Source organism: Rhizobium quercicola, assembly GCF_021168455.1.
Lineage (GTDB): Bacteria > Pseudomonadota > Alphaproteobacteria > Rhizobiales > Rhizobiaceae > Ferranicluibacter > Ferranicluibacter quercicola.
In genome coordinates this window covers 112,274-169,646 of the sequence record NZ_JAJOZR010000009.1, presented here as the reverse complement: position 1 = coordinate 169,646, position 57,373 = coordinate 112,274, and the positions used below count along the sequence as shown (strand labels likewise).

Sequence of the window (57,373 nt, the reverse complement as noted above, 5' to 3'; positions counted from 1 at the left end):
TTCGCGCACGAGATTCGTCAGTGTCACCTCGGCCGTCGGGATCAGCCAGCGGCCGTCGGTCGTGCGGAACAGATCCTCGGCGAATTTGGGAAGCTGGCCGGTGCCGAACATGGCATCGTCCCGCACCATCAGCGGCGAGGACACCTCGGTATAGCCGTGCTCGCCGGTGTGAAGGTCGATCATGAACTGGCCGAGCGCCCGCTCCATGCGTGCCAGCGGGCCTGTCAGCACCGTGAAGCGGGAGCCGGACAGCTTGGCGGCCCGTTCGAAATCCATGTAGCCGAGCGCTTCGCCGATTTCAAAATGCTCCAGCGCCTTGTGGTTCCAGCCGGGACGCGTGCCGACCGTACGGGTCACGGTGTTCGCGTGCTCGTCGGCGCCGACCGGAACGTCATCCAGGGGGATGTTGGGCAGGCGGGAGAGCACGTCGAGAAGCTCGGCATCCACCGCGCGCGTCTGGTCCTCGAGCGCCGGCATCGCGGTTTTCAGTTCGGCCACCTCGGCCTTCAGGCGATCGGCCAGCTCGGCGTTCTTCTGCGCCATCGCCGCACCGATCTCCTTCGATGCGGAATTGCGACGGGACTGCATGTCCTGCAGCGCCTGCACGAGGCCGCGCCGCTTCTCGTCCAGCGCGATCAGGCTCGCGGCTTGCGCAGGGGCGCTGCGCTTTGCCAGTGCCGCGTCGAACGCTTCGGGATTGTCCCGCACCCATTTGATATCGAGCATCGATCAGTCTCCGGACGTGAGAGACCCGACATTCCGCAGGGAATGCGGACGAAGACGCCGAAGACCTTGCGGACCGTGTGAAGACAGCCGCATCCCCTTTTCCAGAGATCAGTCCGTCTTCTCGTCGGCTTCCGCAAGCTCCCGCGACGCCGCATCTCTGGCGCGCTGGCGCTCGATGAGTCGGGCCGTATAGATGGAAATCTCGTAGAGAAGGATCGCCGGGATCGCAAGGCCGATCTGGGAGACGGGATCCGGCGGCGTCAGGATGGCCGCGGCGATGAACGAAATGACGATCGCATATTTCCGCTTGGCCGCAAGTGTATCGGCCGTGACGAAGCCCACACGCGCCAGAAGCGTGGTGATGACCGGCAGCTGGAAGACGAGGCCGAACGCGAAGATCAGCGACATGATCAGGCTGAGATATTCCGATACCTTCGGCAGAAGCTGGATCGACACCTCGCCCTGCCCGCCCTCCTGCTGCATGTTCAGGAAGAACCACATCACCATCGGCGTGAAGAAGAAATAGACCAGCGCCGCGCCGAGCAGGAACAGCAGCGGCGACGCGATAAGGAACGGCAGGAACGCGGCACGCTCGTTCTTGTAAAGGCCGGGCGCGACGAATTTGTAGAGCTGCGTCGCGATCATCGGAAAGGCGATGACCAGAGCGCCGAACATGGCCACCTTGATCTGCGTGAAGAAGAATTCCTGCGGGGCCGTGTAGATGAGGCCCGCAGCGCGGTGATCGAGTCCCGCCCAGGACACGGCCCATTTGTAGGGCTGCACGAGAATGTTGAAGATCTGCTTGGCGAAGAAGAAGCAGACCAGAAAGGCGATGAAGAAGGCGCCGACGGCCCAGATCAGTCGGGTGCGCAGCTCGATGAGATGATCGAGAAGCGGCTGGGGCTTGTCTTCGATTTCGGCGCTCATGCCTCGTCTCCGCTCTTCGGCGTCATCGGTGTCTCAAGCGGTCCGTCGGCTTTCACCGCCTTTTTCCGCTTGGCGAGTTTCGCGCCGATCGCGGCAACCTCGGCATCGCCGACGGTTGCCGCGGGGCGTTTGCGCGGCTTGGCCGTCGTGGCGTCACCGGCTGCCTTTGCAGGCTTCTTGCGCGGCACGGCCATCGCCTGGCCATCGACAGCCCCGGCATCCGCTTTCACGGAGCGCTTGCGGGGCTTGGGACCGAGACCCGTGTCGGCGGCGAGCGGAACACCCGGCGAAACAGGCGTGGCGGGCGCAAGCTGGGTCACGGCGACAAGGGGTGCGGAGGTCACGGCGGTAACCGGACTGGCGGCGACGGCATTCGGCGTAGCGACCGCCGGAGCGACGCTGCCTGCGGGGACCGCGGGCTGTTCGGCCGGTAGCGCGACCGACGCCGCCATCTCCGGAGAGGGCGGAATGTCCGAGCCGGTGGTTGCCGGCTTTTCATCCGGCCGGGTCGCCTTCTGCAGGTCGGCCTTGATGTCGTTGCCCATCTGGCGGAGCGGGTTCATCGCCTCGCGCAGGCTGTTTGCGGGATTGAGCTTCTGCGCGTCGCTCAGCGTCTTGCGCACATCGTCGAGATCCGCCTCGCGCAGCGCCTCGTCGAACTGGTGGCGGAAATCGGCAGCCATGCCGCGCATCTTCGACATCATCTTGCCGAAGGTCCGGAGCATCGGCGGCAGGTCCTTCGGGCCAACGACGATGATCAGGACGATGGCGATGACAACAAGCTCGGTCCAGCCGACGTCAAGCATACTCAGGAACTCCGCACATCATGATGGGACGCGCGGCACATGCTGCGCGCCCGGACTGGCTGATCAGCGGACTTCGTCGGATTTATGTTCGACGGTCCGCGGATCGATCGGGCCGCCCTTGTCATAGGGACCCTTGTCGTAGCCGGGCTTGTCGTAACCGGGCTTGTCGGCGACATCCGTCTCGTCGTCGGTCATGCCCTTCTTGAAGCTCTTGATGCCCTTGGCGACATCGCCCATCAATTCCGGGATCTTGCCGCGACCGAAGAGCAGCAGGACGACCACGAGCACGATGAGCCAGTGCCAGATGCTGAATGAACCCATTCTCTTAAAACTCCCTGCAAATCCGACAAACCCATCCGGGATGGCCTGCCTGCCCTGTTCCACTTTGTCGAGCCGTCGAGCCGGCGTCACCGCCCTGCCCTCAGCCCTCGTCTTTGTCGGCCGACGCGATTCTCCGTAGGGAACGCAATCCTGCTTTTCGGGCAAAGATCTAAAGGAAACGGCGATGTCGCGCAATGCTCACGCTGTTCAATCCCCCGAGAGCATCGGCCGGACCGCCGTGGTCAAGATCAGGCAGGCTCGTCGCCACGCGGCGCCAGGAGACCGAGCTCTTCCAGGTCGAGGGCGGTGATCGGATCTTCGTCATCCGAGAGCCCGTCGTCTCCCGATGGCAGGGGAACATGGAAGTTGGGCGGAATGCGGCCCGCAAGGAGGCCCGCGCCCTTCAGCTCGTCCAGACCGGGCAGGTCGCGCAGTTCCTCCAGGCCGAAATGGTCGAGAAAATCGCGCGTCGTCGCAAACGTCACCGGGCGCCCGGGCGTCCGGCGGCGTCCGCGAAATCGAACCCATCCGGCCTCCATCAGGACGTCGAGCGTCCCCTTGGAGGTCTGCACGCCGCGGATGTCCTCGATCTCGGCGCGTGTGACAGGCTGGTGGTAGGCGATGACCGAGAGGATTTCGAGGGCTGCGCGCGAGAGCTTGCGCACCTCCTGCGCGTCCGACGACAAGGCGAAGGACAGATCGGCTGCCGTGCGGAACGCCCAGTGATCATCGACCTGCACGAGGTTGACGCCGCGCTTCGCATAAAAGGCCTTCAGGCCGAGCATGATACCGCGAACATCCGTACCGGCCGGCAGGCGCTGGGCGAGATAGGCTTCCGACACGGGCTGGGCCGCCGCGAAGACGAGCGCCTCGGCGATGCGTTCCAGCTCGTCGGCCCGGTGTCGATCGTGCCCCTCGCGGACAAGGGTGCCCTCCCCGTGGGCGTCAACCATTGCGCGCCTCCAGATCGGCGATCTCGTCCTCGGTCATCGGGTTCTCCCCGAGCCGGACATAAAGAGGCGCGAAAGCTTCCTCCTGCCGGATCTCCAGCCGGCCCTCGCGGACCATTTCCAGCGAGGCGGCGAAGGCACTGGCGATGGCGCTGACGCGCTGGCGGGGATCGCCGACATAGCGCAGCAGAAAATGATCGAGTGCCGTCCAGTCGGACAGGCCACCCATGAGACGCGCGAGAACGAGGCGCGCATCGGCGAGCGACCAGACCTGCCGCCGCTCGATCGTCACCTGCATCACGGCTTCCCGCTGGCGCAGGCTGGCATAGGCCTGCAGGAGGTCGTAGAGCGACGCCTCGAAGGCAGAGGTGCGCTCGACGGGAATGTGCTCGGGCGCGCCGCGGGCAAAGACGTCGCGGCCCAGCCGGTTGCGGTTGACGAGCCGGGTGGCGGCATCGCGCATGGCTTCCAGCCGTTTGAGCCGGAAGGCCAGTGCCAAAGCCATTTCCTCACCCGACGGCCCATCGTCCTTGTGCGGCTGCGGAATGAGAAGGCGCGACTTCAGGAAGGCGAGCCAGGCCGCCATGACGAGGTAGTCGGCGGCGAGCTCCAGCCGGATCGACCGGGCGCTCTCGATGAAGGCGATATACTGCTCGGCCAGCGCCAGCACCGAAATGCGGGAGAGATCAACCTTCTGGTTTCGTGCAAGGTGCAGCAGGAGATCGAGTGGACCTTCGAAGCCGGCGATATCCACCACCAGTTCCGCCTCGTGGAGCGCCCGCTCGTCGGCCTGCCAATGCGCATCCATCGGCACGTCGCCGCGCGCACGCTCGCGACCATCGGCCCGGCTCATCCGGCGATGTCCAAGGGGGTTGCGGCGGACAGGGGTGCGTCAGGCACTCGGCAACATCTCCAGGAATTCGGACCGCAACGTTGCCTCGTCGGCATCGTCCGGCGCACGGAAGCTCGCCGCAGCGATCTCGGCGCGGCGGAGGGAATCGCCGGAGAGCACCGGCACCACACGCGAGACGGCCTGCATCTCCTCCATGATCCCGTGGCAATGGAGGACGAGGTCGAGCCCGGCCTCGACGATGCCCCTCGCCCGCGTTTCCATGTCGCCGGCAAGCGCATTCATCGACACGTCGTCGGACATCAGCAATCCGTCGAAACCGATATGCCCGCGGATGACCTCGTCCACGACCTTCCGCGACGTCGTCGCGGGGCGATCGGGATCGATGGCGGTGAAGACGATGTGGGCGGACATGGCCATGACTTCGGATTTCAGCGCGACGAAAGGCACGAAGTCGCTGACGGCGAGCTCCTCGAAGCTACGATCGACCACCGGCAGCTTGTGATGCGAATCGACCAGCGCGCGGCCATGGCCGGGCATATGCTTCATGACGGGCAGCATGCCGCCGGCCTTGAGCCCCTCCGCCGCCGCCGCACCAAGGGCCGCCACGGCCTGGGGATCGGAGGAATACGCCCGGCTGCCGATCGCCTCGCTCATGCCCTCCGCCGCCACGTCGAGCACCGGCAGGCAATCGACATTGATGCCGTAGCGCATGAGGTCGAAGGCGTGGAGGCGCGACATGAGCCAGGCCGCCCGCAGCCCCTTTTCCGGATCGGCTTGGAACAGGGCGCCGATGGTGGCCGCGTTCGGATAGGTGCCGGCGAGCGGCGGACGGATGCGCTGCACCCGTCCGCCTTCCTGATCGATCAGGACGGGCGCCTTGGGATTGCCGATGCTGTCGCGGAGGCTGGCGACGAGATCCGAGATCTGCGCGGCCTCCCCGATGTTGCGGGCAAACAGGATGAAGCCCCACGGACGCTCGTCGGCGAAGAAGGCCTTCTCGTCGGCGGTCAGAGAGAGGCCCTTGCAGCCGGAGATGAATGCTTTCGATCCGCTCATGGCGTCACCCTCATGCCTTTTGTTGTCGTCGTTCGCGTTCGGTTTAAGGACGGATCGCGCCGGAGAGCAAGAGGCGAGCGATTCGCCCGTCCTCGCCGTCGCCCCAAACGCGCAAGGGCGCAGCCGAAGCCGCGCCCTTTTCGTCAAGCGTGGTGCGACCCTTAACGGGTGACCAGGCAGCTTCCGCCGGCACTTTTCAGGCGCGAGCAGAGCGCGTTCGCTTCGTCGCGGCTGCCGGCCGGGATGCGGACGCGGTAATAGGTGCCCTTGCCGGCGATGTCGGCTTTCTTGATGTCGACGCCGCGGCCGGCGATGACGCTGCCATATTTGCCGGTCAGGCTCTTGTAGGATTTCTGCGCCTCGGCCTCCGACGGAAGGGACGCGACCTGAACGACATAGCTGCCGGGGGCGATCGACGCCGTCTGCACGGGCGAGGCTTCGGCCGGCACGGCGCTTGCCGCGGGAGACGGCGTCGCGAAAGTATCGACCGGCTTGCGTGTCGCTTTCGCGGTCTCGACGGGCTTGGCTTCCGGGAGCGGCTGGGCCTTGGCGATCTCGGCAGCAGGCACTGCGGCACTGGCGGCGGCGGCGAGCGCACCGACATCGTCCTGTGCAGCAGTCGCCAGCGCCGGTGTGTTCGGCTTCAGCGCGCTGGTCTTGACCGTCTTGATTGCCGGCTCCGCAGCGACAACAACCGCGGCGTCTTCCGGTGCGAGATCCTCGCGGGCGACGAGCGTTCCGTCCGGGCGGACGATCATGGTCCGGACCTTGCGCGGTGCAACGGCCGGTGCGGCATCCTCGTTCGCGGCACTTGCCTGCGCATCGCCATCGTCCGGCATCAGACGGTCTGCACCCTCGTCGTCAGAAGGCGACATGCCGTCGAGCCCGTTCATCCCTTCGAGCGGCAGGCTCTCCGGCGTCAGCGTGCGCTGGACGACGTCGATCGGCTCCTCGGTGGAGGAAACCAGCGTGCCCTGCTGCGGTGCATCTTCCTGGGCGCCTGCGACACGGTCGTAGACGGCCTTGTCCTGGTTCGGAACGGTCTTTCCACCCTTTTCGACCGGCACCATCTTGGTCGGCGTCTTGTCGGCGAGAATGATCTGCGGTTCGCCGCTGGTGAAGGACGAGCCGACGCTGCCCATCAGGGTGTAGGCGCCCACGCCTCCGGCGATCAGCACGATGGCGGCCGCACTGGCGAGAAGCAGCAGCTTGCCGCGCGGGCGGGTTTCGTTAGCGTTGCCATAGGTCGGCTCGGCATATCGGTCGCCCTGCCCGATGACTTCCTGGCGCTGGCTGATCGAACGGCGGAAGTCCTCTTCCATCGCCCGCTCGAAATCGGCGAACTCTTCGTGGGAGGCACGGGCCGGAGTTGCGGCACTTGCGATGCCGGCAGCCATTGCGGCCTGCAGGCCACCATTGCCACGCTCCGACGCCTGACGACCGGCACTGAAGATCTGCGCCATCTCGGCATCGATATCGAGATCATAGTCGCCGGCATCGAGAGGATGGGCCTGCTCCTCGACGACGGGCAGCTGCGGCACGTCGATCTCGCCGGTTGCCGCCACGCCATAATCGGCTTCGGCGATCAGCGAGGGATCGAAGGGAAGCTCCACTTCGGTGAAGGGCTCGACCGGTTCCTCGATCGCAGCGACCTCTTCCGTCGCCATGTCCAGTTCGAGCTCGATATCGGACAGATCGATCTCGAAATCGTCGAGGTCGAAGTCCGGTTCGGCTTCCGAGGCGGCGACCGGTGCAGGCTGCGCAATGGGGGCTGCGACCGGCGCCGGGGCGACGAAGGCCTGGGGAGCGGCAGCCGGGAGAACGGGCGCCGCCACGACCGGCGCAGCGGCGACGGGCATGTGTGCGACGGGCGCAGGGGCGACCGGAGCAACCGGCGCAGGCGGCAGCGGCGTCGCGAAGGTGCGCGGCGCGCCGCCGTTCAGCGCGACGGGTGTCGCACGGCTGAAGTTCGGCGTGAAAGGATAGTTGTTCTTCCGCGCCGCGTCCGCGGAAACGGCAGGGCGCGCCGGCGCGCTCGGCACGGCGAAATGCTCGACCGTATCCAGCAGGGGATCGGCTCGGGGACGGGCAGGCTGCTGAGCGGGCGCAACGGCGGCGACGGGCTCAGGGCGAACAGGCTCAGGGCGAACGGGCTCGACCGGGATCTGCTCGACGAAAGGAACAGGCTCGGGTGCAGACCCGAGCGACATCTCCAGCTCGTCGCCGAGATCCATCGACGGATCGGGCTGGGCCTGGAAGACGGGCTCCGGATGCAGATCGAAGGTCGGCTCGACCGGACGCGGCGCCGGCTGAACGGGAGCAGCGGCGACGGGCTCCACGATGGGGTGCGGTCGCGAAACGGGCTCGGGCGAAAAGGAAGACTGAGGCTCGGGCGCCGCCGGCGTATCGAACGCCTCGAACTCCCGCATCAGCTCCTCTTCCAGATCGACGATCGGATCATAGCGAACCGCTTCCCGATGACGCTCCAGCTCCTGGAGCTGTTGCAGGGCGGGACGATTGTCGTAGCCGACGATGCGGGCGAGCTCGCTCAACGGATCTTCATCCGGGAACGCGTTCAGGTCCACATCCGTGCTTCGTGCCAACTGTTTGTCTGCCATTCGCTCCACTCACATAAACTGGGCCGGTCGTGCCAGTCCAATATGGGGAAATGGTGACATGCTATCGCATCTCGTTCGGGGCGTCCGTCCCTGTGATACCAAGGCCGGACCTCAAAACGGAGGCAACCGCATGCACCAGTCCTAGTCTGGCAAGGCTCAATTCTCTACTTTTATCGTTAATAAAGCGTAAGCCCGGAAAATCTTTGCCCTTGTTCCAATGCCCATGGAACGCGCTGGCCAGATCGTAGAGGTAAAATGCGATGCGATGCGGCTCCTGCGCCAGCGCCGCCGACTCGATCACCCGCGGATATTCTGCCAGCTTGGCGACCAACTGCAACTCGCTAGGATCCGCGATATGCGCTCCCAGGGCCTGCGCATAGTCGATGGAGTCGAGGTCGAGGTCCGGAAACGCGTCCGCCGCCTGACGGAAGATCGACCGGCAACGGGCGTGCGCATACTGCACGTAGAAGACCGGATTGTCCTTCGACTGCTCGGTGACCTTGGCGAAGTCGAAATCGAGCGGCTCGGAGTTCTTCCGGTAGATCATCATGAAGCGCACCGAATCCCGGCCGACTTCGTCCACGACGTCACGCAGCGTGACGAAATCGCCAGACCGCTTCGACATCTTCACCGGCTCGCCGTTGCGGTAGAGCTTGACGAGCTGGCAGAGAAGCACGGTCAGCTTGACGGAACCACCCGAGACGGCACGCGCCAGAGCTTCCAGCCGCTTGACGTAGCCGCCATGGTCCGCGCCCAGCACATAGATCATCTCGTCGAAGGAGCGGTCGAACTTGTCCTTGAAATAGGCGACGTCGGCGGCGAAATAGGTGTAGGAGCCGTCCGACTTGATCAGCGGCCGGTCGATATCGTCACCGACATCCGTCGAGCGGAACAGCGTCTGCTCGCGGTCTTCCCAATCTTCCGGCACCTGCCCCTTCGGCGGCGGCAGGCTTCCCTTGTAGACATGGCCCTTGAACGTCAGGTCGTTGATGGCGGAGCGGATACGCTGCGCGCCGTCGGCATGCAGGGTGCGCTCCGAGAAGAAGACATCGTGATGGACGTTGAGCGCGGCCAGATCCTCGCGGATCATCGCCATCATCGCCGCGATGGTGCGCTCCTTGACGAGCGGCATCCAGGCGTCCTCCGGCATTCCGAGCAGGCTCGCACCGAATTCGTCCGCGAGCGCCTGCCCGACCGGCACGAGATAGTCGCCGGGATAGAGGCCTGCCGGAATCTCGCCGATCGTTTCGCCCAGCGCTTCGCGATACCGCAGCATGGCGGATTTGGCGAGGACGTCGATCTGCGAGCCCGCATCGTTGATGTAATATTCCTTGGTGACGGCCCAGCCGGCAAAGCCGAGCAGATTGGCCAGCGTGTCGCCCACCACGGCGCCCCGGCAGTGGCCGACATGCATGGGGCCGGTCGGGTTGGCCGAGACATACTCGACATTGATCTTGCGCCCGGCGCCCACTGCGCTCCGGCCATAGGCGTCGCCTGCGATGACGATCGCGGCCAGCAACTTCTGCCAGTAGCCGACCGACAGACGGATGTTGATGAAGCCGGGACCGGCGACGGAGACCTCGGCGATATCGGCATCGTCGCGAAGCGCTGCGGCAATGGTTTCGGCAAGCGCGCGCGGGTTCGTTCCCAGCGGCTTTGCCAGCACCATGGCGGCATTGGTCGCGACGTCACCGTGGCTCGGGTCGCGCGGGGTCTCGACGGCCACACGCGCGAAATCAAGCTCAGACCGTCTTTCCTTCACCAGATCAATGGCTTCAAGGACGTTCTTCACTCTGGCTTCGAGGTCGGCGTAAATGTTCATGATATCCATCGTCCGGGAGGGCGCGCCACATCAGGCCGCGGTCCGCATCAAAGTGGCCCGGCTCTGACAGACTGAGATCTTCGACCGGGCGGGTGGCTGGCGCTCTAGCGCAAATCCGGGGTGTGGTCAAACAAACGCCGGTGCGTGGAAATCGCATAGGTATCGGTCATTCCGGCGATGTAATCGGCGACATGGCGGGCTTTCGCCGGCTCCGCAAGACCGGCGATCTGGTCGATCCAGTAATGCGTCTGCATCTCGCGCGGCTCCGCCATGAAGGCGTGGTAGAGATCGACGACGATCCTGGCGGCGTTCTCCCGCACCCGCATCACGTCGGCATGCCGGTAGATGCGGGTCATCAGCATGCGTTTGATCAGCCGGTCCGTCTCCGCCATCTCCGGCGAAAACGTCGCGACGACGCGTCCGGCCATGCGGATATCGGTGGCGCTTTCCGGGCGGATGTCGCGCAGGTTGCCCTGTGCGACGCCGATGACATCCTCGACCATGGCGGTGATCTGCCGGCGCATGATCTCATGGGTGAAGCGGGCGGCCTCCAGACCCGGATACTTCGCCCGCACCTCCTGCATGAGGCCGGCGAGAAACGGGATCTCCTCCAGCATTTCGAAGATCAGGTAACCGGAGCGCAGGCCATCGTCGATGTCGTGCGTGTTGTAGGCGATATCGTCGGCGATGGCCGCCACCTGCGCCTCGAGACTGGCGAAGGTGCCAAGCTCCAGATCGTGCAGGGCGCAGTAATCGAGAATCGGCTGCGGCACGACCGGATGGCGCGGGTCGGCGGCCGGCCCCGTCAGCGGTCCGTTGTGCTTGACCAGCCCCTCGAGGCTTTCCCAGGTCAGGTTCAGGCCGTCGAACTCGGCATAGCGGCGCTCCAGCTTGGTCACGATGCGCAGCGACTGGGCGTTGTGATCGAAGCCGCCATGCGCCGAGAGCACCTCCTGAAGGGCATCCTCGCCCGTATGCCCGAAGGGCGTGTGGCCGAAATCGTGGACGAGGGCCACACCCTCCGCCAGATCCTCGTCGAGGCGCATCGCCCGCGCGAGCGCCCGCGCGATCTGCGCGACCTCGATCGTGTGGGTCAGCCGGGTGCGATAGTGATCGCCGTCCGCAGCGATGAAGACCTGGGTTTTATGCTTCAGCCGGCGAAAGGCCGTGGTATGAACGATGCGGTCGCGGTCGCGCTGGAAATCGGACCGGGTGGTGCTGGTGCCCTCGGGGTAGAGGCGCCCCCTGTTCGTCCAGGGATCGGACGCGAAAATCGCCCGCTGTCCGGTGCCGAAACCCAGTGCATCCTTGTCCAAAGCCATTTGCATGAAGCATCCCATTGACGCGGTTTTAAAGCCTTCATACCTATAGTGTCGGCCGCATGAAAGCATGGACTGCAGTTCTACGGCATGATCCGTTCAGAATCATGCCGTTGGCGGCCACGGCGCAGACCATGGATACAGATTTCGCCGTAAGCGGCGACAAACTCTCCGGATCTTGACCCCGGCAGGAGACACCAGAATGACCGAGACCACCGTTACGCTCTCCGATTCCGCCGCAAAGCGCATCGCCACGATTCTCAAGGGTGATGCGGAGAAGCATGCCATGCGCGTGTCCGTCGAAGGTGGCGGCTGCTCCGGCTTTTCCTACAAGTTCGATCTGGTCGATGACGGCTCGGACGACGACCTCGTTCTGGAAAAGGGCGAGGCGAAGGTGCTGATCGACAGCCTCTCGCTCGTCTACATGGAGGGCTCGGAGATCGACTTCGTCGACAATCTTCTCGGCCAGTCCTTCCAGATCCGAAACCCGAATGCTGTCGCCAGCTGCGGCTGCGGGACCAGCTTCTCGATCTGACGCTCGACATTTGCGGGTTCGCACCGGATGTTCCGAATCCGGAAACCGGTGCAACGCACTGTAATACTTATCCTACAGGTACGGCGATCCGAGCCAGAAGACCCGGTCGATCAGCCGCGTGGTGAACGGCCGGGCGCGGAGCGCGGCCAGCGTCACCTCGCTTGCGGCGCCCTGCATGGCGTCGAACCGGCGTTCCAGATCCGCAGCGAACGCCGTATCGAGCACTTCGAGATCGATCTCGAAATTGAGCCGCAGCGATCGCGGGTCGATGTTCGAGGAGCCGATATACGACCAGCGTCCGTCGATCGTCAGCAGCTTGGAGTGGTTGAACGTGCCCTGCGCCCGCCAGACCCGGCAGCCGCCCTTCAGCACCTGATCGAACTGTGCGGTCATGGCCCGATCGACGAGCGTCAGATTGTTGACGGCCGGCACGATGATATCGACATCGACGCCCCGCAGCGCCGCCGTGACCAGAGCGCTCACCAGCTCGCGATCCGGCAGGAAATAGGGCGACATGATCCGTATGCTCTTGCGGGCGATGGAGATCGCCCCCATCAGCATCCGGTGATTGGCCTCGTTGGCGCGGTCCGGCCCAGTGGGTATGGCGCGCATGATCATGGGTGACTTGCGCTCGCTGTCCGGCGGCGGATCGACACCCCAGGTGTCGCCTTCCAGCACTTCGCCATCGGCGAACTGCCAGTCCTCGCAGGCGACATGCAGCAGATCGGCGACCACGGGTCCCCGCACTTCGAAATGCGTGTCGTGCGCCTCCCTGCCGCCCGCAAATTCCGACGTGAAGCCGGCACGGATGTTCATGCCGCCGGTGTAGGCGACGCCGCCATCGACCACGAGGATCTTCCGGTGCGTGCGCAGATTGGCATAGGGCAGACGCAGCCCCATGACGATATTGCCGTTGAACGTCCGGGTGGTGACGCCGCTCGCGCGCAGATGACCGACGATGCTCGGCACGGAATAGCGCGCGCCGACCGCATCGATCAGCACCCGCACCTCGACGCCGCGTCCGGCGGCCGCAATCAGGGCATCGGCGAAGCGCAGGCCGATCGGGTCCCGGTCGAAGATGTAGGTCTCCAAGAGGATGGAGCGCGTGGCGCCGGCGATCGCCTCCTGCATGCGGGCATAGGCGATATCGCCGCCTTCGAGCATCGCGATCGCGTTGCCGGCCGACATATGGTGACGGCTGACCTTGTCGCCGAGAACCTTCATCGATGAGAAGCGCTGGCCGAAGCGATCGGCGACGAGCGCATCGGTGACATCGAAACGCCGGAGCGCGTCGGCCGTCCGGTCCTTCAGGAGCGAGCGCTGAAGGCCGATGGAGCTGCGCCGGATGCGGTTGATCCCCGCGACGGCATAGATGATGGCGCCGAGGACCGGAGAGAGAACGATGACGCCGACCCAGCCAAGGGCCGCCCGCACCTCTTCCTTGGTCATAGTGGCATGAAGGGCAGCGGGAACGCCGAGGAGCACCGAGAGAACGGCGAGAATATGCGGCCAGTAGGTGGCAAGCGTCTGGATCATGCTCCCGGGTCTATCCCTTCTCATCGACAGCGGCGTGACGTGTGTGATGACTTAGCGCATCGGGCCGTCAACGTGTATCGCGCACCGAAGATTATTGCCGTTCGCGCCCCGCCCCGCCCTTCAAGGCAAGGCACACCGGGACCACCGATTTTCCGCCGAGGCGTTTGTCAAAGCCATCGATGCCCTTTAAGACGAGGCTGCAGCCACGGGAGACTGAGACCATGAAGATCGCGACCTGGAACATCAACGGCGTCAGGGCCCGCATCGACGCTCTCCTTGCCTGGCTGCAGGAGTCCCGCCCCGACATCGCCTGCCTGCAGGAGATCAAGACGGTCGACGAGGGCTTTCCCCGTGCCGAGATCGAGGCGCTCGGCTATCATGTTTTTACCCACGGCCAGAAGGGCTTCAACGGCGTCGCGCTCCTAACGCGCATCAAGCCGGACGAGATCACCAACGGGCTCGCGGGCGACGACGAGGACGCCCAGTCGCGCTTCATCGAGGGCGTGTTCTCCGTCGAGGGCGGCGTGATCCGGGTGTGCTCGCTCTACCTGCCCAACGGCAACCCGCCGGAAACGGAAAAGTACACCTACAAGCTCGGCTGGATGGAGCGGCTGCAGGCCTTTGCCGCGTCACGGCTGGCACTCGAAGAGCCGCTGATCCTTGCCGGCGACTACAACGTGATCCCCGAGCCGCACGACTGCTGGGACCCGCGCGTCTGGGAGAACGACGCCCTCTACCTGCCGCGCACACGCGCCGCCTTTCGCCGCCTGGAACAGCTCGGCCTCACGGACGCCGTTCGCGCGACGACCGATGCGGCCTCACACTATTCCTTCTGGGACTACCAGGCTGGCGCATGGCCCAAGAACCACGGCATTCGCATCGACCATCTGATGCTGTCGCCGGAGGCGACCGACAAGCTGATCTCGACCGACATCGAGAAGCATGTCCGCGCCTGGGAGAAGCCGTCCGACCACGTGCCCGTCATCGCCCATTTCGACTTCACGCCGATCGAGGTCGTCGCTGCCTGAAGACGCCTCGCCTCGAACGGTTATGATCGGAGGTCGCGCATGTGATGCCGTGCCGGCGTCGAACGATCGTCCGGCGGGTCGCGGGTGGCCGGCGCGCGACGATGGGCGTGGTCAGTCCGCTTCGCCGGGACGGATGGCGTGGGACATGTTGATCGCGACACGGCGGTCGGACTCGGTCGCAAGCGAGAAGGCCTGCTCCTGCATCGGCTGCAGCCACTGCCGGTCTTTGGGCGAGCACTGGTCGAGCGCCGCCGTCATGTAGGCGAGGCCTCGGACGGTCTGGCCTTCCTGGAAGATGACGTTGCCGAAGACGCCCATGGCGCCGGCATGGCCCTTCTTGCGGGCCCGGTTCAGCCACTTCTTGGCCTGCTGGACATTGACGCTGCCGCCGTCGCCGGACAGCAGCATCTTGGCCAGCTGAAACTGGGCTTCCGCGACGCCGAAGGTGGAGGCCGCCTGGAAATAGAGCTGGCGGGCCTGGCTGAGATCGGCGGAGACGGGTGTGTCGGGAATGCCGCGGCGGTAGTAGCCTGCAAGCGAGATCAGCGCATTGACGAAGTAGCCCGTATCCTGCGAGCCCGGCTCGACACCGTTCTCGGCGATCTCGCTATAGATCTTGAAGGCTTCGAGGTCGTTTTCGGTGACGCCGTCACCATCGGCATACATGTTGGCCAGGGCCCAGCGGGACGCCGTATGGCCCTTTTCGGCCGCGTAGCGATAGGCCTCGACGGCCTCGTCCTTGCGGCCGTTCTTATAGGCGGAGAAGCCGAATTTGAAGAGGGCGAACGGACCGGATTCCTTCGTGACGCCAGCATTGGGGTCAAAGGCGCGAACCGCACCGCAAGACGCCCCAAGCGCTGTCGCCAAACTCAATACCACCAACGTCAACGACCTGCATTCGCGTAGCATATTCGTCAAAATCTTCCGTTCAACCCGGTTCGCCTCGTGTTCGATCCGGCGCTTCCCCACTCGGTCCATGCCTGCCGGAATGCCGCGGCGACCCCTCGCCCGCATTCCCCTGTCGCAGCCGCTGCCGGCTCATCGAGTGTCCAAGCCAGCCTAGCGCCGATTTTCGGCGACACTGCGGCCCTGTCTCCACCCTCTTCAGATCCGGGGTTCCCCTTCGCGGTTCCACCCGTCGACGCCCTCGAAGATCGCCATGTAACATCATGAAACATCACTACTTCGTTTCACCTGCCGAAAATTGTTCCCCTTGGCGCACTGCGCGTTCGCGACGGGGTTCATCTTCCTGCGGTAGGAGATCGATGCTCTCTGTTTGTGGCGGGAAATAGACTGAAACAAGGGCCTGCCGGGGCCGCCAAACCATTCAAACCGCGTGTTGCGGAATCGTCACAAAATGCGTGTGGCCAGCGCCGATGTCCCGCCCCCGTCCCGCCACCCGATCCCGGTCTTTCTCCTTCCTGCCGCCCGCGAAGGGGACAGCCGGGAAACGGCGATCGGACGCCTGTTGCTGACGCAAGCCCGCCCATGAGCGTCGGACCATGATAGGTGGTGCGCAGCCGCAGCGTCCGCCACAGCGCGTTGCAGCCGCCCGCCACGCCTGTCACGGTCATGCCCGTCCACACCCCGACCCGGCGCAGGTGGCCCGGAACGCAAAAGCGCCCGGCTTTGAACCGGGCGCTCGTTTTTCCGCATCGCTTGCGATGGATCAGAAGCGAACCTTCAGCGAGGTCGAGACGGCCGTGACGACATCGTTGCCGTAGTCGTAGCTGACGTTGCTGCCGAACGGCACGCCATTGACAGTGGTCGAGCGGGACGAGCCGCTGGTCAGGATGCCGACGGCGCCGGCCAGACGGAACTCGACGTTCTCGACCGGCTTGTAGGCAACGCCCGTGCCGAGCGTCCAGGTGTCGCTCTGCGCGTTGATGACCGTGCTCGTGCCACGATCCCAGGTCAGGCTGACGGCGCCGCTCCACTGATCGTTGAACTTGTGACCGAGGCCGGCCGTAACGGTCAGACCGTCGCGGTAGAGCAGGTCGAGGCTGGTGCAGGGGGTCAGAGGGCTCGCCGTTGCCGGGCAGAAGGCGACCGACTGCAAGACACTCCAGTCCGTCCACTTGATCGAGCCGAAGGCCAGCCAATCGGGTGCGATGCCGCTCTGGATCTTGTACTCCAGCGACTGCGGCACGGATGCCTCGCCGGTGACGGAATACTTGCCGAACTGGATCGGCCGGGTCGGTCCCAGCGGACCGGGTACGCGCACTTCGCTGAGGTCGATCGTGCCCTCGATATCGTCGAACTTGACTTCGCTGTTGTAGACGAGGCTCGTCAGGAAGGCATATTCGGGAACTTCGTAGGCCAGACCGACGCGACCGCCCCAGCCGCTATCCTCGAGATCCAGGCGGCCGATGCCGTTGCCCGTCCCGTAGAAGTTCGGCGCGACCAGACGCTCCTTGAAGCCGTTGACCTCCTGGTAGAAGCCGCCACCGATGACCCGGATCTTGCCCGGACCCATGGCCCACTTGTAGGAACAGGTCACCGCGTAGTTGTCGGTTTCGATCTTCGTTTTGGTATTGTCGTTGGCGCCGATCCAGTTGCGGCCCGGATTGGTATAGGCACCGAAGGGCTGCGAGTAGTCGGCCATGCAGTCGATGCCGCTGTCGCCAAGCGCTGCCTTGATGCCGACACGCGGTACCCAGTAGCTTTCCGTGTCACGCGTCGATGTCGAACCGCCGCCGCGACCATCGGCACCGAGGCCGTTCGCCGGGTTGGTGTCGCGGCCGTTCTTCAGGTCGCGCTGCGGGTTCACATAGGTTGTCGTCGCTTCGAGCGCATAGGCAGAGGGATCGAACAGAAGATCGATGTTGTAGCCGCCGCGCTCCAGACCACCTGCGTGAGCCGACGTCGCAGTCATCGCGGCGAGAACTGCCATGGCAACGACGGACCGTGTATGTTTGAAATTCATGTAACCTCCCACTCAACGTGACGACACGCCCTCGGATGCCGCCTTATTGAACATGAGGATATGCGAATACAAACCGAAAGCAATTCCCATAAATTGATGGTCACATCTGGTTGCGTGCAAAAATTGACGTAAGAATTTCGTCTGCATGCTGAATTTCGAGTGATTTGGAAATTTTTTTCTAGCGAACTGGTGTTTCTCGAAGAAGAAGGCATGAATTTGCTTCACCCCTGAGACTGTCACCAACATGCCACAACCTGCCATTTTTCAGACATGTTTCCGTTCCGGCAGCGTTGCGGGTGGAACTTTCCGCGTGTGGCGTCCGATCGCTTGCCATCACCCCGCCCGCGTCGCTGAGTCGCCGGCTGCGCCGGCTCCGCGAGCTCGCATCTGAAAAGAGCCGCGACGATGTCGCGGCCCCTTGAATGCTTATGCTCTCCCGAAGGGATCGCGTGTCGTCAGAGCTCAGCTCGCATCCGCGATGCGCCCGAGGGCGACATCGAGCGCGGCCTTCTGGCCATCGAGTTCGACCAGTCGTTCGCGCTCCGCTTCCACGACCTCCGCCTTGGCATTCGCGACGAACTTCTCGTTCGACAGCTTGCCGAGGATGCGCTGGCGTTCGATCTCGACCTTGTCGATCGCCTTGCCGAGGCGCGCCTTTTCGGCCACGAGATCGATCAAGGCGCCAAGCGGCAGGCAGAAGGTCGCCTCGCCGACCACGATCTGCGCGCTGCCCTTCGGCGCCGTCGTCGCGATCTCGATGGCATCGACGCGGGCGAGACGACGGATCGCGGCCGCATGACGTTCCAGCCGTTCGCGCGTGGGAATGCCGGCATCGACCACGACGAGAGGCGCAATCGCCGAAGGGGGGACATTCATCTCGGAACGGACCGAGCGGATGCCGGATACGAGGTCGATCAGCCAGTTGATTTCCGCCGCCGCATGCTCGTTGACAAAGCCGGAAACCGGCCATGCGGCGTGGCAGAGCAGCCCGTCCCGCTTCACGCCCTCGTCGGCCGTCGCCGTCCACAGCTCCTCCGTCATGAAGGGCATGAACGGGTGCAAAAGCTTGTAGGCCGCTTCGAGCACATAGGCGACACAGGCCTGGGACTCGGCCTTGGCCGCCTCGTCCTCACCGGCAAAGACCGGCTTCAGCAGCTCCAGATACCAATCGCAGACCTGGTTCCAGACGAAACGGTACAGGCTGCCCGCGGCCTCGTTGAAGCGGTAGGTCTCGATGGACGCCGTGACATCGCGAACCGTGCGCGACAGCTCTGTCAGGATCCACTGGTTGACCGGAAGGATGCAGGCCTCCGGCAGGAAGGACGGATCGGCCTTCACGCCGTTCATCTCGGCAAAGCGCGTGGCGTTCCAGAGCTTGGTGCCGAAATTGCGGTAGCCTGCGATCCGTGCCGGATCGAGCTTCACGTCGCGCCCCTGCGCCGCCATGATGGCGAGCGTGAAGCGCAGCGCATCGGCGCCATATTCGTCGATGAGGTCGAGCGGATCGATGACGTTGCCCTTCGACTTCGACATCTTCTGCCCGTTCTTGTCGCGCACGAGCGCGTGAACATAGACGGTATGGAAGGGCTCGACCGGGTCGCCGCTCTCGTCCTTCATGAAGTGAAGGCCCATCATCATCATCCGGGCGACCCAGAAGAAGATGATGTCGAACCCGGTGACGAGAACGTCCGTCTGGTAGTAATTCGCCAGTTCCTTGGTCTGATCGGGCCAGCCGAGCGTGGAGAACGGCCAGAGCGCGGACGAAAACCAGGTATCGAGAACGTCTTCATCGCGCGTCAGGATCTCGCCGACCGCAAAGTTCTCGATCCGGTCCTGAACGAAAGCCTTCATCGGGCCTTCATGCGACAGATAATGCTGGATGGCGGCGTGCAGCGCCTCCTCCTCGGACTTTTCGACGAAGACCTGTCCGTCCGGGCCGTACCATGCCGGGATCTGGTGCCCCCACCAGAGCTGACGGGAGACGCACCACGGCTGGATGTTCTCCATCCACTCGTAATAGGTCTTCTCCCAGTTCTTCGGAACGAAATTGGTGCGACCTTCGCGAACGGAGGCGATGGCAGGCTTGGCGAGCGTCGCCGCATCGACATACCACTGCTCCGTCAGCCGCGGCTCGATCGGCACGCCGCCGCGGTCGCCATGGGGAACCATGTGCTTGTGCGGCTCGATCCTGTCGAGCAGGCCGCGCTCCTCGAACAGGGAGACGATGATCTTGCGGGCCGCGAAACGTTCGACGTTCTCGAGGATCTCGATCAGCGCATCGAGTTCGCCGATCGCCGGAAGACCTTCGAGAAAGTCCTCGTTGTCCTTCAGCGTGACATGGCCATCGATCGTGAGGATGTTGATCTTGCGCAGATCGTGGCGGCGCGCGACCTCGAAATCGTTGAAATCATGGGCCGGCGTCATCTTGACGGCGCCGGTTCCGGCGGTCGGATCGGCATAGTCGTCGGCAACGATCGGAATGCGGCGGCCGACCAGCGGCAGCACGACGTGCTTGCCGACGATCGCGCGATAGCGCTCGTCTTCCGGATTGACGGCGATCCCGGTGTCGCCAAGCATGGTTTCCGGGCGCGTCGTCGCAACGACCAGATAGTCGCGCGTCTCGAACGCCGTGGGTTCGCCCTCTTCGTTGAAGGCAACGGGATGCTGGTAGGTGACGCCGGGCTCCAGCGGATAACGCAGATGCCAGAGATTGCCGGCAACCTCGATCTGCTCGACCTCGAGATCCGAAATCGCGGTCAGGAGCTTCGGATCCCAATTGACGAGCCGGTTGTCCTTGTAGATCAGGCCCTGCTTGTAGAGCGTGACAAAAACCTCGAGAACCGCCTTCGAAAGCCCCTCGTCCATGGTGAAGCGCTCGCGCGACCAGTCGCAGGAGGCGCCGAGGCGCTTCAGCTGGTTGAAGATCAGACCACCCGATTCGTCCTTCCAATCCCAGATCCGGTCGACGAAGGCCTCGCGGCCCATGTCGCGTCGGCCGGGAAGCTGGCGTTCCATCAACTGGCGCTCGACGACCATCTGGGTCGCGATGCCGGCATGGTCCATGCCCGGCTGCCACAGCACGTCCTTGCCGCGCATCCGCTCGAAGCGGATCATGATATCCTGCAGCGTATTGTTGAGGGCATGGCCCATGTGCAGGGAGCCGGTCACGTTCGGCGGGGGAATGACGACGCAGAAGGGCTCGGCGCCGGGCTTGGCGCCCGCACCGGCGCGAAAAGCGTCGGCATCGTCCCAAAGCTTGGCGATACGCGGTTCGACCGCAGCGGAATCATAGGTTTTGTCAAGCATTTCGGAGCCAAACGTGCTGGTGGATGTGGGAGGCTTGTAAACCGGAACGGCGCAAGCGCGCAACATTCCGCCCCGTGAATATGGGGTTCGCCGGGGGAGGATGCCATGCCGACCGGACCGGAATGAAGGATGCGCGCGGCAATGGGCTCGCGCGCGCTCCGATCTTCAGCAGGGCAAGGGAGGAACGGCTCCGTTCGGACGCCGCTCCGGAAACGGCGTCAGCGGCGCGGGCCGCGGGCCACGCGTTCGATTTCCTCGCGCACGAGGCGCTCCACCAGCGTCGGCAGATTGTCGTCGAGCCATTCGTGAAGCATCGGACGCAGCATTTCTTCCGCGATCTCATCGAAAGAGCGGCGCGGGCTGCTGTCGACAGCGAGTGCCAGCTCGCCGAACGAGCGGGAGACCTGTTCGCTCACCGCATCCGAAAGGATGGCGGTCACATCCTTTTCGCGGGGCGACGACGATGCGTCGGACGACGCCATCGGTGCAGCGGCCGGCGTTTCCGGCTGTGCCGTCACGGCCGCTCCAGACGTTGCGATCTCGGACGAGGCAACCTCTTCCGGCACAAGATGCGGGGTGACGACGTCGCGCGCCATGGCGCGGATGGATGCCTCCACCTCTGCCTGATGAGCGGCTTCCTGTTCGCGCTGCGTCTGGACGACGGCCGGCTCGCGAGGGGCCACGACGGGAGCCGGCTCCGGCTGGGATACCGCCGCGACGGTTGCCTGCGGCAGGGGTTGCGGCATGTCGGACCGCGGCGCAGCCGTCTGCGGCGCCCTTGCCGGCAGTTCGCGCGGGGCGGACACTGCTTCGCGCGGCATCGTCTGGCGCTCGGACGCAGCGCGAACGCGCGCGGCGACATCGGCGAGCGACAGCGGCGCGGATGGCGCGGCACGGGGCGGCTCTTCCATGGCAAAGGACGCGGGCGGCGCCTGCCGGGGCGCCGTCGCGGGCTCGGACGTGTCGAAATCGGGGAAAACGGTATCGTCGATCGTCAGCTGGATGTCTTCGGCCTGTTCCTCGTCGAGATAGGTGCGGTCGCTGGCATAATAGCCGTCCGACATGGGACCGTGGTCATTGGCGGGGAAACCGGGGCCGGTCGCCTCGTTGCTCTCGATGATCTTGCGGATCGAAGCGAGAATTTCGTCCATCGACGGTTCGCGCGCCAGGTTCGATTGTGCCATTGCAGATCCTCGTTTCATTCAACGCGCGCCGCCGCTTCGCGCAGAGCCCGATGACCCTTAAGCGACTTGTCCGTTTGGCGGAATGACGCGAATCATCCTCCTACGATGATGCACAGATTTGTTTCTCCCGTCATCCGATCTTCCGGGCAAACGAAGCGGAACCGGTCAGCGTCCCTCGACGGGGCTCAAGCCGAACCACTTGTTCTTCACCGCCTCGTAGTGTTCTTCCGGCCGGTACTCCGCAACGTCGAGCTTCTGGCCACGGACGGTCAGTATGCCCATGCTGGCGAGCAGAGAATAGCTGGCGACGACGGCGTTGCGCTCCGATGCGGCGAGGCTTTCGCGTGCGACGAGCACGGATTGCTGGGCGTCGAGCACGTCGAGCGTCGTGCGCTGTCCCACCTTGCGCTCCTCGATGACGCCGGCCAGCGCCTGGTTTGCGGCGCGGATCTGCTCCTTGTTGGCCGTGATGGAGGCGCGGGCGGCATCCAGCTGCGCATAGGCGCTGACCACAGTCTTCTGGACGTCGAGCCGGACACTGTCGACGACGATGCGCTGCTGACCTGCCCGCTCCTTGGCCTGCCGCACCTGGCCGTATTCGGCGCCGCCCTGGTAGATGGGGACCTGAAGCCGCGCTGTGATCGAGCCCGAGGTGCTGTCGATCCCGCCATTGCTGAAGGCATCGCCGGTGTTGCGGCTGACCGAGCCCTGGATCGTCACGCCGGGCAGCATGCTCCCCTCCGCCTGTTTCACCCGGTAGCCGGCGGCATCGACCGCATATTCGGCCGCGATGATCTGCGGATTGTCGCGAAGGCCCGCGGCGACAGCCTGGTCGAGCGTGCGGGGCATGCCGATCTTGGCGGGCGACGCCGCCTTGATATCGCGCGGCGCGCCGCCGACGATCTGGACGTAGACGGCTTCGCTCTGCTTCAACTGCGAGACCGCCGTGGCGAGCAGCGCCTTGGCACTGGCCAGCTCCGCCTCGGCCTGACTGACATCCGTGCGCGTGCCCTCACCCACCGTCAGCCGCGCATTGGCGGCCTTCAGCTGCTCCTTGAGGAAGGCGAGGTTCTGGCGGCGGATGCCGACGATCTGCTGGTCGCGGACGATATTGGCATAGGCTTCCGCAGCCGACAGCAGGATCGAAATCTCGTTCGCCTTCAGGCTTTCCCGATTGGAAAGGACCGTGGATTCGGACGCGCGGATCTCGTTCAGGGTCTGGAAGCCGTCGAAGATCTGCTGGGTAATCGTCAGTCCGGCCGTGCCCTGATGGAAATCGCGCCGCCTCTGCAGCTCGCTCTCGAAGCGCGTCTGCGTCCCGGTCGCCACCGCCGAAACCTGCGGCCTGTAACCGGCCTTCGCGATCGTGACGGATTCGTCCACGGCCCGCAGGCCGGCGCGTGCGGCGTTCAGATCCGGATTGTTGACGTAGGCTTTCGCCATCGCATCCGCGATCGTGTCGGCAGCGGCCGGCGAAACGAGAGCCAGCGCGAGAATGGCCGTTGTGCGCAGCAGGTTCATGCGATGCCTCCAGTGTGACAGGCCCGGACATCCGGTCCCTGCACATCGACTTCCGTGTGTCCGCCGCAACGGCCATACCGACCTTGAAGGCAGCGACCGCCGCAGGCGTCTTCGATGCCAGCCCTACTGCCCCGTGCGCAAGGCGGAAACGGTTCTCCGTAACCCAAGAGTGGCGCACCGTTGCTGTCGCGCATCAGGTCATCCTGAAACCCGACCGGTATTCAAGCTAGACCTAATTGGCGAGCATGGCGCCAGCCTGACCATGGACCCGTCGATACGCCAGCGCCACCTGAGGCCGGACGATCACACATGAAAAAGCCGGGCACCCCTTGAGCGACCCGGCCTCTTCTACTCCCATAAAGCGCGGCGATCAGATCGTCAGAACACGAATTCCCTGGCGACGCGGAAGCCCGGCAGCGGCTTGACGGCCGTGTTGAACGCCTTGCGCTCGGATGTCTTGCCACCTTCGCGCATGAAAACCTTGGCGCGCGATGCGTTGCCGAAGCCGACGACGGCGATCAGGCGACCACCGTCCCTCAACTGCGACGTCAGGGCTGCGGGAACCGTTTCGATCGCACCATTGACGAAGATGACATCATACGGGGCCTTGCTGGGATAACCGGCTTCGAGGGGACCCGTGACCACGTTGACGTTTGCATAGCCGAGGCTGGAGAGGTTGGCTTTCGCCTGCGCGGCGAGCTCCGCGTCGCTTTCCAGCGCCGTCACATCCTTGCCAAGCAGAGACAGAAGAGCAGAGGTGTATCCGGTCGTGCAACCGATCTCAAGAATGGAATCTGTCACGGCGATCTCACCGAGCTGCAGCAACTTCGCCAGTGGCGACGGCTCCATGACGTAGCGGCCGCCGTCGGCCGGGGAGACCGCGATATCCGTGTCGATATAGGCGAGCTGCTTGCGGTTTTCCGGAACGAACGCCTCGCGGGGAACCGCGAGAAAAGCGGAAAGGACCGTATGAGAGGTGACATCCGTGGTGCGAACCTGGTTGTCGACCATCTTGATACGTGCTGCTTCGAAATCCATCGCGCGTGCCTCTTCGATCCGCTTTGAACGCGCCCTTGTGGACCATGGTCCGGACGCCTGCGTCCGCCGCATTGGCGGACTGCCTTGCAAAGCTCATAAATCGCCGCTTCGTGCGTTTCAAGCGGCGAATGCAGGGATCGGCAAATCGCTCGGCGTCTCCGATGCCTCATGCGCTCAGCGTGGCGCGGGCGCACCCTCGAGGCCGACCAGCGCGATCTTGCCGTAGCCCGCCTGCTGGATTCTGTTCATCAGGTCCATCAACGCGCCGTAATCGACCGTCTTGTCGGCCCGCAGGAGGATGCGCGTCTGCTTGTTGCCTTCGGTCATCGCGTCGAGATCCGCGGCAAAACGCGTCTCGTCGGTCGTCTCATTGCCGAGTGCCAGCGTCAGATCGGACTTCAGAGTGATGAAGACCGGCTTGTCGTCGCTGCGCGGAGTCGGTCTTGCCGCCGATTGCGGAAGGTCCACCTTCATGTCGACGGTGGCCAGCGGTGCAGCGACCATGAAGATGATGAGAAGCACCAGCATGACATCGATGAAGGGGGTGACGTTGATCTCCGCGTTTTCCTCGAGATCGCCGCCGCCGCTGTCGCCAAGTCGCGTTGCCATGGTCTACCTCGCCCGTGCGACGGGCGTCTCGCCCTGCTTGATCGTGTCGGCCAGCCGCGGCGCGGTGCGGCGGGCCAGGCGGAAATCGAGGTCGCGGCTGACGAGACGATCGACGGCGGCGGCCGTGTCCGCGAGAATCAGCCGGTAGCCGGCGATCGAGCGGGCGAAGTAGTTGTAGATGACGACGGCGGGAATGGCCGCGACGAGACCGATGGCCGTTGCCAGAAGCGCCTCGGCGATGCCGGGGGCGACGATGGCCAGATTGGTGGTCTGGGCCTGGCTGATGCCGATGAAGGAATTCATGATGCCCCAGACCGTGCCGAACAGGCCGACGAAGGGCGAGATGGAACCGACCGTCGCGAGCACGCCCGTGCCCGCCGCGATCTTCTTGCCGGCACCGGCCTCGATACGCTGGAGGCGCGAAGCGACGCGCTCCTTGACGCCCTCGCCCGGCACGAGATCGAGGACAGGCTCGGATTTGGTCAGCTCCTGACCCGCCGCCGTCAGCATGGCGACCGCCGGCCCGCTGCGGACGGCGCCGCCTTCGGAGGCGTCGCGCAGGCCCGTCGAATCGGTGAAATGGGCGAGCGCCCGGCGCAGGCGTGTCTTGGCTGCCGAAAGCTCGAACACCTTGAAGAGGAGAATGGACCAGGTGGCGACCGAGGCAAGCGCCAGCGCGATCATCACGCCCTTCACCACATAGTCCGCCGCCAGGAACATGCCGACCGGCGAAAGATCATGCGGGAGCGCCGGGTCGGCGCCGTCCTCGGCCGAAAGCTCCGTCGGAGCCTCCTCCGGCGCGGGCGCGGCAGGGGCCGTTTCGGACGTCGCGGGGGTCGTCGCCTGTGGCGCCGGCGTCAAAGGGGCGGGTGCCACAGGGTTCGCGTTCTGCGGATCTGCCGGCGCGGGCGGGGCCTGTTCCGTGGCGGGTACCGTGGGAGCGACCGACTGGGCATGGGCCGGCATCGACATCGCGGTGGCCGCGATCAGGGCGACGGCGAAAAAGGGCGTGGAAAACTTGCGGTTCGACATGATCCGTCCATCTCAAGCGATCCATCCGTACCGCTCAGCGGGGGATGATCTCGGGCGCCGGCCGCAGCCGGTTTCGTCACCACTGTGACGTCGTTCGCGCTCTCATATGTCACAGACGGTCAGGAAGGCAAGATTTGTAGAGTATTTTCATCATGATTCTTCCGCGCCAGCGGATGTGAGGGCTCCGTCTGTGTCCGGTACGTCGTCCGGGAACGTATCGCGGCGCCAATCATAGGCGCGGTGGCGCTGCCACGGACGGACAAGGCCGTCCATCGCCGTAACGATCCGCCTGCCCTGCGGCGCGGTTTCATCGGCGTAGATTTCGAGGGCGCCCGTTTTCCGGAGCATGCGGGCACCGGCGAGCAGGGCGCCGGACCGGCAGGTGGAGAAGGCAAGGCTCGCGGAGGTCACGACGATATCGGCGAGATCGCAGGCGGCACCGACGAGCCTTCGATCCTCCACTGTCACGACGACCCAGCCTTGGCGCGATGTTGCCGCACACCATTGCTCTGGAACGCAGGAGAAACGGCTCTTCTCGCCCTCACCGATCAGCCGGCGCAATGCCGCGCGGGCGGCCGTTCTCTCGAAGGGTGGCCGGTTCCGTCCGTCGGCCGTGGGTGATGGAGGTTCCGGCAGAGCGAGATCGGTCCGCATAGCCGGCGCCTGGTGCCGCTCCAGACGGAGTGCCCGGGTCCACTGGCCGTAGATGAAGGCGGGCGGCCGGGGCCGGTTGCTGGCGCCGGCCGTGCCACCGGTGATCGCGACCAGTCGCCCGTCCTCGGCGACAAGGAGAGCCGGTCGCTCGGACGGTGCAGCGACAGCCATGCAGAGGCCAAGGACGGCGAGCCCGAGACCTGCGAGTGCCAGTCGCGTTCGCAGCAGGCAGACGACCAGACCTCCGATGGCGATCAGCGCGAAGGCCGCGTGCGGCAGGCGCCCGGTCATGATCTGGCCGCCAAGCGACGAGACGAAGCGGGCGACGGCCAGCATGACTTCAAGCCCGTATCCCATCACCATCAGCGGCAGGGTATCGAGCCCGAGCGGCATCAGCAGCATCGCCACGAGCCCGGCCGGCATGACCACGATGCCGATGACCGGCATGGCCAGCATATTGCCGAGCAGGCCATAAGCCGGCAGCTGGTTGAAGTGTGCCGCGGAGTAGATCATCGTGGAGACGCCGCCGATCAGCGAACTGAGAAAGAGGCCGGCGAGGAAACCGCGAAGGCTCGCGAACATCTCGTTTCCTTCGCGCCGGCCTGCCGGCACCTCGCGTTCCCGCCAGCGGGCATAGCCGGCGACGAGGGCCAGCGTGGCGGCGAAGGACATCTGGAATCCCGGACCGGACACGGCCGACGGATCCACCGCGAGGATGACGAGCGCTGCGATGGCGACATTGCGCAGGCTGATCGAGGGACGATCGAAGAAGACGGCAACGAGCATGATGACGATCATGATCCACGACCGGACGGCGGACACGGCACCGCCGGAAATCAGGATATAAAAGCAGACCATCAGCAGAGCCCCGGCCGCCGCGATCTTCTTGATGGGCACGCGATGGGCAAGACCCGGCACGAGACTGAGCCCGGTTCGCAGACCGACCAGCAGCGTGCCCGCGGCCAGCACCATATTGAGCCCCGAGATCGCCAGGACATGGCCGAGGCCGGAATTGCGCAAGGCCGCGATGCTGTCCCGGCCGATCGCCCGTTCCTCCGCGGTGACGAGAGCCGCGGCGATGGCGCCCGCATCGCCGGGGATCGTCGCGCGGATCCGCATGCCGATGGCTTCGCGCCAGACGGCCAGACCGGCCCATCCCCTGTCGATCAGGGACCAGCTGTCGGTCTCCCGGTTGCCGGCCTCAACGAGGATCTGCGGTTTTCCGTAGGCATAGCCCACGGCTCCGATGCCTTTGAAGAAGCTGTCGAAGCCGAAATCGTTGAGGCCGGCGAGCGCGGGGCCGGACGGCGGTGACAGACGCGCCCTGCCCTTGATGACATCGCCGACCTTTGCCGCACCGCCGTTGCGCACGACGAGCGTCAGCGTCGTCGGCGGTCGCCGCAGCCTCGGCGCCTCGGTGCTCTGGAGAGCGACGATATAGCGATAGGCAGTCCGCCCGGCGATTTCCCGGCTGAGGATTTTGCCCGTCATCGTCGTTGTCACAGGCGAGTCCAGCATGACGGTGGCCGTCCGCGCCGTTTCGAAGGCCGCCGAGGTCGCACCGAGCAGCAGACCCGTGGCCGTGAGCACGACAAGACGCAGCCATCCCGGCCGCGACAGGAGCGCGCCGCTGGCTATGCAAAAAACACATGCCAGCACTGCAACATTGAGGAGATCGGGCGGATCATGCGCGGAAAACCAGAGAAGAGCTCCCAAAGCGATCAGCAGCGGCAGGAAGAGAAACGGATGCCCGAAAGCCGCCTCCTCTTCCCAGGCGACGCGGCAGCGAGCCGGCCAGGCGGACGGACGCGGTCGCAAGGCATGGATCCGGCGACCTTGCGCGCGTATCGACAGCTGCGGAAATCGCGGGAAACGCCGGTCGGGCCGGGGTGCGGCGACGCGCGGCAACGCCGTCGGAGCCGGCTCATGAAGAGCGCGATCGGCCGGCCGCGGTCGGATGTCCGTCACCGTTTCGGGCACCTTACGCATCACCTGCACGCCCCTTCTCGACACCCCACGAAAATGTTGCAGAAAACAGGCCAATTTACAATTTCGCGTTCCTGCCTAATTCTTCATCATGTCTCCGATCGATGGCGGAAAGCCGCGACTTTCCTATGCAGCTCCGATTGGAACTGCCGACAATCCATGCAACTATCGCGCCGCAAGATGTTTATGCTGCATCGCAAAACGTAAGCCCCCGAGCGCTTGGCAGGGGGTATCAAATGCGGTAGCACTGAGGCAACAACGATGAATTGCGGCACGCTTTCGTGCCGTTTCGGTGCAAATGGAGGATCGCTATATGGCAGGCAAAAGCGCAACGGTGACGGTCAACGATAAATCGGTCGAGCTGCCGGTGCGGTCCGGGTCCATCGGCCCAGAGGTGGTCGATATCGGCACGCTCTACAAGCAGACGGGCCAGTTCACCTACGATCCGGGCTTTACGTCGACCGCATCCTGCGAGTCCAAGATTACCTATATCGACGGTGACGAAGGCATTCTTCTCCACCGCGGCTTTCCCATCGAGCAGCTCGCCGAACAGGGCGATTTCCTCGAGGTCTGCTACCTTCTTCTGTACGGCGAACTGCCGACGAAGACGCAGAAGATCGACTTCGATCACCGCGTCACGCATCACACCATGGTGCACGAGCAGATGTCGCGCTTCTTCACCGGCTTCCGCCGCGATGCCCACCCGATGGCCGTCATGTGCGGCTGCGTCGGCGCGCTCTCGGCCTTCTACCACGACTCGACGGATATCACCGATCCGCACCAGCGCATGGTCGCGAGCCTGCGCATGATCGCGAAGATGCCGACGCTTGCCGCCATGGCCTACAAGTACCATATCGGCCAGCCCTTCGTTTACCCGAAGAACGACCTCGATTACGCGTCGAACTTCCTGCACATGTGCTTTGCTGTTCCCTGCGAGGAGTACAAGGTCAATCCGGTGCTCGCCCGCGCCATGGACCGGATCTTCATCCTCCATGCCGATCACGAGCAGAACGCATCGACCTCGACGGTTCGTCTCGCCGGCTCGTCGGGTGCAAACCCGTTTGCCTGTATCGCGGCCGGCATTGCCTGCCTCTGGGGCCCGGCACACGGCGGCGCCAACGAAGCGGCTCTCAACATGCTGGCGGAAATCGGCACGGTCGATCGCATTCCGGAATATGTCGCCAAGGCCAAGGACAAGAACGATCCGTTCCGCCTGATGGGCTTCGGTCACCGCGTCTACAAGAACTACGATCCGCGCGCCAAGATCATGCAGAAGACCACGCATGAAGTTCTGGCCGAACTCGGCCACAAGGACGATCCGCTGCTGCAGGTCGCCATGGAACTCGAGCGCATCGCGCTGACCGATCCTTACTTCATCGAGAAGAAGCTTTACCCGAACATCGACTTCTACTCGGGCATCACGCTGAAGGCGCTCGGCTTCCCCACGACCATGTTCACCGTTCTGTTCGCCCTGGCCCGCACCGTGGGCTGGATCGCGCAGTGGAACGAAATGATCGAGGACCCGGAACAGCGCATCGGCCGGCCGCGCCAGCTCTATGTCGGCGAACCGAAGCGCGACTACGTTCCGGTTTCCAAGCGCTAAGCCGAACGGCTCGATCCCATGACGACAGAAGCCGCGGGCCCAGTGCCCGCGGCTTTTTTCATGCCACGTCTTTGGCTGAACACGAACCTCTCCAAACAATGAAGCCAGCCTCCCGGAGGAGACTGGCTTCATCGAATACGGATGCGTGCGACTGCGAACGTCGTGACGGGTCAGCCCTCGATCCGGCGAACCTGGCGTGTCGCGTCGAAGGCGCGGTTCATATACATGTCGCGATCGTAGACGTCGTCGAAATAGGCGATGCGGCCATCCTTATCCGGCCATGCCGTGAAGTAGGCGACGTAGACGGGAATGTGGCCGGGAACCGAGACACCCTTGTTGCGACCGCCGGCGATCTGCTTGGCGACGTCGTCCACCGTCGTGCCGAGCACAGCAGCGGCCATGCGGCGGGGATCGGCGAGCCGGACGCAACCATGGCTGAGGGCCCGCATGTCCTTCTTGAAGAAGCTCTTGGACGGCGTGTCATGCATGTAGATCGCGTGTGCGTTGGGGAACAAGATCTTCAGTTCGCCAAGCGCATTGTCATCCGACGGCGGCTGGCGCACGGAGACACCCTTGGTGGAGCCATACCAGTCGACGTCGTAGGACGACACCGCACGGCCTGCGACCTCCACCTGATAGCCCAGCCGATCGAGATAGCCCGGATCGCTGCGCAGCTTCGGCAGCATTTCATTGATGATGATCGACTGCGGCACGCCCCAGTACGGATTGAACTCGACGGTCTGGATCTCGTCTTGGAAGAAGTAGGTCTGGTTCGTCTTCGAGCCCACGACGACGCGCATGTTGAACTGCTCGACGCCGGCATCATGATAAGAGGCCGTGAAGGCCGGCTGGTTGATGAAGACGTAGCGGCTGCCGAGATCGGCTGGAAGCCAGCGAGCCTGTTCCATGGCGATGCGCAGCTTGGCGATCTTGTCGGCGTGGCTGTCGCCGCCGCTCAGGATGCGGATCGAGGCGCGCCCGACGATGCCGTCCGGCTTCAGGCCGTTTTCCTTCTGGAATCCCTCGACCAGGGCGACCAGATCGGGCGCGTAGTCCTCGCTGCCCTGATAGGCGGCCAGCGTCGCGGCATGGTCCGTCTTCAGCGTCTCGGAGCCTTTCGCCTTGATGGCAGCGACCACGGCCGGCAGGCCCGGATCGGCGATGCCCGGTTTCAGGAGTGTGCCTTCCGGAATCTCGATGCGCGGCTGGCCGTCCGCGGTCGCCTCCAGCCGCTTCAGCTCGTCGCGAAGCGCGGTGAATTCGGGGTTGGACGGCGTCTGCGTTGCGAGGAAAGCCGCGACGTCATGGCTGGCGGCGATGACGCGCAGCTTGCCGGCGAGGTTGACGTCCTTGCGCTTGAAATCGTGGTAGCCGGAAATCGCATTCGGATCGATCCGACCGCGAATGGTATCCTGCACATAGGTCATCACGGCGGCGCTCAGGCGGATCTCGAAGGAGATGAGCGCCTTCTCGCGGGCGGCCATGTCGGTCGCATCCGGCGTTTCCGAGGGCAGCGCGACGGCATAATCCTGCGGATCGAGCCCGATGCTGGCGGCATCCGCCAGCACGGCCATGGCGGCACGCGCGCGGTCGTTCACGCCGGTGGCGTCGATCCAGATCAGCGCATCCGTGCCGGCGTAATAGGCCTCGATCGTCTTGGCGACATCGGGCGCGGCATAAGCGGTGACGGATGGCATGTAAGGCCTGATATCGCTGAGCGGCGTCGTGCTGCCGGTCGATACGAGCTCGGGACGGAGCGAGCCCGTGACCACGGGATCGACGAGGCGATCGGTCTCGATGCGGCGCGGCGCTTCCGCCTTGTAGGTGTAGTATTTGGGGCCGACGACACGCGGAGCCGGCGATGACGCGCTGCGCCGGGCCGGTGCGGACGGCTCCTGCGCGGGCGCCGGAGCAGCCTCCGGCAGGGTCTGAAGGGTCTCCGGCGCGCGGTTGCGACGGAACAGGTCCATCAGCGTCATGGCGTCGGCGGAACCGACGTGGAGCGTGGTCAGGGCGCACCCCGACATGAGGGTGACGATCGCTGCTGTCTTCTTCAATGTCATAGCCGAACTTTCCGTATCGCAGTGCCGCCTCATGGCGGGTGGCGCCCGATGCCGTTCATGTCACCAAGCATCCGACTTATAAGAAATGTTGGTGAATGAAAAGGAAACGCGCGCGGCGCAATCGGGCGGGTGCGGGCGAAAAAACCGTGTCCGCGGCGCAGACGTACGGGCCAAGAAACTGATAGTTCTTGCTTTTCCCCTGAATGGTTTACCGACGCCCGAGGATCTTCCTCTCGCCATGCGGTGCAGGCTTTTCAAGAGACATTCCGCCTGTGTTCCAAAAGGCACAGAAAGCGCGTCCGATCCCCTCTCGCCGTGGCATGCAGCGTCCCTCACCGCCGCGGGATCATTCAAACGATTGTACGGCGGGCATGCCTCTCCTGCCTCTTTACAACCGGGCGGCTCCTGGGCCACAGAAGACCCCAGACCGGCCGGGCCTTGTCGCGTCCGGCTCAAAGGATCTCGCAGCGCGCGACGGTGCTGCATCAGACGAAGCAGGGAAGAGACGATGACAGCCACGCGCACGGAAACCGATACATTTGGCCCGATCGAGGTCGAGAACGACCGCTATTGGGGCGCACAGGCCCAGCGCTCCCTCGGCAATTTCAAGATCGGCTGGGAAAAGCAGCCGCTGTCCATCGTGCGGGCCCTCGGCATCGTGAAGCAGGCGGCGGCCAAGGCCAACATGGCGCTCGGCCGGCTCGACCCCGCCGTCGGCGAGCCGATCATCCGCGCCGCGCAGGAAGTTATCGACGGCAAGCTCAACGACCACTTCCCGCTCGTCGTCTGGCAGACCGGTTCCGGCACGCAGTCGAACATGAACGCCAACGAGGTTATCTCGAACCGGGCGATCGAACTGCTCGGCGGCGTCATGGGCTCCAAGAAGCCGGTTCACCCGAACGATCACGTCAATATGAGCCAGTCGTCGAACGACACCTTCCCGACCGCCATGCACATCGCCTGCGCGGAACGCGTCGTGCACGATCTGGTGCCGGCCCTGAAGCACCTGCACGCGGCGCTCGAAGCCAAGGTGAAGGCCTTCGACCACATCATCAAGATCGGCCGCACGCACACGCAGGACGCGACCCCGCTGACGCTCGGCCAGGAGTTCTCCGGCTACGCAGCGCAGGTCGCCTCCTCCATCAAGCGCATCGAGATGACCCTGCCCGGCCTGCAGGAACTCGCGCAAGGGGGCACCGCAGTCGGCACCGGGCTCAACGCACCGATCGGCTTTGCCGAAAAGGTCGCCGAAGAGATCGCGGCGATCACCGGCATCGCGTTCACCTCAGCGCCGAACAAGTTCGAGGCGCTGGCCGCACATGATTCCATGGTGTTCAGCCATGGCGCCATCAATGCGACGGCGGCCGCGCTCTTCAAGATCGCCAACGACATCCGGCTTCTCGGCTCCGGCCCGCGTTCGGGTCTCGGCGAACTGTCGCTGCCGGAGAACGAGCCGGGCTCCTCGATCATGCCGGGCAAGGTCAACCCGACGCAGTGCGAAGCGCTGACCCAGGTCTGCGTCCAGGTCTTCGGCAACCACGCCTCGCTGACCTTCGCCGGCAGCCAGGGGCATTTCGAGCTGAACGTCTACAATCCGCTGATGGCCTACAACTTCCTGCAGTCGGTACAGCTGCTGGCGGATGCCGCCGTCTCCTTCACCGACAATTGCGTCACCGGCATCGAGGCACGCGAAGACAACATCAAGGCGGCGCTCGATCGCTCGCTGATGCTCGTCACGGCGCTTGCGCCGAAGATCGGCTACGACAATGCCGCCAAGATCGCCAAGACGGCCCACAAGAACGGCACGACGCTCCGCGAGGAAGCCGTCGGAGGCGGTTATGTCACGAACGAGGAGTTCGACGCAGTCGTTCGCCCGGAAACGATGATCAGCCCGGCCTGACCCAAGCGGCCGTCACAGGATCGTCTCGCTCTTCAAACCCTGCCGGAATGCCCGGCAGGGTTTTTTGTGTCGCTCCGCACATTCCCGCAGGTGGCAGGCGATGTTTCCAACAATCGTTAAACTTTCTCAAATCTTTTCATCCCTAGAATACGCTACTGCAGAGGGTCTTCGCCGGTCGATCGAACGCCACACCTGCAGCCATGGGCATGTGTGCCGGTCGACAATGTCGTCTTCCGCGATGCCGAGCTCAGGATAACAGGAGGGCGTGCGTGCAGCCTGCGACATCACCCAAGGGGCAAGCTCCGGATATTGCGGCGCAGGTTACGTTTGCGATGCGGATCATGGGCATTGCCCCGATCCCGCGGAATTACGAGCTCTATTACGAAGCCTATATCGGCTCCAACCCGCGGCTGACGAAAGAGCTGGCCGCGCTGGGCAGCAAGGCGACGCAGGAAGAACTGGACGAGATCGGCGCCCGCTACTTCGCGCATATCCACCATGCCGCCGGCGTCGAGCGCGCGCATAGCCGCCTTGCGGCTCAGCTGAACGATCTGCTGGCCCTGATGCGCGACGAGCAGTTCGCGCTCGAAAGCTACAATCGGGTGCTCGGCGAGACCGCCGACAACATCAACAACAAGAGTGCCGCGAGCGTCGAAATCCTGCGCAGCGCGATGACCCTGCTCTCTCGGGCCACCGAGGATACGATGAGCCAGGGCAAGGAACTGGTCGAGAACGTCTCCCTGAAATCGGTGGAGATGGATGTCATCCGGCAGGAGCTCGACGAGTACAAGCGGATCGCCAACACCGATTCCCTGACCCGTCTCGCCAACCGCCGCGCCTTCGACGAGAAGCTGTCGTCCGTCTACAATTCGGATCAGATCAGGACCTATACCGGGCTGCTGATCGCCGATATCGACCATTTCAAGAAGGTCAACGACACGTTCGGCCACCCCGTGGGCGACAAGATCCTTGCGACGGTCGGGACGGTCATCCGCTCGAACCTGCGCCGCGAAGCCTTCGTCGCGCGCACCGGCGGCGAGGAGTTCGCCATCATCCTCAACGACCAGACCGTCGAGGAATGCGTGCAGGTCGCAGACCGCATCCGCACCGCATTGGCCAACACGCCGTTCAAGAATTCGAAGACGGGCGTGAACTATGGCCCGATCACGCTCTCCATCGGCGTTTGCCAAGCCTCCCTCGCGGAAGACCCGGTCGATCTCTACAACAAGGCCGACGTGGCGCTCTACTGCGCCAAGAATGCCGGACGCAACCGGACCATGCTGTTCGAGGACGGCATGAAGAAGGATACCGGCCGCAACTGGCTTCTCTATCGCCGTTAGAGCGCCACCCGTCATTCATGATGCGCAAATATCTATGTAACTTATTAAATTTTCTGCGTATTTTTATCCTCAAGCCGATTCCGGCTTAAGGCATTCTGCAGTGAGATCGATCGAGAACGACGGTCAGGCCATCGTGCCCTGCTGCTCGGCGAGCAGGCGAAGGCATTCCTCGAAGGCGGCGAGATCGGTGTAGAGCGCGTCGGCTGCCGCATTGCTCACCACGAGCGCGCCGCCACGGGCGGCGATGCCACCGTCCAGCATCAGATTGTCCGCCATGTCGAAATTTTCGATGGAGATACCGTCGGGCCCGCGATGCCGGCCGTCCGACGTCTCGCGGATGTCTCCGCCGTAATAGGCCGAACAGCGGTCGTAATGCGATCGGGCGACGTTCGTATAGGCATAGACCAGTTTGCCCTGCGCGCACATGAATCCGACCTCGAAGGCCGTGCCGACATCGGCGGCGACGCCGCGGAACGGGGTGAGGTTGGCGATGACCGCATCGGCCGCGCGCATCATCCCCTCGTTGACCTGGCTGATCGCCAGACCCATGCCGAACTTCGTCTCGGCCGGGGGAATGGCGAGATCGCCCGGGCTCAGCGGTTCGAAACCCGCCGCCCTCGCCCGCTCGGCCTTAATATCGAGGATCTCCCGCGCATTGGGCAGGAAGACTTCGGGACCGGCGAGATAGACTTTCAGGGACATTGTTCTTCCAGCTCCAGAGAGGTTCGATGCGGGTTCAACGCACGGATTTCAGCGTCAGGTATTCCCAGACGGCGACAATGACGAGGATGACGAAGGAAACGATCAGGAGGATATGCGGCTCGACCACGAGGGCGAGCGGTGCGGCCAGCACGAGCAGCCCTATGCCCGCGAGATGGGAGACCGACAGGCGGGGCGCGACCGAGCTCTTGATCCAGATGTTTCCGGCGAGAAAGACGATGGGACCGCCGATGATGGCACTGGCGGTCTTCAGGTCGATCGCGCCATGGGGATGGGCGAGCACGAACTCGTCCGCGACAGCGCAGAGGATGATACCCGCGACGACGGGGATATGGGCGTAGGTGAAGATGGTGCGCGCGACTTCGCCGGGCGATTCGTCGCTCTCGATCTGCGCCGCCGCCCGCTCCTGCCCGAACCGGAAATAGATCCACCACATGGTGACGGTCGATCCGAAGCTGCTGATGGCGAGAACGAAGACGAGCGGCGTCACCTCCATTTCGGCAAGGGTGCGGCCGGTCACGAGAATCGTCTCACCGAGGCAGATCAGGACGAAGAGTGCGCAGCGTTCGGCCATGTGCGCGCCCAGAACGTCCCAATCGTCGAATTCAGAACGACCCAATCCGGGCACCCGGAAGCCGACGGCCGGGGAGATGTATTCGATGGTCAGTGCCGCGATCCAGATGAAGAGCTGCGCCTCGCCGCCGATCAGCGCGCCGGCGATCCAGAACACGCCGGAGAGAATCAGCCAACAGGTGATGCGAAGAAAATCGCGCGCATTATCCGGACTGTGGCCGTGCATCGCGTAGACGGTGAACAGCGACCGGCCGACCTGCATGGCGACATAGGAGATGGCGAACAGCAGCGCCTTGTCGCCGAAGGCGTCGTTGATGGCGGTCGAAAGCAGCAACGCACCGAACATCAGGGCGAACAGCATGGCCCGCACCGGCATCCGGTCGGGATCGAGCCAGTTCGTGACCCAGGTTGTGAAGATCCAGACCCACCAGACGGCCAGAATCATCAGAAGCGCTTCGAGCGCGCCCATGAGGGAGTAGTGACCGGCAAGTGTGTGCGACAGCTGGATCAGCGAGAAGACGAAGACCAGATCGAAGAACAGCTCGGGAAAGGCGACCTTGTCGTCCTCGCCCTCGCGACGCTCGCGCATCCAGCCGGCCCGATCCCGCAGCGACTGGAAGAGCGTGCTCATCGCACCGCGCCTTCCTTCGTGTCCCGCCCGCCGGGAGCCGGACCACGGTCGAGCCCCTTGGCGCCGAGCTCCTCCTCGTAGGCGGCAAAAAGCGTTGTGCCGTCGGTGCTGAGCTCCCGCAGGTAGTTCCAGGTGAAGATGCCGGTGTCGTGGCCGTCGTCGAAGGCGATCCGGACGGCGTAGTTCCCCGTCGGCGTCATCGCTGATATGGCGACGTTACGCTTTCCGGGCACGGTGACCTTCTGGCCCGGGCCATGGCCCTGGACTTCCGCCGACGGCGACAGCACGCGCAGCATTTCGGCTGGAAGGATGCCGGCAACGCCGTCGTTGAAGGTGACGGTCAGCGTCCTGCGGTCCTTGGAGACACGCAATTCTTTCGGCCAGATCTCGCTCGTCATGTCCGTCCTTCCGCGCCCGGCACGCCGTGCGCTATCCGCCGCTTGATTTTTCAGAGACCTAGCGCAGTTTCCCCCTCAAGGAAACTGACACCCCCGCTTTGCAGAGCGTCATCGCAGGCCGCCCGCCACAGCCGGCCTTGACGCATCTCGTCCCAGGCACGATGTTTGTGGGCAGGACGACGGAGACGCTTGTGAACACCATCATCATCGACAGACGCCCGATCGACAAGCGCGGAGCCGTGGCGCTCGCGCACTCCACCGCACCGATGATCGATCCGTTCGGCCGTGCGGTCACCTACCTGCGCGTGTCGGTCACCGACCGCTGCGATTTCCGCTGCACCTACTGCATGGCGGAGAATATGAACTTCCTGCCGAAGAAGGATCTTCTGACGCTGGAAGAGCTGGAGCGCATCTGTTCCGCCTTCATCGAAAAGGGTGTGCGCAAGCTGCGTCTCACCGGCGGCGAACCGCTGGTGCGCAAGAACATCATGCATCTCGTGCGGGCGCTTGGCAGAAAGATCCAGGAGGGAACGCTGGACGAGCTGACCCTGACCACCAACGGCTCGCAGCTCGCGCGTTACGCGCAGGAACTGGCGGACGCCGGCGTGAAGCGCATCAACGTGTCGATGGACACGCTCGACCCGGTGAAGTTCCGGGAGATCACCCGCTGGGGGGATCTGTCGAAAGTGCTCGAGGGCATCGATGCGGCGCAGGCGGCGGGCATTCATGTGAAGATCAACGCCGTCGCCCTCAAGGGCTTCAACGATCTCGAGATTCCCGACATGATCCGCTGGGCGCACAGTCGCGGCATGGACCTGACGCTGATCGAGACCATGCCCATGGGTGAGATCGAAGAGGACCGGACGGATCGCTACATGCCGCTGTCGGAGATGCGCGACCGGCTTTCGACGATCTTCACCCTCACCGACAATGCCTATGCCACCGGCGGCCCGGCGCGATACATGACGGTCGCGGAAACCGGCGGGCGGCTCGGCCTCATCACGCCGATGACGCATAATTTCTGCGAAAGCTGCAACCGGGTGCGGCTGACCTGCACCGGCACGCTCTATATGTGCCTCGGGCAGAACGATGCCGCCGATCTGCGCGCCGCCGTTCGCGCCTCTTCCGAGGACGTGCTTCTGTCACAGGTGATCGACGAGGCGATCGGCCGCAAGCCGAAGGGTCACGACTTCATCATCGACCGCACGCAGAACCGCCCGGCCGTCGCGCGGCACATGAGTGTGACGGGCGGTTGACGTGACCGCAGACGGACCGCGCTCCATCCTCGGCGTCGTCCTCGCCGGCGGCCTGTCGCGCCGTATGGGGCGGGACAAGGCGGCCCTGCCCCTTGCCGGCATCCCGCTTGCCGACCGCGCCCTTGAGCGGCTGCGGCCGCAAGTGACCACCCTCGCCTACAACGGTGCCCGCGCCTTTCCGGGACTGGCCCCGGATATCGAAGCCATTCCCGACGCGGTGCCGGGGGCGTTCGGTCCGCTTGCGGGCATTCTCGCCGGGTTGCGTCTCGGACAATCCCGCGACATCCCGCTAGTCGTCAGCGTTCCCGTGGATGCGCCATTTTTCCCGCATACCTTCGTAAACCGGCTTCTCGAAGCCCTCGAAGAGACCAACAGCGTCATTGCCGTGGCCGCATCGCGGGACACGCTGCATCCCGTCTTCGCGCTCTGGTCCTCGTCGCTTGCCGACGATCTGGAGCGTTTCATCGCAACCGATACCAAGCGACGGGTCCGCGGCTTCATCGAGCGGCATGCCCATGTCGTCGTCGATTTTCCGGCGACGGGAGGGGCTTCCGGGGATATCGATCCCTTCACGAACATGAACAGGCCGGGAGATATCGAGATGATCGAGCGGATGCTGTCCCGCAAGGGGATGGCGGAGCAATGACGGCACCGAAGATTTTCGGCATCGCCGGCTGGAAAAACTCCGGAAAGACGGGGCTTGCCGTGCGGCTGGTGACAGAGCTCACGGCGCGGGGTTACAAGGTTTCCACCGTGAAGCATGCCCATCATGATTTCGACATCGACAAGATCGGCGCCGACAGCTGGCGGCATCGCGAGGCCGGGGCGCATGAGGTGACGATCGTGTCCGGCACCCGCTTTGCGATCATGCATGAGCTTCGCGGCGAACCGGAGCCGTCCTTCGCCGACATTCTCGCACGTCTCGCCCCCTGCGATCTCGTTCTCATCGAAGGCTACAAGCGCGAGCCGATCCCCAAGATCGAGGCGCGACGGCTGGAGGCGAAGAATCGTGAGCCGCTTGCGCCCGGCGACCCGCACATCCTCGCCATCGCATCCGATCACGCCGTTCCCGACGCCACCCTGCCCGTGTTCGATCTCGACGACACCGGCGTCATCGCCGATTTCGTGGAGGCGACCTGTGGGCTCAGGCGGCCATGAAACGAAGGCTCAGTTGACGGTCGCGTTGCTGCCGTTCTCGGGGACGGCGTCGAGCCGCACGAATTCGTAACCCTTCGCCTTCAAGGCCAGAATGCCCGCCGCAACGCCCTCGCCGGCCGCATGCGTCGGCTGATTGATATGCGAGATGATGACATCGCCGTCTCGCGCGCCGGCGATCCGCCGCGTGGCCATCTTCGCGCCCAGCAACGATCCGTCGTCGCCATTCAGCGAGTAGCCCGCAACATCGAAACCGAGGGACCGGATCTGGGCGATGGACGAAGCCGTGTATTTGGCCGTGGCGCCGCGGAACCAGTGGGGCTGCGGTGCGCCGCTGGCGACGAGCGCCTTGGCCCCTCCCATGACTTCGGCCTCCACGGCCTGCGCCGAACCGGCCGAGGCGATGCCGTAGACCGGCACCGGACGATCGATGGCCGGGACATGCATGGCACCGTGGTTTTCCAACTCGAACAGATCGGCATGCGCGCGGAAGATCGCGAACGTCTCCGCATTTCGCTTAAGCCACCGTTCGGTGATGAAGATCGTCGCCGGGATGCGGTTTTCGATGAGGACGGACAGGATCCGCTGGTCCGCAAGTCCCATGCAGGCGTCGAAGGTCAGCGCCACGCGCGGCGTCCTGTCGCCTGCCGCAACGTGCAGCTTCGGCTCCAAAAGGCCGTCCCGCGCCATGGCCGGCACGGACAGGCCGAGGGCGGCAAGAAGGGGCAGAAGGAAAATGGGTCTCATGAGGCGTCCAGACGAAAAGAACCCGGCGCGACGAGCACCGGGTTCCCTATCTTCAGAGCCTCGAACATGGCGAAATCTGGGCAGGCGACCGTTCTTGGCCGCCCGCCTTTCCCCTCGATCCCTTACTTCTGGGCCACGGGCCGGACGAGCGGGGTGACGCGGCGAATGGTGACGCGACGGTTTTCCTGCTCTGCTTCCGACGTGCGGACCTTGAGGAAGCGCTCGCCGTAACCCTGTGTGACCAGGTTTTCCGGCGGGATCTCGTAGACGTCCGTCAGCAATGCCGCGACCGATTCGGCACGCTCGTCCGAGAGGACGAGGTTCGACTGGTCGGAGCCGACCGCATCCGTATGACCTTCGATCAGGAAGGTTTCGCCGGGGTCCTTGTCGATGACCTCCAGCATGGCGTCCGCCACCTTGCGCAGGGTCTTGGCCTGCGACATCGGAACTTCCGCGCTGCCCGTTGCGAAGGTGATCGTATCCAAATCGATACGGCGCACCTTGTCGCGGATACGGGCGGAGTTGCGGACTTCATCGAGCGAATAGGTCCGCTCGACCCGTTCGACCGGCGGCTCGGCCAGGAAGTCGTAATAGTCGCGATCCGGCTCCGTCGAGGTGTCGATGATATAGTCGCGCACCGGCACCGTCAGGCGCATGGGCGGCAGATCCTCGCCGACATCGTAGCGCGGCGGACGCTTTTCTTCATCGACTTCCGGCGCATAGACCATCAGGTACTCTTCGCCGTCGCTGTTGATACGCGTGCGCTGGATGACGTCGCCATAGCGATTGTAGATCGTCACGACGCGCATGCCGTTCGGCCGCTCGATGACCTCGCGGGTGCGGCCGCGCGGCAGCTCCTCGTAATAGGTCTCGCGGGCATCGCGACGCAGGCGCGGACGGTCGTCGCTGCGCACGACGATCTCGTCGCCGAAATCGAGCACGGTGCGGTTGTTGCGCGACTCTTCGATCCGCGGACGTTGACCCGTCAGCGCGTCGATGAGATCGCCGGCATCGAATTCCGGCGCCCGGTCGATGCGGCGGCCGCGTTCGTTGATGGCCGCGTTCAGCTCCTCGCGGTCCGGCCGGCGTTCGCGGTGATCCGACTGGGCGTCGGCATCGGTGCGCGGCGGCGGCTGGTTGTCGCGTTCCTGGCGAACCTGCTCGCGCTCGCGGCGGCGGCGGTCGCGGGTGTCGTCGTTGCCGCGATTGTCGGCATCCTTGTCACTGTCGAGCACGGCGGCACCGTTCTCGACCGGCAGGACGACCGTCTCATCGCTCTTCGACGGGTCGCGCGCCAGTTTCTCACGCTCCTCGCGCGAACGTGTGTCGACGACGTCCCGCGCGGGGCGGTCCCGGTTCGCGCGGTTGTCGCCCGCCTGTGCAGGATCAGCGCCATTCGGTTCCACACCCGGACGTGCCGGATCCTCCGCCTGCTGGCCATCGGCCTCGCGCTGCTTGCGGCGTTCGGCGCGGATGCGGGCCCGCTCTTCGTCGGTCATGTCGCCGGACGCCGGCTGCTCGGCCGTGTCGCCCGGCTGGGCCTGCTGGGTACCATCCTGCTGGCCGTTCAGACGTTCGGCTTCCCGCTTGCGAATGCGCTCCTCGCGCTGGCGCTTGCGTTCGGCAGCATCCGGTGCGTCTGCGTCCTGCCCCGTCTGGCGCGGCCGGGTCGCATCGAGATCGGACGGCTTGATCTGCTCCGGCGTGTCAGCGCCGTCCTGCTTTTTCTGCTGCTCGGCCTCGCGCTGTTTGCGACGCTCCTCGCGGCTCTGGCGCGGTGCCTGACCATCGAGGTCCGGCATCGGCTGACCCTCTGGCTGGGCCTGCTCGCCATTCTGCTTCTGCTGTTCGGCCTCGCGTTGCTTGCGACGCTCTTCGCGGCTCGGGCGCGGCGTGTCCTCGCCCGAAGGCTGGGCCTGCGGCTGTTCGCCGTTCTGCTGCTGCTCGGCTTCGCGCTGCTTGCGGCGCTCCTCGCGGCTCGGGCGCGGCGTGTCCTCGCCCGAAGGCTGGGCCTGCGGCTGTTCGCCGTTCTGCTGCTGCTCGGCCTCGCGCTGCTTGCGACGCTCCTCGCGGCTCGGGCGGGGGGTGTCCTCGCCGGACGGCTCGGCCTGGCGCTGCTGCTGTTCTTCCGCTGGCTGCTCGGCCTCCCGCTGCTTGCGGCGCTCTTCGCGGCTGGGGCGGCCTTCGCCGCTTTCGGACGGTTCGGCCTGTCCCTGCGGCGCTGCCTCCTGCTGTCCCTCGGCAGGCCTGCGCTTGCGGGGCAGTTCCTCTTCGGGATCGGCCTGAGCGACCTGGAACGGCTTCATCTGAGCGTCGGCGAGCGCCGGCTGCAGGCCGATTGTCATGGTCAACAGCGGCATTGCCACGGTTGCGAAAAGCTTGGATCGAATGGTCATGGTGTCTCCTCCTGAGAGAGATCCCGTTCTTGTTCTTGTCGACCGGCACCGATGATCCGGGCCGGCATACGCTTGAACGCCGCGTGACGGACGGTCGCAGCCTTCGCTGCGATCCATGGCCCGAGCGGTAGCAACAGGCGCATGAATTGGCGATGAATGCCGCGTTCACCCGGCGGACATAGGCTTTCCGCGTCATCCCGCCAGAGCGTGTGCACGCTTTTCTCCGCGTGCGCTTTTCCTGTTGCTTTTGCGAACGGGTGACGGAATATCGCAACCGAAGCCACCGTTCACGGTCGCTTGCGAATGGCCCGGGACACGAAGAACAAGCCGGGCCTGCGCCAACAGAGAGGATCGACATGCCTATCGCCAAACGTTTCACCATGGCTGCCGCTGCGGCCGTTTTCGCCCTTGCCGCCAGCACCGCGCTTGCCGCCGGCGAAAAGATCACCATCGGCACAGAAGGCGCCTACCCGCCCTTCAACGTTCTGGAAGCCGACGGCTCCCTGACCGGCTTCGACATCGACATCGCCAAGGCGCTCTGCGTCGAGATGAAGGCCGAGTGCACCTTCGTCACCCAGGATTGGGACGGCGCCATTCCCGCCCTGATCGCCAAGAAGTACGACGCCTTCATCGCCTCCATGTCGATCACGGCCGAGCGCAAGCAGCAGGTCGACTTCTCGGAAAAGTACTACAACACGCCGCCGGCCATCGCCGTGCCCAAGGATAGCCCGATCACCGAGGCGACCGAAGCCGGTCTCGACGGCAAGACGCTGGGCGCGCAGTCCTCCACGACCCATTCGAACTATGCCGAAGCGCATATGAAGAAGGCCGAGCTGAAGCTCTATCCGACCTCCGACGAGTACAAGCTCGACATCGCCAACGGCCGTATCGACGCCGTCATCGACGACGTCGTGGTTCTCTCGGAATGGCTGAAGACCACGGACGGCGACTGCTGCAAGCTGCTCGGCACGCTGCCGATCGACCCGGTCATCAACGGCGAAGGCGCCGGCATCGCGCTGCGCAAGGGCGACAACGATCTGCGCGAAAAGTTCAACGCGGCGATCAAGGCCATCCGCGCCAACGGCAAGTACAAGGAGATCAACGACAAGTACTTCTCCTTCGACGTCTACGGCGGCTAATTCCCCGGCTCGTCCGAAATCCTGCGGCGGGAGCTTGCCCTCCCGCCGTTTTTGTTTGACAAACGATGCCGTAAGCAAGAGGCGCCCAACAAGAAGCGCCTCAAGGGGACAGACCAGACGATGAGCGGAATCATGGCCGCGCTTTCCTCCGCCGTGTCGTGGCTCGGCGCCACGCTCGATCCGTGGTGCGGACCGATCGGCATTTTCCGCCTTCTCGCCGGCAACACCCTGCTCGCCTGCGGCGATGCCGGCTGGGGCGACGAGATCGGCTACGGCTTTCTCATCACCGCATCGCTGGCGATCGCCACTCTACCGGTCGGCCTTGCGCTCGGCTTCTGCGTCGCGATGGGCAAGCAGTCGAGCGAGAAATCGCTGCGCCTGTCCTCCGATATCTACACCACCATTTTCCGCGGCCTGCCCGAACTGCTGACGCTGTTCATCGTCTATTACGGCCTGCAGATCGTCGCGCAGCAGGTCCTCGCCGGCGTCGGCTACTCCGGGCCGGTCGAGATCAACGCCTTTTTCGCGGGCATCGTCGCGCTCGGGGTCGTCTTCTCGGCCTATTGCTCCGAGGTCCTGCAATCCGCCTTCAAGGCCATTCCCCGAGGGCAGTACGAGGCGGGCGACGCGCTCGGCTTCAGCCGGGGAAAGACCATGCGGCTGATCGTGCTGCCGCAGCTTTTCCGCATCGCCCTGCCCGGCCTCGGCAATCTCTGGATGGCGCTTCTGAAGGATACGGCCCTCGTCTCCGTCATCGGCCTGCCGGATATCCTGCGCCAGACCGGTGTTGCCGCGCGCGTGACCAAGCAGGCGTTCGAATTCTTCGGGCTTGCCTGCATCCTGTTCCTGCTGCTCGCCGCAGCATCCTCCGTCGTGTTCTCCGCCCTGGAGCGGTGGGCGCACCGTTCGGAGGTGGCGCGATGAGTGCGACACCGCCGCTTCCGCCCGCAGGCGCGCCGCCGGCGCTCGATACCGACATGCCGGCTTCCGGCGTCCGCCCGGTGCAGGCCTTCGTTTCAGCGGACCTCCTTCCGCCGCTGCCGGCTCCTCGCGACGCGGCACGTCCCTACACGCTGTCGCGCCTGTTCGGCCGCATCCTTCTCGGCGTCTGGCTGGCGGTCTTCGTCGGCCTCGGCATGCTGATCGTCGGCGGGTTCGATCCGGAGAAATTCCAGCGCTACGGACCCGGCTACATCTCCGGCCTCGGCGTCACGCTCGGCCTCGTCTCGACCTCCATCGTGCTCGGCGCGCTTCTCTCGCTGCCGGTCGCGCTCGGCCGCATGTCGAAGAACAAGGTCGCGAACTGGATCGCCTATGTCTACGTCTATTTCTTCCGCGGCACGCCGGTCATCATGCAGCTGTTCCTCATCTATTACGGCCTTGGGAGCTTCCGGCCGCAGCTGACGGAGATCGGGCTCTGGTGGTTCTTCCGCGAGGCCTGGTACTGCGCGCTTCTGACCTTCGTGCTGAACACGGCGGCCTATCAGGCGGAGATCCTGCGCGGCGCGATCGAAAGCGTGCCGCGCGGCCAGCACGAAGGTGCGGCCTCGCTCGGCCTGTCGCAGCGCATCGCCTTCTTCAAGATCATCCTGCCGCAGGCATTGATCGTTGCCCTTCGTCCCTATGGCAACGAGATCATTCTCATGATCAAGGCATCGGCCATCGTCGCGATCGTGACCGTGTTCGACCTCATGGGCGAAACCCGCCGCGCCTTCTCGCGCACCTTCGACTACCAGACCTACCTCTGGGCCGCGATCTTCTACCTGATCATGGTCGAAGCGCTGCGCAATCTCTGGGTCTGGCTGGAGAACCGGCTGACCCGCCACCTGAAGCGCTGACATGCGAAACAATGGCAGCACTCTCGACCGGATGCTGCCAACCCTCTGGTAAGACACGATATTTTTTGTCACGCCGATGTCATTAAGACTTGCTTAACCATTCGGGCGCTTCATTCTAGAGACCGTCATTCAGCAAAGATGAGGTTTCGCATGGCATCTGACATGGAACTGCAGCTGAAAGGGTACGGCCTCACCACGGCTGAGATCCTCTACCGTATGCCGGATCGCCAGGCGATCCTGCAGAGCTACATCTGGCAGCATTACGATCTGGCCCCCCACTTCCCCGAAATGAAACGCTTCCTGCAGTTCTGGCAGGAAACGCTGGACGGGCCGCTCCATTCGGTGCGCTACGTTCACCGCAAGCTGATATCGGCCGGCGACTGGCGCGCTTTAAAGGGCGAATTCATCATCAACTGATGCGCTGCTGACGACGCGTCACATCGAAGTCCCGTCGCTGGATCGGGATTGCCATTCGGCAATGCCCATCCTACAAAGCGCGCATGCAAAAGAAGATCGACGAAGAAGCTTTGGCCGAGGCCTATAACCGCGCTCTCGCGCTCGAAAAATCCGGCGATGTCGAGGCGGCGGTCGCGGCCTATGGCGAGGTGCTGGCACTGGACCCGGACGATCACGGCGGTGCCGCCGTGCGCATCGCCTCCATGGGCCGCGGCGAAACGCCCGACAAGGCCCCGGACGCCTATGTCACCACCCTGTTCGACCAGCATGCCGACGTGTTCGAGGACGTGCTGGTGGAACAGCTCGGCTATTCCGTGCCGATGATGGTCCGCCAGCGGCTGCAGGCGCTCGGGCTCGGGCCCTTCAGGAGCCTGCTCGACCTCGGCTGCGGCACGGGGCTGACCGGCGGCGCGCTACGCGATATGGCCGAACACCTGACCGGCGTCGATCTCTCGGAAAACATGGTCGAGATCGCCCATGAGAAGGATCTCTACGACGCGCTTTATGTCGGCGAAGCCGTGGATTTTCTCGAGGACAACGAAGACGGGCCGTTCGACCTCGTCACCGCGACGGATGTCCTGCCCTATCTCGGCGGGCTCGAGGCGCTGTTCTTCGCGGCGGCCGAGACCATGGAGCCGGGCGGCCTGTTCATCTTCTCCAGCGAGACCTTGCCGGACGACGTGTTCGCCGGCCGCCGCTTCATGGTGGGGCCGCACCAGCGGTTCGCGCATGCGCGGGACTACGTTCTCGAGCGGCTGGAGGCGACCGGGTTCGATCTGGTCGATCTGACGGATATCACCGTGCGCATGGAAGACGGCGCGCCGATTGCCGGTCATCTCGTCTTGGCGCGGCTGCGCCAGCCTTCTGCAGCCGACGCCTGATTCTCTCGACAGCCTCAAGGAGCCTCCTATGGCCAAAGTCGCCTTCATCGGTCTCGGTGTCATGGGGTACCCCATGGCCCGCCATCTCGCCGTCAAGGGCGGCCACGAGCTGACCGTCTACAACCGCACAGCGGCGAAGGCCGAGACGTGGGTGTCCGAAAACCGCGGCACCGCAGCGGCGACGCCGGCCGAAGCGGCGCGCGATGCGGATTTCGTGTTCTGCTGCGTCGGCAACGATGACGACCTGCGGTCGGTCACCACGGGCGCGGACGGCGCGTTCGAGACGCTGCGGGCCGGCGCGATCTTCATCGACAACACCACGGCCTCCGCCGAAGTTGCACGCGAACTGGACGCCGCCGCCCGGGCGCGGGGCGCGCATTTCCTCGACGCGCCTGTGTCCGGCGGCCAGGCGGGTGCGGAAAACGGTGTTCTCACCGTCATGTGCGGCGGCGATTCGGCGGTGTTCGAACGCGCCCGGCCTGTCATCGATGCCTATGCGCGCATGGTCGGGCTGATGGGACCGGCCGGCAGCGGCCAGCTGACCAAGATGGTCAACCAGATCTGCATTGCGGGCCTCGTCCAGGGACTGGCGGAAGCCGTGCATTTCGGCAAGAGCGCCGGGCTCGACATGGAGGCCGTGGTGGAGGTGATCTCCAAGGGTGCGGCCGGTTCCTGGCAGATGGAAAACCGCCACAAGACGATGATCGCCGGCAAGTACGACTTCGGCTTCGCCGTCGACTGGATGCGCAAGGACCTCGACATCGTGCTGACCGAAGCCCGCCGCAACGGCGCCAAGCTTCCGGTCACCGCGTTGGTCGATCAGTTCTACGGCGAGGTGCAGGCCATGGGCGGCAAGCGCTGGGATACGTCGTCGCTTCTCGCGCGGCTGGAAAAGAAGTAGGCGCGCCCCCGCGCCTGCTTCCCCCGATCCGTGCGCGAAGATCAGTCCTCCTGGGACTTTGCCTGTTCCAGGATCATGTAGTCGAGCGGCATCTGCGTCGTGTACTTGATCTGCTCCATGGCGAAGGCCGAGGACACGTCGCGGATCTCGATCTTGGCGATCAGGCGCTTGTAGAAGGCATCATAGGCCGCGATGTCCGGGACCACGACGCGCAAGAGGTAATCGACGTCGCCGCTCATGCGGTAGAGTTCGACCACTTCGGGAAACTCTCCCACGACCTCGGAGAACCGCCGCAGCCACTCGATCGAGTGAGCATTGGTGCGGATCGACACGAAGACCGTGACCTTGGTGTTGATCTTCGCCGGATCGAGCAGGGCGACGCGGCCACGGATCACGCCCTCTTCTTCCATCTTCTGGATGCGGCGCCAGCACGGCGTGGTCGACAGGCCAACCTTCTTGGCCAGGTCGGCAACGGCAAGTGTCGAATCTTCCTGCAGAAGTCGCAGGATCTTGCGATCGAGACGATCCATTTCAATAGCCCCCTTTCGAATATTATTTCTTCTATAGCGTCAAAAGGGGCCAATGCCAGAGTGAAATCTTACGATATCCGCAATGCAATTTCAGCACGGAGCACCGGCAGCAGTTCGGCCTCGAACCAGGGATTCCGTTTCAGCCATGGCGTATTGCGCCAGCTGGGGTGTGGCAGAGGCAGCATCTTCAGTCCCTCCACCCGCTCGAACGTCCGCCGCCAGTCCGCCACCGTCGCCGTCATCGAGGCCTGCCGCTTCGTGCCGAGATGATAGGCCTGCGCATAGGCGCCGATGACGAGAATGAGGGAGGCGTTCGGCACGGCGGCAAGCGCCGTTTCCCGCCAGACCGGTGCGCATTCCCGCCGGGGCGGGATATCGCCGCCATGCCTGTCGTAACCGGGGAAGCAGAAACCCATGGGAACGATGGCGAAATTGTCGGGATCGTAGAAGGTCGGCCGGTCCACGCCGAGCCAGTCGCGCAGCCGGTTGCCGGAGGGATCGTCGAAGGGCACGCCGCTGACATGCGCGCGCATGCCGGGCGCCTGGCTCGCGATCAGGATGCGCGCTTTTGCCGAGAGCACGAAGATGGGCCGGGGCTCATGCGGCAGCGGCGCGCCGAAAACCGGTGCGTCACGACAGATGCGGCAGGCCGCGATCGCAGCCGAGCAGCGATCGATCTCGTCTCTGGTCGGTGTCAGCGGGATATCCATACGGTCTCGATACGGCGCAGCAGGGCCTTGATCCAATCCCCATCGATATGGGGCAGCTCGGCCATTCCGCCATGGCGGGCGCGCCAATCCTGCGGTCGATCGAAGGTACCGGCCCAGAGACCGGCCCGGTTTGCGCGCGCCTCGGCCTCCTCGGCGGCGTAGTCACCGAAGGCAACGGCAAAACCGTCCGCAACCATGCGGGCGTTGAGGTCTTCTCCTCCAGCCGCGCAGACCGCCAGCCGCCGGCCGTAGCGGTCGTCCGCCCGACCTTCGCACAGGACCGCGGTCGTACCGATCAGCCGCGCGAGATGCCGTCGCGCCTCCTGCCCGCAGGCCCAGGTCTCGCCGTCGCGTTCGCAGGTCTGCGCGCCCTCGGGCGCATCGATGCCGATGAGGCGAATGCGATCCCGCCCGAGGGCGAGCGTGTCCCCATCGACCACGCGCGGCTGGCCGGTCACCGTTTCGCCCTCACCAGCAAGCCGGTTGGCAGCAAGCCAGACGAGCCCCAGGAAGAGGATCGTCAGCAGACCATCCAAGATCAGCGACCGCTGCCGGCCTACCACGGAAACCAACGGAAAAATCGGCTGTTGGCGGACACGCCGAGCCGGTGCAGGAAGCAAGTTCTTAACAATTCTTACCTAGAATCCGTTGGGTATCCGTCAGACTTTCCGGACAAGATGAATCAGGGCGTCAGCACATCGACCGACAAGATCATTGTCGACAAATCGCGCAGCCACCGCAACAAGGCCGTGTCGAAAACCGTGCGCGCGAATCGCGAACGCCTGCAGTCCGGTCCGTCGAACGGCTCGGGCTTCGACAAGGAAATGTTGTCTCTCTACGTCGCCTCCGTCCTGCAGGGCGCTGCTGCCATGCCGATCCTCCTGATGATGATCGCCGCCGGCGGCCTGTACCTGACGGAGAACCTGCAGATCGTCGGCTGGCTGATCGTGGCGCTCGTGATCCACGCCCTCGGCCTCCTTGCGGCGCAGCGGGCCCGGCGGAAGGATATGACGCCGGAGGCCGTCGTCTACTGGCGTCGGCGCTTCCTGGCCGTGCAGGGACTGATGAGCGTCGTCTGGGTGCTGTTCCTGCTGCAGGAATGCCAGTCCTGCGTGCCGCGCGACTTCGGACTGTACAAGGGCGTGGCCCTCCTCGTCGCCCTCGCCGCCACGGCCATCGCCACCATCCTCCTGCGCTATGCGCTGATCGTCACGTTTGCACCCTGCGTCGCTCTTCTCACCGGCACCGCCGTCATGGCTGGACGGGGGGATCTCGTCGCGCTCGCCATCGTGCTGTCGACGTCGCTTGCCTTTCTCGTCTACATGACGACGCGCATGCGCCGCGCCAATATCCAGATCCTCTCCGTGCAGGCCGAAAAAGACGATCTGATCGCGGAGCTCGAAGTGGCGAAATCCATGTCGGACGAGGCGCGCCGGCGGGCCGAGGAGGCGAATCTGGCCAAATCGCGCTTCCTTGCCTCCATGTCGCACGAGTTGCGCACGCCGCTGAACGCCATTCTCGGCTTTTCCGAGGTGATGTTCACCGAGGTCATGGGCCCGTTGAACAACCCGACCTACAAGGAATATACCGGCGATATCCACCGCTCCGGCAAGCACCTGCTAGACCTGATCAACGAAATCCTCGACCTGTCCCGCATCGAGGCCGGACGCTACGACCTCAACGAGGAAGCGATCCTGCTGGCGGAGATCACGGAGGACTGCATCGGCATGGTGCAACTGCGTGCCCGCACCAAGAACATCACGATCACGGAGCAGTTCGAGCAGGGCATGCCGGCCGTCTGGGTGGATGAGAAGGCCATGCGGCAGGTGACGCTGAACCTGCTGTCGAATGCCGTCAAGTTTACCCCGCAGGGCGGGCAGATCGCAGTGAAGGTCGGCTGGACGGCTGGTGGCGGACAATATCTGTCGATCAAGGACGATGGACCCGGCATCCCGGAAGATGAAATTCCCGTCGTCCTCTCGGCCTTCGGCCAGGGGTCGATCGCCATCAAGAGCGCGGAACAGGGCACCGGACTCGGCCTGCCGATCGTGCAGGCCATTCTTGCCAAGCATGATGGCGAGTTCATCCTGCGCTCGAAGCTGCGCGAGGGAACTGAGGTCATCGCCATCCTGCCGGCGCGCCGCGTGCTCCAGACGGTGCCCGCCGTGCAGGAGACCGCCGCCGTGGCGCGGCGTCGCAAGAGTTTCGCCTGATCTGGATTCCCGGACCGTTTCAGGCGGGCAGGACGTGTCCCTGCCCGACGACCTCGATGGCCACGGTTTCGCCCGGTGCCGCGACATCGAAGCCGGAGACGCGCAAATCGAGAACGGTGCGCGCCGGGCCCTCGCCCACCTCCACCGTCAGGCGGCAGAGACCGCCGCCGAACTCGCTGTCGAGCACGCGCGCCCGCGCGCCCTTGACGAGATCGGCCTCCCCGAGACCGAGCCAGCGGATGCGCAACTGCTCCGGACGGAGCATCACCAGCGCCGTCGATGCGGTGCCCGTCGAGGCCTTGTCGGTCGACCCGACAGGAATGGAGCCGAGAACGGTTTCCGCCTGGCCCGCGGTAACCGTCGCGTCCAGCAGAACGGCATCGCCGAGAAAGAGCGCCGTCTGGCGATCGGCAGGGCAGCGGTAGAGCGATTGCGGGCTGCCGGCCTGAACCAGCCGTCCCTCCCGGAACACCGCGACGTGATCGGCGAAGGATAGCGCCTCCCCCTGATCGTGCGTGACCAGAATGGACGTCGTTCCCGACGCGGCGAGGATGCGCGAAACGGTGCGGCGCATCGTGTCCCGCAGGCCCGTGTCGAGCGCGGAGAAGGGCTCGTCGAGGAGCATCAGCCGCGGTTCGAGCGCCAAAGCGCGGGCGAGCGCCACGCGCTGCTGCTGGCCGCCGGAGAGCTGGTGCGGACGCCGCGAGAGCATGTCCGCGTCGAGCTCCACCATGGCCATCAGCGCCGCGATGCGCTTGCCGCGGCCGTCCTGCCGTTTCGGAAGCCCAAAACCGATGTTCTCGCCGACGGTCAGATGCGGAAAGAGCGCGCCATCCTGCGAGACGATGCCGATGCCGCGCTTGTGGGGGGGCACATGGACGCCCTCGCCGGCCAGTACGGTCCCTTCCAGCGTGATGCGCCCGGCGTCCGGACGCTCGAAACCGGCGATCAGCTTGAGCAGCGTCGTCTTGCCGGAGCCGGACGGGCCGACGATCGCCGTTCGCGCGCCGGCGGGAACGACGAGGGAGACGTCGATCAGGGCGCGCGCGTCGCGGCCATAGGTCTTGCTGACGGACGAGATGGAGAGAAGGCTCATGCGGCGCTCCCGCTTGCGCGGCTGGATTGCCGGTGGAGGACCAGCGTCAGCGGCAGGGACAGAAGGACCATCATCAGCGCATACGGCGCGGCAGCGACATAGTCGATCTCGCTTGTCAGCGACCAGAACTTGGTGGCGAGCGTCTCGACGCCGGTCGGCGACAGCATGAGGGTGGCGGTAAGTTCGTTTGTGATGCCGAGCGCCACGAGCGCGGTGCTCGCCGCCGCACCGGGCGCGGCAAGGCGCATCGTCGTCACGCGCACAGCCTGCAACGGTGCCCGGCCCAGCGCCATCGCGGCACGCTCCAGCTCCACCGGCGCCTGCGCGATGCTCGCCCGCAGCGCCACCAGCGCCCGCGGCAGGAACAGAAGGCCGTAGGCGAGGAGCAGCGTCGCAAATGTCTGATAGAGCGGCAGGACCAGCCGGACGGTGATGGTGACCAGCGCCAGCGCCACGACGACGCCCGGCAGGGAGCCGACATAGTAGTGACAGGCCTCCAGCACCCGTTGCAGGCGACCGGGTGCGCGCACCGAAAGCCAGGCCATGGGCGCTGCGACGATCGTCGTCAGCATGCCGCCCATGACGGCGAGGAAAATCGTCTGGATCACGGCATTGCCCACCGTCTGCAGCGGCCAGATCTCCAACCCGCCGATCGCCAGCCACCGCGTCAGCGTCGTGAACGGCACGCCGATGGCGAGCGCGGCGGTCGCCAGATTGAGCGCCAGCGCCGGCCACACCCAGCCGCCGAGCGCATGGCGCGTCACCATGCGCGGCGCGCCGGACCCGACGCGGGCGTAGCGCTCCCCGCCCCGCGCCAGCGCTTCCGTTCCGAGAAGCGCCAGGCAGCAGAGGACGAGGACGCCCGAGAGCATGTTGGCGGCGGGGCCGTTGAAGGCCGACTGGAACTGATCGACGATCGCCGTGGAAAACGTGTCGAACCGAATCATCACGAACAGGCCGTATTCGGCCAGGAGGTGAAGGCCGACGAGCAGGCTGCCGCCGCAGATCGCGACGCGCAGCTGCGGAAGGACCGCCCGGAGGAAGACCCGCCACGGGCTGAGGCCGAGGGATGCCGCGGCATCCTCGATGGCGGGATCCAGCCGGCGCAGCTGTGCGGCTACCGGCAGATAAAGGAAGGGAAAGTAAGCGAGAACCGAGACGAGGACACCGCCGCCGAGGCCCTTCAGACCGGGAACGAGGCTGATCCAGGCGTAGGAGTGAACGAAGGCGGGCACCGCGAGCGGCACGACGGCGAACCAGGCCCAGAGCCGCGCAAAGGGCAGGTCTGTGCGCTCCGTCAACCAGGCAAGCGTCACGGCGAGCACGATGGTCAGCGGCACGGTTGCCGCTTCGAGCAGCGCCGTGTTGACGAGGAGATCGCCGACGCGGCCGCGGAAGACGAGCGCAACCACCTGGTCCCACCCCGTCTGCACGGTCACGATCACGACGAAGCCGAGCGGGATGAGGCTGACCAGCGCCACGATAAGAGCCGGCAGCGTGACCAGCGGATAGGCAAGACGCGACCGCTCGCGCTGTCCGAGCGTCAGACGGCTCGGCGTCGCGGCCTTGGAGACAGCGAAAGACTTGGCATCGGCATGCGGCACGTGTGGCGCCTCTACACGGAACAGAAAGATGCGCGCCTCCGACAAGGAAGCGCGCACGGGTCGCGATGACCTATTGCGGCGATTGTGGATGAAATCAATCCAGAATCGTCATGCCGGCGTCATGTTGCCTGCGCAAGACGCCAACACGGGCGCTCAGAGGATACCGGCTGCCGTCATCAGGTCGGTGACCGACTTGCTGTTCAGCGACTGCGGATCGACCTTCGGGTAGTCCAGCGTCGAGAGTGCCGGAAGCGCCGCATTCGAGGCCGCATCCTTGGAGACGGCATATTCGAAGGACGTGCCATCGCGGAGAACGGCCTGCCCGCCCTTGCCGGTCAACCACTTGAGGAACGTCTGGGCTTCGGTCTTGTGCTGGCTGGAGGCAAGGATGCCGCCGCCGGAGATGCTGACGAAGGCGCCCGGATCCTGGTTCTTGAAGAAGTGCAGTGCGACGTTCTTGCTGTTCTCGCCGGTCTTCGCCTGATCGCCGAAATAGTAGTAGTGATAGATCACCGCACCTTCGACCTCGCCAGCATTCACGGCCTTCATCGCCGTCGAATTGCCCTTGTAGGCGGTGAAGTTCGTCTTCATGGCCGCAAGCCATTCCTTGGTGGCGGCTTCGCCCTTCAGTGCCAGAAGCGCGCTGACGATGGCCTGGAAGTCGGCGCCGGCCGGCGATGCGGCCCAGCGGCCCTTCCATGCGGGATCGGCAAGGTCGAGCAGCGACTTCGGCAGCTTGTCTTCGGTCAGCTTGGTCTTGTCATAGGCAAACACGGTGGAGCGTGCAGCCACGCCGACCCAATGGCCGTTCGACGGCTGGAAGGTCTCGGGAACCTGCGCCAGCGTGTCCTTGGCGACGGGTTCGAACAGGCCGGCCTGATCGACCAGCGACATGGCCGGCGAATTCTCGGTGAGGAAGACGTCGGCGGGAGATGCGGCACCCTCCTGGACGATCTGGTTGGCGAACTCCATGTCGCTGCCCTTGCGCAGCGTCACCTTGATGCCGGTTTCCTTGGTGAAGGCTTCGGCCCAGGCAACGCCGAGGCTCTCGTGCTGGGCATTGTAGATGACGATGCCGGCGGATTCGGACTGGGCGAGCGCGGGGTTCATCGCGGCCAGAAGAGCAGCCGCGGCAACGAAGCCCGCGGTGCGAACGGAAATTTTCATGACGACCTCCTGAGAGTGCCCGGGCGACGTGCCCGGCAGAGGCGGTATAGATAAGCTGAACCTGAAGGTCAACTTTAGAAGCGCTTGCTTTCGTGCACGATTTTGCAGGAAGCGCGCCTTGCCTCGCGCGCCGCGATCACCTTTGCGTCATCACAGCCCGGTCAGCGGCATGTCGGTCACGACATGCGAGAGGAAGACGACGTAGAACGCATAGCCGGCATTGGCAAGGATCAGGCAGAGGCAGGCGAGCGAGCCAAGGTCCTTGGCGTTACGGCCCATTTCCGAGATCTCGGGCGACACCCGGTCAACGATCTCCTCGATCGCCGTGTTCAATGCCTCGAACGCGATCATCAGCAGGAAGAGCAGCATCATCGCGACGTACTGGAAGAGCGTGGCACCGCTGATGACGAAAGCCAGCATCGCCACGGCAAAGCCGATGAGCTCCTGGCGGAAAGCGGCTTCGCCCAGAAGACGCCGCGCGCCCCCAAGAGAATAGGTCGCGGCGGCGAAGAAGTGCTGAAAGCCTGTGAGCTTTCGCGGCAGCTTCTGTCCAGGCAGATCCTGGTCCGGCTCTCGCTTCTGCATGCGCAGCGTATTCCCGTTCATCTCAGCTTCTTGCCACGCAGGGCGCGAAAGCGTCCAGTTCGCGATTATAGACATCCGTCTGGATGTTCATCATGCCGAGCACCGTATGGAACAGGTTGTCGTGCGACATGGCCGCATCGGAATAGGCGAGAAGGCATTTCGTATCAAGCCCCATGGTCCGCGCGTAGGACGGCGAGAACCAGGATATGAAGGGAACATGCGTCTGCTCCTTCGGCGCGATCGCATACGGCGCACCATGCAGGTAGATGCCGTTTTCCCCGAGCGATTCGCCGTGGTCCGACATGTAGATCATGGCGCCGGCCATCGTGGTCTCGTGCTTTGCCAGCAGCTTGGCGACGCTGGCGAGGATGTGGTCGGTGTAGAGAATCGTATTGTCGTAGGCGTTGACGATCTCGTCGTGCGAGCAGTTCATCAGCTCGTCCGTGCGGCAGTCGGGCGTGAAGCGCCGGAACTCCTCGGGATAGCGGCCGAAATAGCCCGGGCCATGGCTTCCCAGCTGGTGCAGCACGATCACCGTATCGTGTTTGATCGTGGCAAGCTTGCTGTCGAGACCATCGAGGAAGATGCCGTCGAGGCATTCGCCCGCGTGGCAGAGCGGGCTGTTCTGGCGCCCGTTGATCGCGGCATAGTCGATCAGCTTGGCGATGCCCTTGCTGCCGGTATTGTTGTCCCACCACGAGACGTTGACGCCGGCATG

Annotated in this window: 49 protein-coding genes (2 of these 49 cut by a window edge); 15 read left to right on the top strand and 34 right to left on the bottom strand. The window is 64.6% G+C overall.

Going from position 1 to position 57,373, the window contains the following annotated elements; genetic code table 11:
• From serS to LRX75_RS15300, 10 genes are all read right to left on the bottom strand, one after another.
• Positions 1 to 726, bottom strand: partial view of a serine--tRNA ligase gene (gene serS / locus LRX75_RS15345; protein WP_231815625.1) — the 5' portion only. 558 nt of this gene lie to the left of the window's left edge; 726 of the gene's 1,284 nt are visible here — the first part of the coding sequence; its start codon is at positions 724 to 726; its stop codon lies off the left edge, out of view.
• Positions 727 to 834: 108 nt separating this feature from the next.
• The gene (tatC, locus tag LRX75_RS15340) at positions 835 to 1,653 is read right to left on the bottom strand and encodes a twin-arginine translocase subunit TatC (protein ID WP_231815624.1); all 819 of its coding nucleotides are present in this window, start codon (positions 1,651 to 1,653) and stop codon (positions 835 to 837) included.
• Entirely contained in the window at positions 1,650 to 2,459 is an 810-nt protein-coding gene (gene tatB / locus LRX75_RS15335; RefSeq protein WP_231815623.1) for a Sec-independent protein translocase protein TatB, read from the bottom strand. The genes tatC and tatB overlap by 4 nt, the downstream gene beginning before the upstream one ends.
• A 63-nt stretch (positions 2,460 to 2,522) precedes the next feature.
• Positions 2,523 to 2,780 carry a twin-arginine translocase TatA/TatE family subunit gene (locus LRX75_RS15330; protein WP_231815622.1) on the bottom strand — a complete coding sequence of 86 codons (258 nt, stop codon included), beginning with the start codon at positions 2,778 to 2,780 and terminating at the stop codon, positions 2,523 to 2,525.
• Positions 2,781 to 3,028: 248 nt separating this feature from the next.
• On the bottom strand, positions 3,029 to 3,733 hold the full coding sequence (gene scpB, locus LRX75_RS15325; protein WP_231815621.1) for an SMC-Scp complex subunit ScpB: 705 nt from the start codon (positions 3,731 to 3,733) through the stop codon (positions 3,029 to 3,031).
• Positions 3,726 to 4,583, bottom strand: a complete 858-nt coding sequence (locus LRX75_RS15320) for a segregation and condensation protein A (RefSeq protein ID WP_231815620.1) — start codon at positions 4,581 to 4,583, stop codon at positions 3,726 to 3,728. Before LRX75_RS15320 ends, scpB begins: the two co-directional genes overlap by 8 nt.
• Before the next feature lie 39 nt (positions 4,584 to 4,622).
• A complete protein-coding gene (nagZ, locus tag LRX75_RS15315) occupies positions 4,623 to 5,639 on the bottom strand; it encodes a beta-N-acetylhexosaminidase (RefSeq protein WP_231815619.1) in 1,017 nt (338 codons plus the stop codon).
• 161 nt (positions 5,640 to 5,800) lie between these two features.
• On the bottom strand, positions 5,801 to 8,257 hold the full coding sequence (locus tag LRX75_RS15310; protein ID WP_231815618.1) for an SPOR domain-containing protein: 2,457 nt from the start codon (positions 8,255 to 8,257) through the stop codon (positions 5,801 to 5,803).
• A 61-nt stretch (positions 8,258 to 8,318) separates the two neighbouring features.
• A complete protein-coding gene (argS, locus tag LRX75_RS15305) occupies positions 8,319 to 10,079 on the bottom strand; it encodes an arginine--tRNA ligase (RefSeq protein WP_231815617.1) in 1,761 nt (586 codons plus the stop codon).
• A 104-nt stretch (positions 10,080 to 10,183) separates the two neighbouring features.
• Positions 10,184 to 11,401, bottom strand: coding sequence for a deoxyguanosinetriphosphate triphosphohydrolase (locus tag LRX75_RS15300; RefSeq protein ID WP_231815695.1), 1,218 nt, complete (start codon positions 11,399 to 11,401; stop codon positions 10,184 to 10,186).
• Positions 11,402 to 11,600: 199 nt separating this feature from the next.
• On the opposite strand from LRX75_RS15300, the gene erpA reads away from it, so the two are divergent.
• Positions 11,601 to 11,933: an iron-sulfur cluster insertion protein ErpA gene (erpA, locus tag LRX75_RS15295; RefSeq protein ID WP_231815616.1), complete on the top strand. Its 333-nt coding sequence runs from the start codon at positions 11,601 to 11,603 to the stop codon at positions 11,931 to 11,933.
• 72 nt (positions 11,934 to 12,005) lie between these two features.
• Here erpA and LRX75_RS15290 read toward each other — a convergent pair whose 3' ends face one another.
• Entirely contained in the window at positions 12,006 to 13,469 is a 1,464-nt protein-coding gene (locus tag LRX75_RS15290; protein WP_231815615.1) for a phospholipase D-like domain-containing protein, read from the bottom strand.
• A gap of 221 nt (positions 13,470 to 13,690) precedes the next feature.
• On the opposite strand from LRX75_RS15290, the gene xth reads away from it, so the two are divergent.
• On the top strand, positions 13,691 to 14,497 hold the full coding sequence (xth, locus tag LRX75_RS15285; protein WP_231815614.1) for an exodeoxyribonuclease III: 807 nt from the start codon (positions 13,691 to 13,693) through the stop codon (positions 14,495 to 14,497).
• Between the two features lie 111 nt (positions 14,498 to 14,608).
• Here xth and exoR read toward each other — a convergent pair whose 3' ends face one another.
• The 9 genes from exoR to LRX75_RS15240 all read right to left on the bottom strand — a co-directional run bounded on the left by exoR (position 14,609) and on the right by LRX75_RS15240 (position 28,585).
• Entirely contained in the window at positions 14,609 to 15,406 is a 798-nt protein-coding gene (gene exoR, locus LRX75_RS15280; RefSeq protein ID WP_113151995.1) for an exopolysaccharide production regulator ExoR, read from the bottom strand.
• Between the two features lie 760 nt (positions 15,407 to 16,166).
• Positions 16,167 to 17,423, bottom strand: a complete 1,257-nt coding sequence (locus LRX75_RS15275; RefSeq protein WP_231815613.1) for an OmpP1/FadL family transporter — start codon at positions 17,421 to 17,423, stop codon at positions 16,167 to 16,169.
• A 462-nt stretch (positions 17,424 to 17,885) separates the two neighbouring features.
• The gene (locus LRX75_RS15270; protein WP_231815612.1) at positions 17,886 to 20,729 is read right to left on the bottom strand and encodes a valine--tRNA ligase; all 2,844 of its coding nucleotides are present in this window, start codon (positions 20,727 to 20,729) and stop codon (positions 17,886 to 17,888) included.
• A 218-nt stretch (positions 20,730 to 20,947) separates the two neighbouring features.
• Positions 20,948 to 21,913, bottom strand: a complete 966-nt coding sequence (locus LRX75_RS15265) for a DUF2497 domain-containing protein (RefSeq protein WP_231815611.1) — start codon at positions 21,911 to 21,913, stop codon at positions 20,948 to 20,950.
• A gap of 165 nt (positions 21,914 to 22,078) precedes the next feature.
• Positions 22,079 to 23,434, bottom strand: a complete 1,356-nt coding sequence (locus LRX75_RS15260; protein WP_231815610.1) for a TolC family outer membrane protein — start codon at positions 23,432 to 23,434, stop codon at positions 22,079 to 22,081.
• A gap of 378 nt (positions 23,435 to 23,812) precedes the next feature.
• Entirely contained in the window at positions 23,813 to 24,472 is a 660-nt protein-coding gene (locus LRX75_RS15255; protein ID WP_231815609.1) for a protein-L-isoaspartate O-methyltransferase family protein, read from the bottom strand.
• 174 nt (positions 24,473 to 24,646) lie between these two features.
• Positions 24,647 to 25,081, bottom strand: a complete 435-nt coding sequence (gene exbD / locus LRX75_RS15250) for a TonB system transport protein ExbD (RefSeq protein ID WP_231815608.1) — start codon at positions 25,079 to 25,081, stop codon at positions 24,647 to 24,649.
• Positions 25,082 to 25,084: 3 nt separating this feature from the next.
• Complete coding sequence (gene exbB / locus LRX75_RS15245; protein WP_231815607.1) at positions 25,085 to 26,113, bottom strand: tonB-system energizer ExbB; 1,029 nt, start codon at positions 26,111 to 26,113, stop codon at positions 25,085 to 25,087.
• Positions 26,114 to 26,263: 150 nt separating this feature from the next.
• The gene (locus LRX75_RS15240) at positions 26,264 to 28,585 is read right to left on the bottom strand and encodes a ComEC/Rec2 family competence protein (protein WP_231815606.1); all 2,322 of its coding nucleotides are present in this window, start codon (positions 28,583 to 28,585) and stop codon (positions 26,264 to 26,266) included.
• Positions 28,586 to 29,066: 481 nt separating this feature from the next.
• Here LRX75_RS15240 and gltA point away from each other — a divergent pair, with 481 nt between their 5' ends.
• The gene (gene gltA / locus LRX75_RS15235; RefSeq protein ID WP_113152127.1) at positions 29,067 to 30,356 is read left to right on the top strand and encodes a citrate synthase; all 1,290 of its coding nucleotides are present in this window, start codon (positions 29,067 to 29,069) and stop codon (positions 30,354 to 30,356) included.
• Positions 30,357 to 30,526: 170 nt separating this feature from the next.
• On the opposite strand, the gene LRX75_RS15230 is transcribed toward gltA, so the two are convergent.
• Positions 30,527 to 32,419, bottom strand: a complete 1,893-nt coding sequence (locus LRX75_RS15230; RefSeq protein WP_231815605.1) for a L,D-transpeptidase family protein — start codon at positions 32,417 to 32,419, stop codon at positions 30,527 to 30,529.
• A gap of 508 nt (positions 32,420 to 32,927) precedes the next feature.
• Here LRX75_RS15230 and fumC point away from each other — a divergent pair.
• Together fumC and LRX75_RS15220 are read left to right on the top strand one after the other, a co-directional pair.
• The gene (gene fumC, locus LRX75_RS15225) at positions 32,928 to 34,319 is read left to right on the top strand and encodes a class II fumarate hydratase (protein ID WP_231815604.1); all 1,392 of its coding nucleotides are present in this window, start codon (positions 32,928 to 32,930) and stop codon (positions 34,317 to 34,319) included.
• 269 nt (positions 34,320 to 34,588) lie between these two features.
• Positions 34,589 to 35,659 (top strand): GGDEF domain-containing protein, encoded by a 1,071-nt coding sequence (locus tag LRX75_RS15220; protein ID WP_231815603.1) that lies wholly within the window; start codon positions 34,589 to 34,591, stop codon positions 35,657 to 35,659.
• 123 nt (positions 35,660 to 35,782) lie between these two features.
• Here LRX75_RS15220 and LRX75_RS15215 read toward each other — a convergent pair whose 3' ends face one another.
• The 3 genes from LRX75_RS15215 to LRX75_RS15205 are packed head-to-tail and all read right to left on the bottom strand — an operon-like array spanning position 35,783 to position 37,981.
• Complete coding sequence (locus LRX75_RS15215) at positions 35,783 to 36,361, bottom strand: nucleoside 2-deoxyribosyltransferase (protein WP_231815602.1); 579 nt, start codon at positions 36,359 to 36,361, stop codon at positions 35,783 to 35,785.
• 34 nt (positions 36,362 to 36,395) lie between these two features.
• Positions 36,396 to 37,583 (bottom strand): low temperature requirement protein A, encoded by a 1,188-nt coding sequence (locus tag LRX75_RS15210; protein ID WP_420851209.1) that lies wholly within the window; start codon positions 37,581 to 37,583, stop codon positions 36,396 to 36,398.
• A complete protein-coding gene (locus tag LRX75_RS15205; protein WP_231815601.1) occupies positions 37,580 to 37,981 on the bottom strand; it encodes a gamma-butyrobetaine hydroxylase family protein in 402 nt (133 codons plus the stop codon). The genes LRX75_RS15210 and LRX75_RS15205 overlap by 4 nt, the downstream gene beginning before the upstream one ends.
• Before the next feature lie 266 nt (positions 37,982 to 38,247).
• Here LRX75_RS15205 and moaA point away from each other — a divergent pair, with 266 nt between their 5' ends.
• Genes moaA through mobB form a run of 3 tightly spaced genes read left to right on the top strand, consistent with a single transcriptional unit; the run spans position 38,248 to position 40,395 of the window.
• Positions 38,248 to 39,237: a GTP 3',8-cyclase MoaA gene (moaA, locus tag LRX75_RS15200; protein WP_231815693.1), complete on the top strand. Its 990-nt coding sequence runs from the start codon at positions 38,248 to 38,250 to the stop codon at positions 39,235 to 39,237.
• A 1-nt stretch (position 39,238) separates the two neighbouring features.
• Positions 39,239 to 39,883, top strand: a complete 645-nt coding sequence (gene mobA, locus LRX75_RS15195) for a molybdenum cofactor guanylyltransferase MobA (RefSeq protein WP_231815600.1) — start codon at positions 39,239 to 39,241, stop codon at positions 39,881 to 39,883.
• The gene (gene mobB, locus LRX75_RS15190) at positions 39,880 to 40,395 is read left to right on the top strand and encodes a molybdopterin-guanine dinucleotide biosynthesis protein B (RefSeq protein ID WP_231815599.1); all 516 of its coding nucleotides are present in this window, start codon (positions 39,880 to 39,882) and stop codon (positions 40,393 to 40,395) included. The genes mobA and mobB overlap by 4 nt, the downstream gene beginning before the upstream one ends.
• A gap of 9 nt (positions 40,396 to 40,404) precedes the next feature.
• On the opposite strand, the gene LRX75_RS15185 is transcribed toward mobB, so the two are convergent.
• Together LRX75_RS15185 and LRX75_RS15180 are read right to left on the bottom strand one after the other, a co-directional pair.
• Complete coding sequence (locus LRX75_RS15185) at positions 40,405 to 41,139, bottom strand: polysaccharide deacetylase family protein (RefSeq protein ID WP_420851208.1); 735 nt, start codon at positions 41,137 to 41,139, stop codon at positions 40,405 to 40,407.
• Positions 41,140 to 41,261: 122 nt separating this feature from the next.
• Positions 41,262 to 43,535: an OmpA family protein gene (locus LRX75_RS15180; protein ID WP_231815598.1), complete on the bottom strand. Its 2,274-nt coding sequence runs from the start codon at positions 43,533 to 43,535 to the stop codon at positions 41,262 to 41,264.
• Between the two features lie 356 nt (positions 43,536 to 43,891).
• Between LRX75_RS15180 and LRX75_RS15175 the strand changes: the two genes are divergently transcribed.
• From LRX75_RS15175 to LRX75_RS15150, 6 genes are all read left to right on the top strand, one after another.
• Complete coding sequence (locus LRX75_RS15175; RefSeq protein ID WP_113151978.1) at positions 43,892 to 44,674, top strand: ABC transporter substrate-binding protein; 783 nt, start codon at positions 43,892 to 43,894, stop codon at positions 44,672 to 44,674.
• A 120-nt stretch (positions 44,675 to 44,794) separates the two neighbouring features.
• Positions 44,795 to 45,598 (top strand): ABC transporter permease, encoded by an 804-nt coding sequence (locus LRX75_RS15170; RefSeq protein WP_231815597.1) that lies wholly within the window; start codon positions 44,795 to 44,797, stop codon positions 45,596 to 45,598.
• A gap of 53 nt (positions 45,599 to 45,651) precedes the next feature.
• Complete coding sequence (locus LRX75_RS15165; protein ID WP_231815691.1) at positions 45,652 to 46,512, top strand: ABC transporter permease; 861 nt, start codon at positions 45,652 to 45,654, stop codon at positions 46,510 to 46,512.
• Positions 46,513 to 46,662: 150 nt separating this feature from the next.
• On the top strand, positions 46,663 to 46,929 hold the full coding sequence (locus LRX75_RS15160) for an usg protein (protein WP_113151976.1): 267 nt from the start codon (positions 46,663 to 46,665) through the stop codon (positions 46,927 to 46,929).
• Between the two features lie 83 nt (positions 46,930 to 47,012).
• Complete coding sequence (locus LRX75_RS15155) at positions 47,013 to 47,849, top strand: class I SAM-dependent methyltransferase (RefSeq protein ID WP_231815596.1); 837 nt, start codon at positions 47,013 to 47,015, stop codon at positions 47,847 to 47,849.
• Positions 47,850 to 47,877: 28 nt separating this feature from the next.
• Positions 47,878 to 48,750, top strand: coding sequence for an NAD(P)-dependent oxidoreductase (locus LRX75_RS15150; RefSeq protein WP_231815595.1), 873 nt, complete (start codon positions 47,878 to 47,880; stop codon positions 48,748 to 48,750).
• Positions 48,751 to 48,791: 41 nt separating this feature from the next.
• On the opposite strand, the gene LRX75_RS15145 is transcribed toward LRX75_RS15150, so the two are convergent.
• From LRX75_RS15145 to LRX75_RS15135, 3 genes are all read right to left on the bottom strand, one after another.
• The gene (locus LRX75_RS15145) at positions 48,792 to 49,280 is read right to left on the bottom strand and encodes an Lrp/AsnC family transcriptional regulator (protein ID WP_062596499.1); all 489 of its coding nucleotides are present in this window, start codon (positions 49,278 to 49,280) and stop codon (positions 48,792 to 48,794) included.
• Positions 49,281 to 49,348: 68 nt separating this feature from the next.
• On the bottom strand, positions 49,349 to 49,990 hold the full coding sequence (locus LRX75_RS15140; protein ID WP_231815594.1) for a uracil-DNA glycosylase family protein: 642 nt from the start codon (positions 49,988 to 49,990) through the stop codon (positions 49,349 to 49,351).
• A complete protein-coding gene (locus tag LRX75_RS15135; protein ID WP_231815593.1) occupies positions 49,975 to 50,526 on the bottom strand; it encodes a thermonuclease family protein in 552 nt (183 codons plus the stop codon). Before LRX75_RS15135 ends, LRX75_RS15140 begins: the two co-directional genes overlap by 16 nt.
• 141 nt (positions 50,527 to 50,667) lie before the next feature.
• On the opposite strand from LRX75_RS15135, the gene LRX75_RS15130 reads away from it, so the two are divergent.
• Positions 50,668 to 52,203, top strand: a complete 1,536-nt coding sequence (locus tag LRX75_RS15130; protein WP_231815592.1) for a sensor histidine kinase — start codon at positions 50,668 to 50,670, stop codon at positions 52,201 to 52,203.
• A gap of 19 nt (positions 52,204 to 52,222) precedes the next feature.
• On the opposite strand, the gene LRX75_RS15125 is transcribed toward LRX75_RS15130, so the two are convergent.
• From LRX75_RS15125 to LRX75_RS15105, 5 genes are all read right to left on the bottom strand, one after another.
• On the bottom strand, positions 52,223 to 53,299 hold the full coding sequence (locus tag LRX75_RS15125) for an ABC transporter ATP-binding protein (RefSeq protein ID WP_231815591.1): 1,077 nt from the start codon (positions 53,297 to 53,299) through the stop codon (positions 52,223 to 52,225).
• Complete coding sequence (locus LRX75_RS15120; RefSeq protein ID WP_231815690.1) at positions 53,296 to 54,846, bottom strand: ABC transporter permease; 1,551 nt, start codon at positions 54,844 to 54,846, stop codon at positions 53,296 to 53,298. The genes LRX75_RS15125 and LRX75_RS15120 overlap by 4 nt, the downstream gene beginning before the upstream one ends.
• A gap of 210 nt (positions 54,847 to 55,056) precedes the next feature.
• Positions 55,057 to 56,070 carry an iron ABC transporter substrate-binding protein gene (locus LRX75_RS15115; protein WP_231815590.1) on the bottom strand — a complete coding sequence of 338 codons (1,014 nt, stop codon included), beginning with the start codon at positions 56,068 to 56,070 and terminating at the stop codon, positions 55,057 to 55,059.
• 150 nt (positions 56,071 to 56,220) lie between these two features.
• Complete coding sequence (locus tag LRX75_RS15110; protein WP_113152122.1) at positions 56,221 to 56,655, bottom strand: diacylglycerol kinase; 435 nt, start codon at positions 56,653 to 56,655, stop codon at positions 56,221 to 56,223.
• A 22-nt stretch (positions 56,656 to 56,677) separates the two neighbouring features.
• Positions 56,678 to 57,373, bottom strand: partial view of a phosphoethanolamine transferase gene (locus LRX75_RS15105; protein ID WP_231815589.1) — the 3' end only. The gene runs 930 nt beyond the window's last position; only the last 696 of its 1,626 coding nucleotides appear in the window; its start codon lies off the right edge, out of view; the stop codon is at positions 56,678 to 56,680.

What these genes read in the sequence shown, in the direction of transcription:
- tatC (WP_231815624.1), bottom strand. Translation starts at nt 1,653, where the DNA reads ATGAGCGCCGAAATCGAAGACAAGCCCCAGCCGCTTCTCGATCATCTC.
- tatB (WP_231815623.1), bottom strand. Translation starts at nt 2,459, where the DNA reads ATGCTTGACGTCGGCTGGACCGAGCTTGTTGTCATCGCCATCGTCCTG.
- LRX75_RS15330 (WP_231815622.1), bottom strand. Translation starts at nt 2,780, where the DNA reads ATGGGTTCATTCAGCATCTGGCACTGGCTCATCGTGCTCGTGGTCGTC.
- scpB (WP_231815621.1), bottom strand. Translation starts at nt 3,733, where the DNA reads ATGGTTGACGCCCACGGGGAGGGCACCCTTGTCCGCGAGGGGCACGAT.
- LRX75_RS15320 (WP_231815620.1), bottom strand. Translation starts at nt 4,583, where the DNA reads ATGAGCCGGGCCGATGGTCGCGAGCGTGCGCGCGGCGACGTGCCGATG.
- nagZ (WP_231815619.1), bottom strand. Translation starts at nt 5,639, where the DNA reads ATGAGCGGATCGAAAGCATTCATCTCCGGCTGCAAGGGCCTCTCTCTG.
- LRX75_RS15310 (WP_231815618.1), bottom strand. Translation starts at nt 8,257, where the DNA reads ATGGCAGACAAACAGTTGGCACGAAGCACGGATGTGGACCTGAACGCG.
- argS (WP_231815617.1), bottom strand. Translation starts at nt 10,079, where the DNA reads ATGAACATTTACGCCGACCTCGAAGCCAGAGTGAAGAACGTCCTTGAA.
- LRX75_RS15300 (WP_231815695.1), bottom strand. Translation starts at nt 11,401, where the DNA reads ATGGCTTTGGACAAGGATGCACTGGGTTTCGGCACCGGACAGCGGGCG.
- erpA (WP_231815616.1), top strand. Translation starts at nt 11,601, where the DNA reads ATGACCGAGACCACCGTTACGCTCTCCGATTCCGCCGCAAAGCGCATC.
- LRX75_RS15290 (WP_231815615.1), bottom strand. Translation starts at nt 13,469, where the DNA reads ATGATCCAGACGCTTGCCACCTACTGGCCGCATATTCTCGCCGTTCTC.
- xth (WP_231815614.1), top strand. Translation starts at nt 13,691, where the DNA reads ATGAAGATCGCGACCTGGAACATCAACGGCGTCAGGGCCCGCATCGAC.
- exoR (WP_113151995.1), bottom strand. Translation starts at nt 15,406, where the DNA reads ATGCTACGCGAATGCAGGTCGTTGACGTTGGTGGTATTGAGTTTGGCG.
- LRX75_RS15275 (WP_231815613.1), bottom strand. Translation starts at nt 17,423, where the DNA reads ATGAATTTCAAACATACACGGTCCGTCGTTGCCATGGCAGTTCTCGCC.
- LRX75_RS15270 (WP_231815612.1), bottom strand. Translation starts at nt 20,729, where the DNA reads ATGCTTGACAAAACCTATGATTCCGCTGCGGTCGAACCGCGTATCGCC.
- LRX75_RS15265 (WP_231815611.1), bottom strand. Translation starts at nt 21,913, where the DNA reads ATGGCACAATCGAACCTGGCGCGCGAACCGTCGATGGACGAAATTCTC.
- LRX75_RS15260 (WP_231815610.1), bottom strand. Translation starts at nt 23,434, where the DNA reads ATGAACCTGCTGCGCACAACGGCCATTCTCGCGCTGGCTCTCGTTTCG.
- LRX75_RS15255 (WP_231815609.1), bottom strand. Translation starts at nt 24,472, where the DNA reads ATGGATTTCGAAGCAGCACGTATCAAGATGGTCGACAACCAGGTTCGC.
- exbD (WP_231815608.1), bottom strand. Translation starts at nt 25,081, where the DNA reads ATGGCAACGCGACTTGGCGACAGCGGCGGCGGCGATCTCGAGGAAAAC.
- exbB (WP_231815607.1), bottom strand. Translation starts at nt 26,113, where the DNA reads ATGTCGAACCGCAAGTTTTCCACGCCCTTTTTCGCCGTCGCCCTGATC.
- gltA (WP_113152127.1), top strand. Translation starts at nt 29,067, where the DNA reads ATGGCAGGCAAAAGCGCAACGGTGACGGTCAACGATAAATCGGTCGAG.
- LRX75_RS15230 (WP_231815605.1), bottom strand. Translation starts at nt 32,419, where the DNA reads ATGACATTGAAGAAGACAGCAGCGATCGTCACCCTCATGTCGGGGTGC.
- fumC (WP_231815604.1), top strand. Translation starts at nt 32,928, where the DNA reads ATGACAGCCACGCGCACGGAAACCGATACATTTGGCCCGATCGAGGTC.
- LRX75_RS15215 (WP_231815602.1), bottom strand. Translation starts at nt 36,361, where the DNA reads ATGTCCCTGAAAGTCTATCTCGCCGGTCCCGAAGTCTTCCTGCCCAAT.
- LRX75_RS15210 (WP_420851209.1), bottom strand. Translation starts at nt 37,583, where the DNA reads ATGAGCACGCTCTTCCAGTCGCTGCGGGATCGGGCCGGCTGGATGCGC.
- LRX75_RS15205 (WP_231815601.1), bottom strand. Translation starts at nt 37,981, where the DNA reads ATGACGAGCGAGATCTGGCCGAAAGAATTGCGTGTCTCCAAGGACCGC.
- moaA (WP_231815693.1), top strand. Translation starts at nt 38,248, where the DNA reads ATGATCGATCCGTTCGGCCGTGCGGTCACCTACCTGCGCGTGTCGGTC.
- mobB (WP_231815599.1), top strand. Translation starts at nt 39,880, where the DNA reads ATGACGGCACCGAAGATTTTCGGCATCGCCGGCTGGAAAAACTCCGGA.
- LRX75_RS15185 (WP_420851208.1), bottom strand. Translation starts at nt 41,139, where the DNA reads ATGAGACCCATTTTCCTTCTGCCCCTTCTTGCCGCCCTCGGCCTGTCC.
- LRX75_RS15180 (WP_231815598.1), bottom strand. Translation starts at nt 43,535, where the DNA reads ATGACCATTCGATCCAAGCTTTTCGCAACCGTGGCAATGCCGCTGTTG.
- LRX75_RS15175 (WP_113151978.1), top strand. Translation starts at nt 43,892, where the DNA reads ATGCCTATCGCCAAACGTTTCACCATGGCTGCCGCTGCGGCCGTTTTC.
- LRX75_RS15170 (WP_231815597.1), top strand. Translation starts at nt 44,795, where the DNA reads ATGAGCGGAATCATGGCCGCGCTTTCCTCCGCCGTGTCGTGGCTCGGC.
- LRX75_RS15165 (WP_231815691.1), top strand. Translation starts at nt 45,652, where the DNA reads ATGCCGGCTTCCGGCGTCCGCCCGGTGCAGGCCTTCGTTTCAGCGGAC.
- LRX75_RS15160 (WP_113151976.1), top strand. Translation starts at nt 46,663, where the DNA reads ATGGCATCTGACATGGAACTGCAGCTGAAAGGGTACGGCCTCACCACG.
- LRX75_RS15155 (WP_231815596.1), top strand. Translation starts at nt 47,013, where the DNA reads ATGCAAAAGAAGATCGACGAAGAAGCTTTGGCCGAGGCCTATAACCGC.
- LRX75_RS15150 (WP_231815595.1), top strand. Translation starts at nt 47,878, where the DNA reads ATGGCCAAAGTCGCCTTCATCGGTCTCGGTGTCATGGGGTACCCCATG.
- LRX75_RS15145 (WP_062596499.1), bottom strand. Translation starts at nt 49,280, where the DNA reads ATGGATCGTCTCGATCGCAAGATCCTGCGACTTCTGCAGGAAGATTCG.
- LRX75_RS15140 (WP_231815594.1), bottom strand. Translation starts at nt 49,990, where the DNA reads ATGGATATCCCGCTGACACCGACCAGAGACGAGATCGATCGCTGCTCG.
- LRX75_RS15130 (WP_231815592.1), top strand. Translation starts at nt 50,668, where the DNA reads ATGAATCAGGGCGTCAGCACATCGACCGACAAGATCATTGTCGACAAA.
- LRX75_RS15125 (WP_231815591.1), bottom strand. Translation starts at nt 53,299, where the DNA reads ATGAGCCTTCTCTCCATCTCGTCCGTCAGCAAGACCTATGGCCGCGAC.
- LRX75_RS15115 (WP_231815590.1), bottom strand. Translation starts at nt 56,070, where the DNA reads ATGAAAATTTCCGTTCGCACCGCGGGCTTCGTTGCCGCGGCTGCTCTT.
- LRX75_RS15110 (WP_113152122.1), bottom strand. Translation starts at nt 56,655, where the DNA reads ATGCAGAAGCGAGAGCCGGACCAGGATCTGCCTGGACAGAAGCTGCCG.